General features: G+C 67.2%; 43 protein-coding genes, 1 other RNA gene and 5 pseudogenes (1 of these 49 running past the window's edge). 24 read left to right on the forward strand and 25 right to left on the reverse strand.

What is annotated here, in order from left to right; all coding sequences use genetic code 11:
* Positions 1–186 (reverse strand): annotated as a pseudogene (locus tag J7367_RS09395) (IS5/IS1182 family transposase); the annotation flags it as partial.
* 61 nt (positions 187–247) lie between these two features.
* Between J7367_RS09395 and J7367_RS09400 the strand changes: the two are divergent.
* Together J7367_RS09400 and J7367_RS09405 are read left to right on the forward strand one after the other, a co-directional pair.
* Positions 248–586 (forward strand): annotated as a pseudogene (locus tag J7367_RS09400) (PadR family transcriptional regulator); the annotation flags it as partial.
* A 312-nt stretch (positions 587–898) separates the two neighbouring features.
* The gene (locus J7367_RS09405; RefSeq protein ID WP_057660393.1) at positions 899–1693 is read left to right on the forward strand and encodes a siderophore-interacting protein; all 795 of its coding nucleotides are present in this window, start codon (positions 899–901) and stop codon (positions 1691–1693) included.
* An 82-nt stretch (positions 1694–1775) separates the two neighbouring features.
* Here J7367_RS09405 and J7367_RS09410 read toward each other — a convergent pair whose 3' ends face one another.
* The 4 genes and pseudogenes from J7367_RS09410 to J7367_RS09420 all read right to left on the reverse strand — a co-directional run bounded on the left by J7367_RS09410 (position 1776) and on the right by J7367_RS09420 (position 5144).
* Positions 1776–3047 (reverse strand): histidine-type phosphatase, encoded by a 1272-nt coding sequence (locus J7367_RS09410; RefSeq protein WP_057660389.1) that lies wholly within the window; start codon positions 3045–3047, stop codon positions 1776–1778.
* Positions 3048–3229: 182 nt separating this feature from the next.
* Positions 3230–3450 (reverse strand): annotated as a pseudogene (locus J7367_RS22515) (hypothetical protein).
* Between the two features lie 128 nt (positions 3451–3578).
* Positions 3579–4322 carry a YceI family protein gene (locus J7367_RS09415; RefSeq protein ID WP_007972283.1) on the reverse strand — a complete coding sequence of 248 codons (744 nt, stop codon included), beginning with the start codon at positions 4320–4322 and terminating at the stop codon, positions 3579–3581.
* Between the two features lie 231 nt (positions 4323–4553).
* Complete coding sequence (locus J7367_RS09420; RefSeq protein ID WP_003483243.1) at positions 4554–5144, reverse strand: malonic semialdehyde reductase; 591 nt, start codon at positions 5142–5144, stop codon at positions 4554–4556.
* Positions 5145–5277: 133 nt separating this feature from the next.
* Between J7367_RS09420 and J7367_RS09425 the strand changes: the two genes are divergently transcribed.
* The 3 genes and pseudogenes from J7367_RS09425 to J7367_RS09435 all read left to right on the forward strand — a co-directional run bounded on the left by J7367_RS09425 (position 5278) and on the right by J7367_RS09435 (position 7499).
* A complete protein-coding gene (locus J7367_RS09425) occupies positions 5278–6225 on the forward strand; it encodes an ELM1/GtrOC1 family putative glycosyltransferase (RefSeq protein ID WP_057660387.1) in 948 nt (315 codons plus the stop codon).
* Between the two features lie 43 nt (positions 6226–6268).
* A pseudogene (locus J7367_RS09430) lies at positions 6269–6993 on the forward strand (DUF2145 domain-containing protein).
* Positions 6993–7499, forward strand: a complete 507-nt coding sequence (locus J7367_RS09435; protein ID WP_176215007.1) for a hypothetical protein — start codon at positions 6993–6995, stop codon at positions 7497–7499. The pseudogene J7367_RS09430 and the gene J7367_RS09435 overlap by 1 nt, the downstream one beginning before the upstream one ends.
* Before the next feature lie 108 nt (positions 7500–7607).
* On the opposite strand, the gene J7367_RS09440 is transcribed toward J7367_RS09435, so the two are convergent.
* Entirely contained in the window at positions 7608–9482 is a 1875-nt protein-coding gene (locus tag J7367_RS09440) for a S53 family peptidase (protein WP_057660381.1), read from the reverse strand.
* Between the two features lie 863 nt (positions 9483–10345).
* On the opposite strand from J7367_RS09440, the gene J7367_RS09445 reads away from it, so the two are divergent.
* Positions 10346–10897 carry a VUT family protein gene (locus J7367_RS09445; protein WP_057660379.1) on the forward strand — a complete coding sequence of 184 codons (552 nt, stop codon included), beginning with the start codon at positions 10346–10348 and terminating at the stop codon, positions 10895–10897.
* A gap of 102 nt (positions 10898–10999) precedes the next feature.
* On the opposite strand, the gene glnE is transcribed toward J7367_RS09445, so the two are convergent.
* Entirely contained in the window at positions 11000–13825 is a 2826-nt protein-coding gene (glnE, locus tag J7367_RS09450) for a bifunctional [glutamate--ammonia ligase]-adenylyl-L-tyrosine phosphorylase/[glutamate--ammonia-ligase] adenylyltransferase (protein WP_057660377.1), read from the reverse strand.
* A 162-nt stretch (positions 13826–13987) separates the two neighbouring features.
* Here glnE and J7367_RS09455 point away from each other — a divergent pair, with 162 nt between their 5' ends.
* The gene (locus J7367_RS09455; RefSeq protein WP_007972561.1) at positions 13988–14506 is read left to right on the forward strand and encodes a hypothetical protein; all 519 of its coding nucleotides are present in this window, start codon (positions 13988–13990) and stop codon (positions 14504–14506) included.
* Positions 14506–15435: an SMP-30/gluconolactonase/LRE family protein gene (locus tag J7367_RS09460; protein ID WP_057660375.1), complete on the forward strand. Its 930-nt coding sequence runs from the start codon at positions 14506–14508 to the stop codon at positions 15433–15435. The genes J7367_RS09455 and J7367_RS09460 overlap by 1 nt, the downstream gene beginning before the upstream one ends.
* 400 nt (positions 15436–15835) lie before the next feature.
* Here the strand turns inward: J7367_RS09460 and J7367_RS09465 are convergent, their stop codons facing one another.
* From J7367_RS09465 to J7367_RS09480, 4 genes are all read right to left on the reverse strand, one after another.
* On the reverse strand, positions 15836–18277 hold the full coding sequence (locus J7367_RS09465; protein ID WP_057660373.1) for a hypothetical protein: 2442 nt from the start codon (positions 18275–18277) through the stop codon (positions 15836–15838).
* A gap of 93 nt (positions 18278–18370) precedes the next feature.
* Positions 18371–20548 (reverse strand): hypothetical protein, encoded by a 2178-nt coding sequence (locus J7367_RS09470; protein ID WP_057660370.1) that lies wholly within the window; start codon positions 20546–20548, stop codon positions 18371–18373.
* A gap of 801 nt (positions 20549–21349) precedes the next feature.
* Complete coding sequence (locus tag J7367_RS09475) at positions 21350–22423, reverse strand: 3-deoxy-7-phosphoheptulonate synthase (protein ID WP_007972568.1); 1074 nt, start codon at positions 22421–22423, stop codon at positions 21350–21352.
* 530 nt (positions 22424–22953) lie between these two features.
* On the reverse strand, positions 22954–25767 hold the full coding sequence (locus tag J7367_RS09480) for a TonB-dependent receptor (protein WP_057660368.1): 2814 nt from the start codon (positions 25765–25767) through the stop codon (positions 22954–22956).
* Positions 25768–26267: 500 nt separating this feature from the next.
* Between J7367_RS09480 and xopX the strand changes: the two genes are divergently transcribed.
* Positions 26268–28397 (forward strand): XopX family type III secretion system effector, encoded by a 2130-nt coding sequence (xopX, locus tag J7367_RS09485; protein ID WP_057660366.1) that lies wholly within the window; start codon positions 26268–26270, stop codon positions 28395–28397.
* A 117-nt stretch (positions 28398–28514) separates the two neighbouring features.
* Here xopX and groL read toward each other — a convergent pair whose 3' ends face one another.
* Complete coding sequence (gene groL, locus J7367_RS09490; RefSeq protein ID WP_017155924.1) at positions 28515–30155, reverse strand: chaperonin GroEL; 1641 nt, start codon at positions 30153–30155, stop codon at positions 28515–28517.
* A gap of 138 nt (positions 30156–30293) precedes the next feature.
* The gene (locus J7367_RS09495) at positions 30294–30581 is read right to left on the reverse strand and encodes a co-chaperone GroES (protein WP_057660365.1); all 288 of its coding nucleotides are present in this window, start codon (positions 30579–30581) and stop codon (positions 30294–30296) included.
* A 428-nt stretch (positions 30582–31009) separates the two neighbouring features.
* Between J7367_RS09495 and J7367_RS09500 the strand changes: the two genes are divergently transcribed.
* Positions 31010–32797, forward strand: coding sequence for an endonuclease (locus J7367_RS09500; protein WP_057660362.1), 1788 nt, complete (start codon positions 31010–31012; stop codon positions 32795–32797).
* 4 nt (positions 32798–32801) lie between these two features.
* Here the strand turns inward: J7367_RS09500 and J7367_RS09505 are convergent.
* Positions 32802–32878: non-coding RNA, sX9 sRNA (locus J7367_RS09505), on the reverse strand.
* Positions 32879–33265: 387 nt separating this feature from the next.
* On the opposite strand from J7367_RS09505, the gene cutA reads away from it, so the two are divergent.
* From cutA to accC, 6 genes are all read left to right on the forward strand, one after another.
* Positions 33266–33598, forward strand: a complete 333-nt coding sequence (gene cutA, locus J7367_RS09510) for a divalent-cation tolerance protein CutA (protein ID WP_007964473.1) — start codon at positions 33266–33268, stop codon at positions 33596–33598.
* Between the two features lie 5 nt (positions 33599–33603).
* A complete protein-coding gene (locus tag J7367_RS09515; protein WP_022558126.1) occupies positions 33604–35922 on the forward strand; it encodes a protein-disulfide reductase DsbD in 2319 nt (772 codons plus the stop codon).
* A gap of 446 nt (positions 35923–36368) precedes the next feature.
* Positions 36369–36815, forward strand: coding sequence for a type II 3-dehydroquinate dehydratase (aroQ, locus tag J7367_RS09520; protein ID WP_003483185.1), 447 nt, complete (start codon positions 36369–36371; stop codon positions 36813–36815).
* 97 nt (positions 36816–36912) lie between these two features.
* Positions 36913–37404, forward strand: a complete 492-nt coding sequence (gene accB, locus J7367_RS09525; protein ID WP_057660359.1) for an acetyl-CoA carboxylase biotin carboxyl carrier protein — start codon at positions 36913–36915, stop codon at positions 37402–37404.
* 77 nt (positions 37405–37481) lie between these two features.
* Complete coding sequence (locus J7367_RS09530) at positions 37482–37811, forward strand: four helix bundle protein (protein ID WP_099803537.1); 330 nt, start codon at positions 37482–37484, stop codon at positions 37809–37811.
* A gap of 42 nt (positions 37812–37853) precedes the next feature.
* A complete protein-coding gene (gene accC / locus J7367_RS09535; RefSeq protein ID WP_007961984.1) occupies positions 37854–39221 on the forward strand; it encodes an acetyl-CoA carboxylase biotin carboxylase subunit in 1368 nt (455 codons plus the stop codon).
* A 368-nt stretch (positions 39222–39589) separates the two neighbouring features.
* On the opposite strand, the gene J7367_RS09540 is transcribed toward accC, so the two are convergent.
* Together J7367_RS09540 and J7367_RS09545 are read right to left on the reverse strand one after the other, a co-directional pair.
* Entirely contained in the window at positions 39590–39955 is a 366-nt protein-coding gene (locus tag J7367_RS09540) for a hypothetical protein (protein ID WP_057660357.1), read from the reverse strand.
* The gene (locus J7367_RS09545; RefSeq protein WP_057660355.1) at positions 39952–40881 is read right to left on the reverse strand and encodes a hypothetical protein; all 930 of its coding nucleotides are present in this window, start codon (positions 40879–40881) and stop codon (positions 39952–39954) included. Before J7367_RS09545 ends, J7367_RS09540 begins: the two co-directional genes overlap by 4 nt.
* A gap of 876 nt (positions 40882–41757) precedes the next feature.
* On the opposite strand from J7367_RS09545, the gene prmA reads away from it, so the two are divergent.
* Positions 41758–42708 carry a 50S ribosomal protein L11 methyltransferase gene (gene prmA / locus J7367_RS09550; protein WP_176215006.1) on the forward strand — a complete coding sequence of 317 codons (951 nt, stop codon included), beginning with the start codon at positions 41758–41760 and terminating at the stop codon, positions 42706–42708.
* A 31-nt stretch (positions 42709–42739) separates the two neighbouring features.
* On the opposite strand, the gene J7367_RS09555 is transcribed toward prmA, so the two are convergent.
* Complete coding sequence (locus J7367_RS09555; protein WP_057660352.1) at positions 42740–43249, reverse strand: hypothetical protein; 510 nt, start codon at positions 43247–43249, stop codon at positions 42740–42742.
* Positions 43250–43392: 143 nt separating this feature from the next.
* Here J7367_RS09555 and J7367_RS09560 point away from each other — a divergent pair, with 143 nt between their 5' ends.
* The 4 genes from J7367_RS09560 (at position 43393) to fis (ending at position 45858) form a co-directional block, all read left to right on the forward strand.
* On the forward strand, positions 43393–43770 hold the full coding sequence (locus tag J7367_RS09560; RefSeq protein WP_008571865.1) for a helix-turn-helix domain-containing protein: 378 nt from the start codon (positions 43393–43395) through the stop codon (positions 43768–43770).
* 176 nt (positions 43771–43946) lie between these two features.
* Positions 43947–44093, forward strand: coding sequence for a hypothetical protein (locus tag J7367_RS09565; protein WP_176215063.1), 147 nt, complete (start codon positions 43947–43949; stop codon positions 44091–44093).
* Between the two features lie 643 nt (positions 44094–44736).
* Positions 44737–45480: a DUF3426 domain-containing protein gene (locus J7367_RS22520; protein ID WP_081027943.1), complete on the forward strand. Its 744-nt coding sequence runs from the start codon at positions 44737–44739 to the stop codon at positions 45478–45480.
* 105 nt (positions 45481–45585) lie between these two features.
* Positions 45586–45858 (forward strand): DNA-binding transcriptional regulator Fis, encoded by a 273-nt coding sequence (gene fis / locus J7367_RS09575; protein ID WP_025981816.1) that lies wholly within the window; start codon positions 45586–45588, stop codon positions 45856–45858.
* Between the two features lie 296 nt (positions 45859–46154).
* Here fis and J7367_RS09580 read toward each other — a convergent pair whose 3' ends face one another.
* The 8 genes and pseudogenes from J7367_RS09580 to J7367_RS09615 all read right to left on the reverse strand — a co-directional run bounded on the left by J7367_RS09580 (position 46155) and on the right by J7367_RS09615 (position 54124).
* Positions 46155–47129: a phosphatidate cytidylyltransferase gene (locus tag J7367_RS09580; RefSeq protein ID WP_017155935.1), complete on the reverse strand. Its 975-nt coding sequence runs from the start codon at positions 47127–47129 to the stop codon at positions 46155–46157.
* Positions 47126–47758, reverse strand: a complete 633-nt coding sequence (locus J7367_RS09585) for a lysophospholipid acyltransferase family protein (RefSeq protein WP_057658691.1) — start codon at positions 47756–47758, stop codon at positions 47126–47128. The genes J7367_RS09580 and J7367_RS09585 overlap by 4 nt, the downstream gene beginning before the upstream one ends.
* Complete coding sequence (locus J7367_RS09590; RefSeq protein WP_057658693.1) at positions 47755–48393, reverse strand: CDP-alcohol phosphatidyltransferase family protein; 639 nt, start codon at positions 48391–48393, stop codon at positions 47755–47757. The genes J7367_RS09585 and J7367_RS09590 overlap by 4 nt, the downstream gene beginning before the upstream one ends.
* Entirely contained in the window at positions 48393–49889 is a 1497-nt protein-coding gene (locus J7367_RS09595; protein WP_057658695.1) for a TIGR04222 domain-containing membrane protein, read from the reverse strand. Before J7367_RS09595 ends, J7367_RS09590 begins: the two co-directional genes overlap by 1 nt.
* Complete coding sequence (locus J7367_RS09600; RefSeq protein ID WP_057658697.1) at positions 49886–50332, reverse strand: hypothetical protein; 447 nt, start codon at positions 50330–50332, stop codon at positions 49886–49888. Before J7367_RS09600 ends, J7367_RS09595 begins: the two co-directional genes overlap by 4 nt.
* A complete protein-coding gene (locus J7367_RS09605) occupies positions 50329–51666 on the reverse strand; it encodes a phosphatase PAP2/dual specificity phosphatase family protein (RefSeq protein ID WP_209028918.1) in 1338 nt (445 codons plus the stop codon). Before J7367_RS09605 ends, J7367_RS09600 begins: the two co-directional genes overlap by 4 nt.
* A pseudogene (locus J7367_RS09610) lies at positions 51663–53421 on the reverse strand (bifunctional alpha/beta hydrolase/class I SAM-dependent methyltransferase). The gene J7367_RS09605 and the pseudogene J7367_RS09610 overlap by 4 nt, the downstream one beginning before the upstream one ends.
* 85 nt (positions 53422–53506) lie before the next feature.
* Positions 53507–54124 carry a CDP-alcohol phosphatidyltransferase family protein gene (locus J7367_RS09615; protein WP_057658700.1) on the reverse strand — a complete coding sequence of 206 codons (618 nt, stop codon included), beginning with the start codon at positions 54122–54124 and terminating at the stop codon, positions 53507–53509.
* 72 nt (positions 54125–54196) lie between these two features.
* On the opposite strand from J7367_RS09615, the gene purH reads away from it, so the two are divergent.
* From purH to purD, 3 genes are all read left to right on the forward strand, one after another.
* Positions 54197–55780 carry a bifunctional phosphoribosylaminoimidazolecarboxamide formyltransferase/IMP cyclohydrolase gene (gene purH / locus J7367_RS09620; protein ID WP_057658702.1) on the forward strand — a complete coding sequence of 528 codons (1584 nt, stop codon included), beginning with the start codon at positions 54197–54199 and terminating at the stop codon, positions 55778–55780.
* Between the two features lie 24 nt (positions 55781–55804).
* Entirely contained in the window at positions 55805–56650 is an 846-nt protein-coding gene (locus tag J7367_RS09625; RefSeq protein WP_007967896.1) for a hypothetical protein, read from the forward strand.
* Positions 56651–56683: 33 nt separating this feature from the next.
* The coding region annotated (purD, locus tag J7367_RS09630) for a phosphoribosylamine--glycine ligase (protein WP_057658704.1) crosses the window boundary (this coding region is incomplete at its 3' end): on the forward strand, positions 56684–57671 show 988 of its 1294 nt. The annotated region continues 306 nt past the right edge of the window.

A 57671-nucleotide genomic window follows, 5' to 3' on the forward strand; every position in this document is an offset into this window, starting at 1 on the left:
AATCCGCAACATCGTCGCCAGTGCGTACGGCTGCCGACCTGGCCGCCCCGACACTGGATAGTGCGGCGCGATCAGGGCAAGCAGTTGCTGCCACGGAACAACCTGCTCCATCTCGGCAAGAAAGATCTCGCGCCGGGTCTGCTTACGCTTGCCCAAGCCCTCAGCGTCACCGAACGTCAGCTGCATGGATGAATCCTCTACATAAGGCGATAGTGTCGCGCATCTGCGGTGAGTTGATCAGACCTTCCCTAGCGCCGGTGCGATTTATCCGGCACTGGCGCAGCTGGAAGCCGCCGGCTGGGTGCACACCGATCTGGATGCCGGCCGCAAGCGGTATCAGGTCACTGCCGCTGGCAGCGACTACGTTGCACGGCAACGCGATGCGCTCGATGCCGCACTGGCCCGCACCCATCGGCGCGCGCGTGAGCTGATCAAGTCGCAAACGCCGGCCCCGATTCGCGATGCGATTCATCGCATCAAACACGGCTTGTTCGCGCGCCATGGGCAATGGAGCGAGACAGAGACCGCGCGGATTGCTGCATTACTCAACGCCGCCGCCGACGGCATGGAGCGCGACGACAACTGAGCCGGTGTATCGCGATGACGCCTGGGACCGGCCCGACAGCGATCTGCGAGCCGCGCAGGTCGATAGAACGACAGCACCACCCCGAGTACAGGTAAGGCGATGCACCTGCACGCGGATTCGCACGCCCGTCACCTGCCCCTGGCGGGCACTTCTTCCGCAGAGAGACGGCAAGCCCACTGCGCTGGATGACATCGCACCACCAGGGCAGGTCGCCACTTGCCACGCCAGTGACCGATCACGCATTGATTTCATAACGCTCCATCTTCTCCCGCACCGCCGCGCATCCATGCGGCACTCCAGGAATCGCACCCCATGGCTGCACACACCAATACCCAACTCCGTCGCGACCCACGCCTGCGCTCCGTGCAGGTGCGGCGTTGCGAAGCGATCACCCCGCACATGCGCCGTATCGTGTTCGGCGGCAGCGGCCTGGCCGGCTTTCAAAGCGATGCGCCGGACGATCACATCAAACTGTTCTTTCCCAATGCCGACGGCGCCTTCGTCCTGCCGACCATGACCCCGGACGGCCCGCGCTACGAAGAAGGCGCGCTGCCTTCGCCAGCACGCGACTACACGCCACGCTATTTCGATCCGCAGAGCGGCGAGTTGAGCATCGACTTCGTGTTGCACGGTGACGGCGTGGCGTCCAGTTGGGCCGCGCACGCACAGCCGGGCGACCCACTGAAGCTCGGCGGCCCTCGCGGCTCGTTCCTGGTTGCCGATGACTACGACCACTACGTGCTGATCGGCGACGAAACCGCGCTGCCGGCGATCGGCCGCTGGCTCGAAGCGATGCCCGCCGACGTGCACGCGCAGGTGTTCATCGAGATCGCCGATGCCGCCGAGCGGCAGGAACTGCTCAGCGCAGCCGAGGTGCGGGTGAACTGGCTGGAGCGCAATGGCTTCGATGCCGCCAGCAGCACCCTGCTGGAAGACAGCCTGCGCGACTATGAGCCAGAGGATGGCGATACGTTCTACTGGATCGGCGCCGAATCGATGCGCGCGCGCGCCATGCGCAAATTCCTCGAAGACCACCTGGGTGTGGACAAGGAGTGGGTGCGGGCGAAAGGCTATTGGAAGGCGCGCGGCGAGCACGGCGAGGAGTGAGTACCCTGCGTGCACGCAGCGCGCGTCGGCTCTCAACGCATCACTGCGCCGCTTCGCCCGCACATGCCGTGCATGACATGCGCTACGGCGGCACCGGCCAGGACTGCATGGCCGGCAGCGCCACTTGCACCCGGGCCGGATCGATGCGCGTGCGCAGCCAGGCCAATGCAACCGGCAACGGACACAAGGCCTGACCATGGCAGCCGGGCAAGACCAGCGTGGACGAGGCCAGCGCCTCGTCATCCAGGCGCCCGCTGCGCAACGCCGACAGGCCTGGCATCAGGGTCCGCACGCGTAGCAAGGGCGCGCCGTCGCGTTCGAGCAGGTCCAGCACCAGCGCGCCGCCGGGCGGATAGTCGTCGGGGCGATCGCTGCGATGCCACTGCACGCCGAGCAGCCCACCAAGCGTGGCCAGATTGGTGTCGTGGCCAACCAGCACCAGCAACCGCGTGGAGGACGGCGCCAGTGCCGCCACCGACGGCGTTTGCCCGACCGCGGCCTGCACGGTGGCCAGCAGATGCGCGAGCAGGTTGGATGCCGCCGCCGTGGCAACCGGTAACGGACGCTTGCTCTGTGCGAACGAGGTGTTGTGCAGGGCAATCAATTGCGCCACCGCGGCGCGATCCACCTGGCCCCAGCCCAGCTGCGCCGCATCGAAGCCTTCGACGTCTTCCAGCATCAGGTTCTCGGCCAGTCCACCGGCCAGCTTCAGGGTGCTGGCCGCGGCCGGCGAGCCGTCGCGCGTAGCCGGCTCGTAGAGCAGCCGGGCAGGCGGCGGCGCGGCGCAGCGCCCGTGCTGGCAGCCACTCAACACCGCCTGCAAGTGCGCCAGCTGCGCGCGCGTCTCAGCCTCCAGCCGCACCGGCGGTGCGGGCGCCTTGCCGCCCTCGAACAAGGCGTTGCGCTCGCCCTCCGGCAGGGCCTGATAGTGCACTGCGCAGCCCGGCGCCATGCCCTGCAGCAGCGCCTGCGCGCTGGCGTGGTTGCGGGCGGTGCTGTCGGCGATGGTGACGATCTGTTCGGTGCCCGCGCAGCCGCTGGCCGCTAGTCCGAGCGACGGCGCGAATAACGCGCGATAACGTGCGCCCAGCGCCTGCATGCCCGCCCGTCCATGCGGCGTCAGCTGGCCCGCTCCCACCGGCCAGTGCGGCCATGGCAGCGCGCTGTCGCGATCCAGCGCGCTACCGGGCTGGGTCGGCGCACGGATGCCATGCCGCACCAGCACGATGGTCAGGCGCAGGTGCGCGGTTGCTGCGGCGGTCTGTTTTGCGGAGACCGGTTTTGCCATCGGCAGACAGAGCGCCAGACCGAGCAGTGCGTGCCGCATCGTCCTGGCAAGAGAGCGATTGCGCATGGCGTGCCTCAGAACCCCGCCGACAACGCGAGCACTACCCCGCGTCCAGGCTGACCGACATACCGCGGTGCATGGGTGGAACGCGCGCCGGCGGTGCGTGCCGCGCGTCCGGACATCGCGGTGGCGCAATGGCTGCCCCTGCAGGAACAGCAGCAACAATCTACCCAAGCGCACGACAAGCATCACCGGTCCAGAAAAATGCGCCCAGCCTGCGTGGCCCGGATGACGTGTGGATGACAGCCGCCAAATGCGTTGCCGCGCGGTGCGCCCGGCCGTTGATTCGCGGCGATGGCGATGGCGCGATCTGCGAGACGGCGACGCGGCATCAGGCCACCTGTTTGCCCATGCCACGGTCAGCGTGGTCCACGCTGCCGGCTATGCGGTGAGCGGCGGCGTTTGCCAAGACACGCGCCCGACACGCTGGCGACCCCAGCATGACCTCGCCACACCCGACGGAGTCGCATGTGGTCATCCCCCTCAACGACAAAGGCCCGCCGAAGCGGGCCCTTGCCTGGACAGCAGCCAGACCGCTTACTTGGCTGCGGCATCCTTTGCCGCAGCATCGCCGGCCTTGGCCTGCAGGGCTTCGGTGGTGATACGGATCTTCACTTCGTCGCTGACGTTCGGGGCGTACTGGCCCAGGCCGAAATCGCTGCGCTTGATGGTGGTGGTGGCGTCGAAACCGGCGGCCGGCACCTTCTTCATCGGGTGCTCGCCGGCACCGTTGAGGGTGACGTCCAGCACGACCGGCTTGGTCTGACCCTTGATGGTCAGGTCGCCCGTGACGGTCAACTTGTTGGTGCCGGCAGCTTCCACCTTGGTGCTCTTGAAGGTGGCGGTCGGGAACTTGGCCGCGTCGAAGAAGTCACCGCTCTTCAGGTGTTCGTCGAACTTGGCGGTGAAGCTGTTCAAGCCGGACAGCGGCAGGGTGACCTGCACGGTGGACTTGGTCACGTCGGCCGCGTCGTACACCAGGGTGCCGTCGACATTGCCGAAGTGCGCGCTCGGGTTGGAGAAGCCGAAGTGGCTCCACTGCGCCAGCACGTCGGTATGCGACGGGTCCAGGGTGTAGGTGCCCGATGCCACTTCCACGGCCGGGGCGGTCGAGGCGGCAGCCGCCGGTGCAGGTGCCGGCGCAGCAGCGGCGTCGGCCGGGGTGGTGGCCGCCGCCGGGGTTTCGGCAGCCGGAGCGGCAGTGTTCTCGGCCGGCTTGGAGCAGGCGGCAATGGCCAGGGTCAGGGCGAGCGGCAGCAACAGCTTGTGGGTGGTCTTCATTGGAACTCCATGGGATGAGAGACGCGTCGGATCAACGCGGGTGGGACAGATGCAGACGGACGAGGACTGCAGGAAACGCAAGACACCATGTACGTCGACCCGGCGAGCCAGATCAAGCGGTCGGCCGGCGAACGGCCAACTGCGTCGCTTGAACGTGGCAGGCACACGCAGTGTGCGGGGCCGATGCGCGCCGTCCACGGCGCTGTGCCGCAGCCGGAACGCATGCACCGCCTACTCGAAACGCGCCGCTTCGTCGAAGCTCAGGCGCGGCGAACGCGGGAACAGCCCGGCCGGATCGCCATAGCCGAGATTGACCAGGAAGTTGGACTTGATCGGCGTGCCGGCAAAGAACGCCGCATCCACCTTGGCGTTGTCGAAGCCGGACATCGGGCCGGCATCCAGTCCCAGCGCACGCGCAGCCAGGATCAGGTAAGCGCCCTGCAGCGAGCCATTGCGGAACGCCGATTCGGTGCGGCCCTCGCGCGGGCCGTCGAACCAGCTCTTGGCGTCGGCATGCGGGAACAGGTACGGCAGCTTCTCGTGGAAGTCTTCGTCGTGCGCCACGATCACCGTCACCGGTGCGGCCAGCGTCTTGGCGGCATTGCCCTCCGACAGCGCCGGCTTGAGCTTGGCCTTGCCTTCGGCGCTGGTCACGAACACAAAGCGCGCCGGACAGCTATTGGCCGCGGTGGGCCCCCACTTCACCAGCTCATACAGCTCACGCAGTACCTCGTGGCTGACCGGCGTGTCGGCAAACGCATTTTGCGTGCGGGCGGTGCGGAACAGCTGATCCAGTGCGGCGGCGTTGAGCGAGTCGGACATGAGCACTCCAGAGGAAGGGTGGTGCGACGGTAGGTTGCGGCGTCGGCGCCAGTGTGAAGACCCGCAGTGTAGAGTGGCGCGATTGCCGCCACACGCGTTCAATCTGAAACAAATCTATGTCGGATCTGAAACGATGGGGCTGACCTGGGCACTGAGCGACGGCCGTGCCGGCAATGCGCGCCAGGCCGAGGCGCTGGCGCGTGCATTGCAGCCCGATGCCTACCAGCCCCTGCACCTGCAGCCCAACGCGCCGTGGCGTTGGGCGGCGCCGCGGCGGCTACCCGGCGCACGGCGGGCGTTTGGCGCGCCATTTGCCGGGCAACTGACGCAGCCCCCGGCGCTGGCCATCGGCTGCGGCAGGCAGGCGGCGCTGGCCACCCGGTTGCTGCGTGCCCACGGCAGCCGCAGCGTGCAGATCCTGGATCCGCGGCTGGATCCGCGGCACTGGGACCTGCTGGTCGTGCCCGAGCACGATGCACTGCGCGGCAGCAACGTACTCACCCTGCTCGGCAGCCTGCACCCGGTGGACGATGCGTGGCTGGCGGCCGGGCGGGCGGCCTTTCCCGCACTAGGCGGCTTGCCCGGCCCGCGGCTGGCCCTGCTGGTCGGTGGGACCACCGACCAGGTGCCGTGGACGCCACAGGCGCTAGCGGCGCTGTGCACGCGCTTGAGCGCCCAACTGCGCGCGCTGGGCGGCAGCCTGCTGATCACCACCTCGCGCCGCACACCGGACGATGCAATCGCAACGCTGCGCGCGGCCTGCGTCGGCCTGCCGCATCTGCTGTGGTGCGACGAACGCGATGGGCCCAACCCGTATGCCGGCCTGCTCGGCTGGGCCGATGCCATCGTGGCCAGCGCCGATTCGGTCAACCTGCTCTCCGAAGCCTGCGCCACCCGTGTGGCGGTGACCGCCGCGTTCGGCGACCAGGCACGCGGGCGCGTGGGCACCTACCTGCAGGCATTGCGACAACGCCAGCGTTTGCACCCGGTAGATGAAGTTCTCGCCGGCGCTGTCGATATCGTGGCAGTGCGCGAAACCGAGCGCATCGCCATGCAGGTGCGCGCGCGCCTGCTGGCATGACCCAAGGCCCGTCAGCGGGCCACTGAGACCAAGGACGCTTCGCATGACAGGGACAATCAACGCGCGATGGATGCGGCACACTCAGCGCCGGGCGATCGCGCTGCTGCTACTTGCCGCGTTACCGCTGGCGGCCACCGCAGCAGCACCGCGTTGCGTACCGCGCTACCCATCACCGCAAGCCACCGCTGCGATGTTCGACCTGGCCACCTCCACCGCGCAGGCACTGGATGCGTTGCCCGACGCCAAGGTGGTGCTGCTGGCGCGCGGCGGCCAGGACCTGAGCCGCTATGGCCTGACCTGCGCGTGGGCGTTCCCACCCGGGCACTGCAGCAACGTCTGTACGCGCTATTGACTGGCAGCGGCGATCTCGCCCACCGCCTGCATGAGACGCGCTACAGCATCGTGGCGTATCCGTTTTCCACCGACTATCAAAACTCCAACCAATGGGGGCTGGAAGTGCTGGCCGTCGCGCTGGCGGCCGACGCGCAACCGGCAGTCGCCATTGCCAACCGCCGCGATGCACAGGCATGGCTGCGCACCGCGCGTTACCACCCAAGCATCCTGCATCTGGATTTGAGCCAGCGCATCGGCGCGCGCTTTGTCGCCGCCAATGCGGCGGTCACCGATCACCCTGTGGGCGAACGTGTGTCGGGCAACTATTCGGTAATCACGGTCGAATCGGTGTTCGACTTTCTGCATCAGCGCGACGCGGTCGACAAGGAACTGTCGATTGCACGCGCCGCCCCTACTCCTGGAGAAACGCCATGATGCACGCCCGTACTTTTCTCGCTGCCAGCGCGTGCCTGTTCGCCGCCTTGACGTTGCCTTGCGCACACGCCGGTGAAGCGACCACACCCGGCGAAAGATCCGAGTTCTATTCGGCGCTGTCCCTAGCCATGCCAGTGCTGATCGCGTCCGGTGTGTTTGCCTCCGTCGTTGCCGGACCACTCACTGCATCGAGTGAAATGGCCGCGTCACGTCGTAAGGCGCACGCAGGCAAGCTGCCGCCAATGCGCGTGCAAGCCGTCGACACCCTGCCCGCGGGTGCGCGTCAGGTGCGCCTGCAGGACCCGCAACAACCCGAGAACACCGCAGTGCTGCAATGGCAGGCACGCCAGGACGACCCCGCCGCAGGCTTCCACGTCGGCGACATGGTGACGTTCCAACCCAGCCCGGTCGGCAGCGGCTGGACCGTGCATGCGGAACAAGGCCGGGCGTTGGCGTTCGTACCGACAGAAGCGGCTGCCGCCTACAGCAGCAGCCACATTTGGTGACATGCACGCCCTGCGCCGCAGGCCGAGACCACGTCTGATCGACCACAGCGTGATCGTCGTTGCATCGGCGGCGTTGCCGCGACGCCGATGCCTCCAACCACGCTTGGTTTACGGATTGCTGGGGGAACGCGGAATGCCTGCGGGCGCCGCGTCCAGCGCGCCGATCATCAGCCGCACGACCGGGGTTCCCAAGCCGGTGGTGTAGTTGTACTTGCCGGCGATCGGCACGTCGTTGCTGACGACCCCGTTATTGCCGGGGATGCCGCGGTGGTAGGCCTCCGGTCCGTTGGCAGCCAGGCGATACAGGTAATCGTTGAGATTGCCCTGCCGGCCCTGCTTCTGCACCAGCAACGCGGCCACGCTGGCGAACTCCGGCGCCGCCACGCTGGTGCCGATCACCTTGGTGATGGCACCGGCCACGTAAATGGACACCGAGCTGGTGCCCTGCTGACAGGGATGCACGGCGATCCCAGGGCAACCACCGACCAGCATGCCAACATCGGGCAATGCGCGCATCGAGGTGCGCGTGCCGCCCAGCGCGCGCAGCTGGTATGCCGGACGCTGGAACAGCGCGCTGACGCCGCCACCGGCACCCCAGTAGCCGCCGCTGAGCAGCGCGCCGACGCCATATGGGTCCTCGGCCTGCAACGGGTCGGCAAACGCGCTTTCGCTGAGGTAGCTCGAATCCAGGCTGCCCTTCTTGTAGGAAGTGAGCAGGTTGCCACCACCGACCGCGGTCACATACGCATCGGCGGCGGGCCAGTGCACGCTGGGGACGTAGCGGCCGTTCTTGCCGTCCACCAGGTATTGCGTGTCCGGGCAATCCAGGCCGGCGTTGTCGCCGCTGGAGGCGACGAAGCTGATGCCCTGCGCGTTGCCTTGCTTGAAGACCGAATCGAACAGGCCAAGGATGGAGGTGGCGTCATTCCCGTTGTAGGCCGCGGTGAAGACCTGTTCGCAGAACCCGAACGAGGAGCTGACCACGTCGGCCTCATTGTCCTGCACGATCTGTCGGTAGCCGGCCAGGAGGGAATCGATGGAGAGATCGGGGATCACGTACAGCAGCACGTGCGCGCCCGGTGCGCCGCCAAGCGCCATGTCCACATCGAGTGTTGCCTCGCGCACCGCAGCGCGCTTGCCGTCCTGCACCCCGGGCTTGGCACCGGCCACATAGCGGCGTGCATACAGTGTCGGATTGGCATGGTTGCCGGCATACCGGCTGAAGCGCTCGTGGTCGAACATCGCGGCGATGTCCGTATCCAGCACGTCGCTGCCGATCAAGACGGCGATCGTGCTGCCGCTACCGTCGAGCCGCTGTTGCTTGCCTGGCGCGCCAATCATCGTCTGGTAGGAAGGATAGCCGTAGGCCTGCTTGAGATCGTTGTACCAATAGCTGGTGGTGCCATCGCCGGAGCGGTTGCCGGGCTCGCCGGCCAGCATGCGCGAGTCCATGCGTGCCGTCGGCATCCCGTGGCTCAGTCCGGTGACGGCGACACCGTTGGCACGCAGCGCGGCCGGCAGCTGCAGCGGAGCGGCAGCCGCCAGGCGCACCTGCTGGCCGGCCTTCAGATCAGCGACCAACGGCGCGGCAAACAGCCGCTCCACGCTGTCTGCATTCGCGCTGACATGCAGGGTTGGCCCTTGCTGCACCACGGTCATGTGTGCGGCCTGCAAGGCAGCGCGCACCTGCGCGAGCTGCGCAGGCGCCGGGCCAAACCGCCGCTGGAATTCGGACGCCGACAGCCACTTGTGGTACTGCGGCGACAGCGGGTCCTGGATGTCGGCCAGCAGCGCATCCAGCGCCACCTGGTCGCGTGATGGCAGATGCACGTCGAAGGACACGGGCGCAGCGCGCAAGCTCGCCGTCATCGCGTCAATCCGGGCATCTGGGACGGTTGTGGCAGCGTTGGCGCTGCCGAAGGCGAACAGCGAAGCGGACAACACGGCAGCCAGCAGCGGCCGACAGCGGATGCGAGTAAGCATGGATCTCTCCGGGGGCACAGCAGTGAGCGAGGCCGAATGGCATCGCAGGGGCATGCACGACCGCTCGCGACCAACGGCGCGACCATGTCGACACGGAAACAGGAAGCAGGTACCGGCTGCGAGCGATGGCCGCGCTGGCTGAAATCCACACAGCTGGCCGCTGCCACGGACCACGGCAAGGCCGAGCGCTGCCAGCGCACCAGCGCGACACTGCGCATTCGGCAGCTATCGCCATCGGCATCGGCAGGTCGCGGGGCTTGCAAGGGCTGCCATCAATCAGACGACGGGGTCGGGAGCCGGGACGATACGTGCGATGTCTACGGCTGAAATGCCGGCGGGCGAGATTGTGTCGCCACCAGCGAGGTGCGCCAGCAGGTGCCGCTGCATGCCAGCTCGCCGCGCGTGGATGTCCCAACGTGGGCGCCGTTGTCGCGAGCGCCTGCAAGCGCCCACTGCGCGCACATGCGCACGCTCACGCCAGCATTTCCGACGTCGAGGCCTGCCGCCCGCTTTGCGATCACCATGTGCTGCCGGTGCCGCCGGTGAGGCGTCCTGTGCACACCTCACCGATGACGACCCGACGTCGTGGCGCAGGCGTGCCCCCCGTTCTGCACATCGCATGCCGACGATGCCGCCGCGCGTATGCGCCGCCACGAACGCCAGCGCACACGCCGTTGGATTGCGGCCGCGATGTGCGCACGGGCCCAATCGGTCGCCGCCGGCGATACAGGCACGGTCCGGCGGCAGGCGCCTGCGCAATACGGTCATCGCGCACCGGCGCCGTGGCCGGCGAGCGCATCGCTGCGCTGGTCCATCCCTGCCGTCGAAGAGATAATTGCGCGCCCACTCAACACCGTGTCGCCATGCGTCTTGCCTCGCCACCTGTAGTCGCCCCGCTCACCGCCCGTGCATTGATCTGGGCGGTGCTGGCAATGGGCGCGGTGGTCCTGCTGTCCAACATCCTGGTGCAATACCCGATCAACGACTGGCTGACCTGGGGCGCGTTCTCCTACCCACTGGCGTTCCTGGTCAGCAACCTGATCAACCGCCGCTTCGGCCCGCGCGCCGCGCGCCACGTTGCCTGGTGCGGGTTCGCGCTGGCGGTGCTGCTGTCGATCTGGCTGGCGACGCCACGCATTGCGGTGGCCTCGTGCAGCGCCTTCATCGCGGCGCAATTGCTGGACATCAGCGTGTTCGACCGCCTGCGCGACGGCAGCTGGTGGCGCGCGCCGATCGTGGCCAACACCTGCAGCGCCACCCTGGATACCACGATCTTCTGGAGCATTGCGTTTGCCGGCGCGAGCCTGCCGTGGGTCAGCTGGGCCGCAGGCGATCTGGCGGTAAAACTGGGCATGGGCGTGTTCCTGCTCGGCCCGTTTCGCGCCCTGCTGTGGCGGAGTGCGCCGCGTCGGTAGAACGCAAGACGCTCATGGGTGCGTTGCCTCCGCCAGGACAGCAAGGCACCGTTGCTGCCGTTTGCTGCAGCTGCATCGAAAGCGGCGTACTCACCCGTGCACTTACAGCGCTGTTTCATCCTTGCCCAGCGGAAACGTCAGGCCCTGCCCACGTGCTGCGTTGAAGATGATGCCGCGCGCCTGCTGGATGGCCGGCGTGGGCGCGATCAGGCGTGGGCGGCGGTCCAGCGTGCAGCTCAGGCCGGCATCGACCAGCGTTGCATGCGCCTGATGCAGCGATGCGGCGCTCTCGTCCGGGAGCCAGTGCGTGCGCGCCAGTGCGTCGATCAACGCGGGCGTGTCGCAGGCATCCAGCAGCTGCGGCTGCAGCGCTGCCAGGCCGAGCACGCCGGCCTGCAGCACGAATTCCAGATCCACCAGGCCGCCAGCGCCTTGCTTGAGATCCAGCCGGCCGGCATCGCTGCGATCCAGTTCGGCGCGCATGCGTGCACGCATCTTGCGCACGTCCTCGTGCAATTGCGCGGTGTCGCGCACCCGCATCAGCGTATCGCGACGCACGTGGGCAAACGCGTCGCAAAGCGCCGCGTCGCCGGCCACCGCGCGTGCACGCACCAGGGCCTGATGCTCCCAGGTCCAGGCGCGGTCGCGCTGGTATTCGCGGTAACTGGCCAGCGAGGACACCAGTGCGCCCTTGCCGCCATCCGGGCGCAGTCGCACATCGATGTCGTACAGCCGGCCGGCGCCGGTCTCGGCAGCCAGCAATGCCATCACCTTCTGCGCAAGCCGCGCAAACCAGCGCCCGGCGTCCAGTGGGCGCTTGCCATCGGAGGCGTCCACCTCGGGCGGATGATCGTACAGAAACACCAGATCCAGATCCGATCCGAACCCCAGCTCCAGCCCGCCCAGACTGCCGTAACCGACGATGGCAAAGCTGCCGCCGGGCACGTGTCCGTGCGCGGCCAGCATGTCGCTGCGCGCCAGGTGCAGCACGGTCTGCACGACCGCTTCGGCAAGCCAGGCCAGTTGCCGGGTGCTCTCCACCGCCTGCTGGCGGCCATCCAGCGTGGCCAGCGCAATGCGGAAGCTCAGTGCAAGCCGACGCTCGTTGAGCTCGCGCAGCGCCGCTTCGGTGTCATCGATGTGCAAGGTACCGGCGCAGGCCGCGTGCAGCGCTGCGCGAACCGGCAGCGGGCCGCTGATGCGGGTGTCGAGCAATTCGTCCAGCAGCAAGGGATACGCCGCCAGCCGCTCGGCCAGCAACGCACTGCGCGAGAGCACATCGACCAGGCGGGCAAGCGCGCTGGGTTGCTCATCGAGCAAGGCCAGATAGCTGGTGCGGCGCAAGGTGGCCTGCAGCAGGCCGAGCATGCGACGCACTGCCGCGTCGGGCTGGCTGGCGCGGGTGGCTGCGTGCAGCAGTGCCGGCATCACCCGATCCAGCCGCGCACGCGCACTATCGGACAGCACGCGCACGCCGGAAGACTGCGCGAAATCGGCCAGCGCCTGATGCGCGCCACCGGGATCGTTCAAGCCAATCCCCGCCAACGGCGCAGCATCGCCGTCCGGCAGCGCGCGCCAGTAATCGGCAAGCGCGTCCGGTGCAGTGGCGCGCACGCGCGGGGCCAGCAGCTCGGCAAATTCCGCCGCAACCCGCGCGCGCTGCGGCGCCAGCGCGTCCAGCAGGGCCGACCAGTGCGCGTAACCCAGGCCCAGCGCAATGCGCTCGCGATCCAGCGGCGCCTGCGGCAATGCGTGGGTCTGCGCATCGCGCAACATCTGCAGGCGATTTTCCAGCCGGCGTAGAAAACGATACGCCGTCGACAGCGCCTGGCCGTTTTCCTGGTCGATCTGGCCTGCCGCCACCAGCGCCTGCAGCGCGGGCAGCAGCCGGCGTTCGCGCAGGCTCGGCTCGCGTCCGCCGCGAATCAGCTGCAGCGATTGCGCCAGAAACTCGATTTCGCGAATTCCGCCTGGCCCACGCTTGATGTCGTCCAGACGATCGTGCCGCGCCACTTCGGCGGTGATGGCTGCTTTCATTTCGCGCAAGCCATCCAGTGCGGTGAAGTCCAGATACCGCCGGTAGACGAAGGGGCGCAGCGTTTCCAGCCAGGCTTCGCCGGCGTCGATATCGCCAGCCACCGCGCGCGCCTTGAGCCAGGCGTAGCGCTCCCAATCGCGACCTTCGCGCTGGAAATACTGGTCCATGCCGGCGAACGACAACGCCACGCGTCCGGCGGTGCCGAACGGACGCAGGCGCAGATCCACGCGATGGCTGAAGCCGTCGGCCGTGGTTTCGTCCAGCAACCTGGCCAGCTGCTGGCCCAACCGTGCGAAATACTCTTCTGCCGCCAATGGAAGCGCGCCATCGGATTGGCCGCCCTGCGGATAGGCGTAGACCAGATCCACGTCCGAGGAAAAATTCAGCTCGCCACCGCCCAGCTTGCCCAGCCCGAACACCACCAGGCGTTGCTCGCTGCCGTCTGCAGCAACGACCTGGCCGTGGCGGGTGTGGAACTGCTGCTCCAGCGCGTGCAGGCCGCATTGCAGGCAGTGCTCGGCCAGCTGGGTTGCGCCGGCCAGGGTGGCCTCGACGCTGTCCAGACCGAGCACATCGCGCCACACCAGGCGCGTGGACTCGGCGCTGCGATAGCGTCGCAATTGTGCAGGCCACAGCTGCGGCTGCGCCGGATCGAGCTGTGGCAGTGGCAGCGGCGGCGGATCCGGTTGTGCCAGGTGCTGCAGCAACGCCGGTTGCCGCGCCAACGTATCGAGCGCGAACTCGCTGGCCAGTGCCACCTGCGCAAGCTGCCGATCGAACGCGCCGCCCGGCCACGCCTGCTCGACAGGCAACGATTGACGGACACGCGCCACGGCCCGCTCGATCAGGGCGGTGAGCGCAGGAGACATGGAAGCGGTCGGCATTGGCATGACCGGATTTTGGCATCCCTACCGCGCAGGGAGTGCACGCATGCGCGACAGCCCGCACTGCGACTGCAACAGGGCGTGCAGCATTTCGCCGCTTTGAACATCTCGCTTACGCAGCCCTGACGAAACCCATGCTGCACTGCGGCTTTCGCACGAGGTCCCGCCATGTCGCCCACCACCTTGCCTGCCCACCTGCTGCCCTCGCAGATCCCGCTGGAAACCGATGGCAACGATCCTGCACTACCGCCCAGCCTGCCCTTTCTGCATCTGTGGACCGGGCCGGATGGCAACAGCCGCCTCAACCTCTCGCAGTTGCCCGGCTTCGGCAGCAAGAGCGTGGGTGGCGGTGCGGCACCGCAGTGGTTACGGCCGTTTCCGGGCGAGGTGCTGGGCATCCAGTTCGCGGTGCTGCCGGTGGGCTGGGTCGGCGATTGGCATGAGAGCCCGCACCCGCAATGGGTGATTCCGTTGCGTGGCCGCTGGTTTATCGAAACCGGCGACGGCACCCGCGTGGAGATGGGTCCGGGCGATATCCACTTCGGCCAGGATCAGGGCACCTCCGATCGGCGTGGCCACCGCTCCGGCCAGTTGGGCGATACGCCCTGCCTGCAGATGATGGTGCAGTTTGCGCAATCGCCAGGAGCGGCCACCGCGCATCCGTTCGGCCATCCGGCGCCGCGTTGATGGACCGCCACTGCCGCCTTCGCGCGCCCGGCGCCGCCCAGCCGGCAGAGTGCCCGCCACCCACCACGCACCACGCCGCGCTGGCAGCGCGGCTGGGCAACGCGCGCCTGCAGACCCTCTACGACCAGGCCACCTGGAGCGAGGGCCCGACCTGGTGGGAGGCACAGCGCACGCTGGTGTGGAGCGATGTGGTCGGCCGCCGCGTGCTCGGTTGGCGCGAAGACGGCGCGGTGGACGTGCTGCTGGATGCCACCGCCTTCACCAATGGCAATGCGGTGGATGCGCAGCAGCGACTGGTGCACTGCGAACACGGGCGCCGCGCGATCACCCGTAGCGATGTGGATGGCCGGGCGCATCTGCTGGTCGGGCGGTTCGAGGGCAAACGGCTCAATTCGCCGAACGATCTGATCGTGGCGCACGACGGCGCGATCTGGTTCACCGACCCGCCGTTCGGGCTGCTCAAGCCCAGCCAGGGCTGCCCGGGTCCGCAGGAACTGGACCATCATGGCGTCTACCGGCTGCCGCCCGATGGCAGCGCCCTGCAGTGCATGGCCAGCCTGGATCACCCCAACGGGCTGGCGTTCTCCCCCGACGAACGTGTGCTGTACGTGTCGCAGACGCCCGAAGGTGGCCCGACCACGCCGGAGATCACCGCCTTCGACTGGCGCGATGGCGCATTGCACAACCGGCGCCGCTTCGCGGTGGTGCCGGACGGCCTGCCGGATGGCTTTTGCGTGGATCGCCAGGGCTGGCTATGGAGCAGTTCCGGCGCGGGCGTGTGCATCTTCGACAACGACGGCCACCGGCTCGGTCTGGTGCCGACCCCGCAGACGGCGTCCAACTGCACCTTCGACCTGGAGCAACGGCGGTTGTTCATCACCGGCGGCAGCACGCTGTGGCTGCTGGAGTTGCAGATAGGAACGGCATGACAGGCCAGGCGGACGCGGCCGGTGATCGGTACGGCATGGGTCGCTCGTACGAATAGTTCCGAGCACGCGTACACCTCCAGCAGCATGATCGCTTGCCGGGGTTGGGGCGGCTCCAAGCCATGCGAGTGCGCTCGCCGCGATGCGCGCGGCGGCTACCGCCTATGGCACGCGCTTCGTCTGCGGCGGATCTTGCGCGGGGTTGGCGCTTGACCCGGCAAATCGCCAGGCATAAAAAAGCCCGCTTGCAGCGAACTGCCAGCGGGCTTTGCTCCCTCCCCCACGTCGGGATGCAGGATCATAGCGCGCGCCCCGAATCGGACTTGCACGCTGCACTGCAAAACAACACCAGGCAGTACAGAACTGGTGCTTTTTCTTCACCCCAGCGCGTGCGATGCAGGCGTCAGCGCAATAGGTCCGGCTGCGCGCGATACCACTCCGGCGCGCGTAGCAGATGCCATTCGGGCGTGTCGCCACGCAAGCCCACTGCCGCGCTCAGCATTCCCCAGCGGGCCAGCAGACTGCCGCTGCGTCGATTGCCCTGCAGGCGCAGGCGCGCATCGACCTGAAAGCGTTCGTTGCGTGCCTGCAACCGATCGACGATGACCGTCTCGCCTTGCCAGTGTGCGCGTGCGGTCAGTTGCGCCTGGCCTGCATCCACCAGCCGGAGCATCCAGTTCGGAAGCGAGCGGTCGCGCGCATACAACGCCACCAGAAATGCCAGATCGCGCACCTGGATGCGTACACGCCCATCCACACCCACCGGTTGTCGCCATTGCATGCGCGCACCGTCCAGCACGATGCGCGCCCACCAGCCATCGCGATGCTGTCCATCCGGGCCGGTGAATCCGACATTGCGCAGCTGGATGCTGCTGGCATCGAGACTGAACTGTTCGGCGCGCAGATCGCCGCGCTGCAGGCGCAGATCCGCATCCACATCGCCGCGCAACGCCAGGCCGGCAAACTGCAGCCGCGCTGCACGCGCCCCGATGCGCAAACCGCCCTTGCCGATGCGCCCACCCGGCTCGATCTGCAGATCGCCGCTGAGCACGCCGTTGCCGCCATCGAAGCGCAGTTGCTGCTGCGGCAGATAGCGGTTGTAGGCACGCAGATCCGGCACGCGCGCATTGGCGAACACCAGGTGCGCGCGCGTGGCATCGCGCAGGCTGGTCAGGTTGCGCGCATCGGCGCGCGTTTGCAGATCCAGGCGCAAATCGCGGCCTTGCACGAACGGGCGCGTGGGTGCGTCGCTATGCGCGATCGAAAACTGCTGCATCTGCAGTGCAAGCGCCGGCAGCAACTGTCCGTTGGCATCGGCGTCCACGCGCAGATCGGCGCTGGCCTGGCCGGCGATCGCGTGCCCCATCACGCCCACCTGCGCTTGCACGTGCGGGACCTGCAGGCGGCTGCCGGCGCCGAGCTGGCCGCGATCGATCCGCAGATCGGCATCGACCAGGCCCTCGCCATCCAGGGTCAGCCAATCCACATCCGGAAACAGCGCAGCAATCCAGCTCAGCGAAGACAATTGCCAATGCAGCCGCGCATGCCCGGAGGTGCGCGGCAACAGGCTGCGCATGGATTGCACTGGCAATTGCCTGCCTTGCACGCGCACGTCGGCGTCCAGCGTCAGTCCGGCATCGGCCGGCTCGGGCATGCTTACCGTCAGCCGCATGTTCTGATCGACCTGTAACTGCGCCGTCAACTCGCCCAGCAATGCGGCCGACGCGCGCGTGCTGTCGTGCAGCGGCGCGCGCCAGTGCAGTTGACTCCCGGGCTGCAGGGCACCGCGTATCCAGCGCAGCTCGCCATCTGCACGCCCCTTGCCGGGACGCGTCGCCAGCGTGTGCCGGCCCTGCGCATGACGGGCGACATCCAACGCTGCGGTGTCGCCATGCACGGCGATCAGCGCATCGGTGAGCTGCAGCACCGCGTGTCCACTTGCCTGATCCGGTGTATGCCGCGCGATGCTCGCTTCGATGCGCAGCTGCCCATTGCGCATCATTTCATCCTGCCCCCACCGCACGCGCGCCGATTCGAACACCGCACGTGAGGGGAAGATTTCCATCGGCCCGCCACGTAGTTGTTTGAACAGACCCAGTTGCAGTTGGCCCTGCCCTTCGATGTGCAGCTGACGCAGCGACACGGCCTGCACCTGCTCGGCAACGATGCGGTCGAACTGCAGGGTCCAGGCGGCTGGTGGGATGGGTGCGCTGGCGTGCGCGTCGGCGCGCTCGGCTGATGGCGGCGTCCTGGTTGTGGGCGTTGTGGGCTTCGCGTTGGTTGCAGTGGTTGCGCGCAGATCCTGCGCGGGAGGCTGCGTCGTCGCCGTTTTTTCGACATCGGGCGTTACTGTAGGCGCCTCCTCGTTCGCTGGAGCGGCCGGCGTATCAGCAACGCCCTTCATCGGAACAACGGCAACCCGCGCCGCTTGCGTCGCCGCAGGCGATGGCGTCGCCACCGTCCCGGGCGTCACGACTGCAGCCTGAAGACCGCCACGCACGCCGCGCGCGTGCAACTCCGGCACCAGCAGTTGGCGGTGCAGCAATGGCAGCAGCCGAATCTGCCCGCTCATCCGCTGCGCACTGACATTCCAGTTCGTGCGCGTCCAATGGCCTTGCAGATCGACATCCCACAGCACCACATGCCCCGGCCACCAGGTCAGCGCCGGGCCCCATTGCATCGTGAACTTATCGGGCGAGCGATTCAGCGCAGCCGGGCCAAGCGGCGTGTTGAGCAACAGATTGCCCAGCAGCACATAGCTTGCGTACAGCGCGACCAGTGCCACTAGCGGCCATCGCAATACACGCGGCAAGGCGCGCCAGCGGGCGCGAACAGGCATCGTCATGACGGCAGGCTCCTGAAAACCGCGCACGCGGCTGGGCACAGTGTGCCAAGCCAGCCGTGAGCAGAACGCAGCACGATCACGCCGGCGGCTGCATCACTTGGTTTTGGAGACCGGCGGCAACAGCCCGGGCCGCGCGTCATACCACTCGCGTGCGCCGGCCAGATGCCACTGCCGCTGCTTGCCATCGAGTTCGATGCCGGCACCCAGCACACCCCAGCGCAGATACAGATCGCCGCGCCGCTGCGCATCGTTCAAGGCCAGCCGCGCACGCAGCGACAAGCGCGCATTTTCCGCATGCAGGTCGTCGATCAGCACCTGCTGCTTGCGCCAACGCACTCGACCAGTGGCATCCAGTTCGCCCGAATCCAGCAAACCCAGCACCCAGCGCGGATAGTCGGCGCGCTGGGCGAACACCGCGAGCAGTGGCGCGATATCGCGCAGTCGAAGGGCTGCGTCGGCATCCACCTGGAACGGTGCTTCGGCCTGGATCGTACCGGCACCCACCTGCAAGTCGCCCCACCAATTTGCATCGGCGCCTTCATCCCCCACGCGCATATTGCGCAGGCGTATGCGCGTGCCGCTGAGGTCGAAGAACTTGTTCTTGAAATCGGCGCGCTGCAGCGTTGCCCGCAACTCGGCATCGCCGCGCATCTGGACGCCCGCCAACGCCAGATGCGCGCCCTGCCCGCGCAGGTTCGCATGCCCATTACCGACCTCGCCAGACGCATTGAGCGCCACATCGCCGGTCAGGCTGCCGCGACCGCCGAGCAGGCGCACGTTGTTGCCCGGCAGGTAGCGGTTGTAGGCGGTGAGATCGGGCACACGCGCATCGCTGAAACGCAGCTGTGCCTTGAGCGTGTCGCTCAGGCGGGCCAGCTCGGCATCGCCATGCATGGCCAGTTGCAGATCGCGGCCATCCAGCAAGAGCTGTTTGGGCGCATCGCGCGGCGCCGCCTTGAAGGTGGGAATGCTCACATCCAGATGCGCCTGCGCCGTGGCGGCATCGTCGATGCGCCCGTGCGCCTTGGCAACGCCGGCCAGGCGCGTGTCGAACACCTGCGCCACGGCCTCCACGCGTGGAATATCCAGCGTGCTGCCGGCACTCAGACGGCCCTGTGCAAGGCGCAGGTCCGCTTCGACCAGACCGCCGCCCTCCAGCTGGAACCACGGCTTGCGCACGAACAGCTCGGCGATCCAGTTCAAGGATTCGAACTTCCAGCGCCCACGCACCTGCCCCGACAGACGCGGCAACAGCTGCGCCGGCTGTTCGAACGGAACACTGCGCCCGGCGATGCGCAGATCGGCGTGCAGCTCGCTGCCGGTCTTCTCGTCGCGCGGTAGCCGCGCCTGCACGCGGATGTCCTGCGCTACGTCCAGTTGCAGCGCGAGCATGCCGCGGTCGGTGGCGCCCACGCCGGCCAGCAACGGCAACCGCCACACCGCACGGCTGCCTGGCTGCAGCGCGCCGCTGGCCAGGCGGATATCGGCCTCCACGCGCGCTGCCGATGGCCCGCTGCCGATGTCCACATGCGGCGCGCCGGTATCGATCTTCAGCGCCACGGAATTGGCCTTCAGCTGTAGCCGGGCGGCGGTGATGCCGAGCTTACGCAGCCCCGGCGCCTGGTCGCGGTAATGGCGTGGAAACTGAAACTGCGCATCCAGCTGCGCACTATTGAACACCTGCACCCCGTCGTAGCTGACCACTGCATCGGTAAAGCCCGCTTCGGAAGGAAACAGTTCCGACGGCCCGCCCTTGAGTTGCTTCAGAAAACCGACCTTGCCGTGCCCTTGCCCGGCGATCAGCAATTTGCCCAGGCGGGCACTGCGAATGCTGTTGCTGGTGATTGCGTCGAAGCGCAACGTCCAGCCTTGGTTGCCCCGCGGTGGCGGCGGAATGGGCGTATCGGAGGTTTCCACTTCTGCGCTCACGCCGGTGGCATGCAGCCACGGCAGGCGCACTTCGCGCCGAAACAAGGCCAGCAGGGCGATACGCGCATGTGCGCGGTCGGCGTGAAAGACATACACCGTGCGGTTGGCCTGCCCGCGCATGCGCACGTTCCAGGCGATGACCTCGCCCGGGAACAGCGTCAGTGCCGGGCCGGTCTGCATGGTGAACTTGTGCGGCTGCCGATTGGTGCTGGCGTCGAACAGCGGGGTATTGAGATAGAGGTTGCCGGCCAGCAGATACAGCGCGTACAGCGCCAACACGATGCCCACTGCACGACGCCACGGCCGTGGCCAGCGCTGGAAGCGGTCGCGAAGTGAGGGCATGGGCGCAGGCAGGAAAGAGTCTGCCGCCACTATCCCGGTTGCGCTGACCGCGAAGCGTGAACAAGGCTGGTGCCGTTGCGGGAATTGGGAATCGGCTGCGAGCTTGGAGATGGGCGGCCGGCCAATGCCCAGTGCTGCGAACATCGCAATCCCGGCAGTGCTGCACTGGCGATACGCTGAACCGCTGCGATTACGCAGTCCCGGCGTTTAACGCTTCTCGAACTTCATTGCTGCGCACGACATGCAGCGACATCGCAGGGTCACGTGCCGGGCGGATAACGGTCCTGCCCGCTCGCTCCATGTGACAGGAAGGCTCTCTCCCCCTGCTGTCGCTGAGCGAAACGGGCCATCACTGGGTGGTGTCCAATCCGTCGGGCCGGCTCCCTGCGCCGGCCCGACGTTCTTGGTCTGCCGCGGCCGGCGAGACGCCTGCACGCACGGCCAAACCGATCGTTGTATCTGTTGGTCGTCGCTGATGGCACCGCTGCGCGCCATGTTGGACGTGCTGCACCTGCGCGACAGCGGCGCACCAGCCAGCCGTCTCGCCTGGGGTGAGTACTGGCTCGAGCGTCTAGCGCACCCACGTCATTGCCTGCGCAGTGACCGATGCCTGCTGCACCGACACACGTGCCAGCTGCAAGATCCTTCCCATTGGCAAAGGTGGCGCATAGCGCCGAATCAGGGATGCGCGACGCCTCACGCTCACTGCAGACCAGACACGCGCTGCCTGGCAGTGATTTGGAGTGGGCGACGCCCCATGCAGCATCAGCACGTGTTCTGCCGATGCTGCTGCGCCGCAACTCACGCAGCCTCGGCAATCTTGCGCATGCGCCGTGCACGCACTGCGGTCGCCAGGCGTTCCAGCACCTGCACCGAACTATCCCAGCCGATGCAGCCGTCGGTAATGCTCTGGCCGTAGGTTAGCTCGCACCCCGGCAAGAGGTCCTGACGCCCACCGACCAGGTGGCTTTCCACCATCACCCCGACGATGCGCGTTTGGCCGTTTTCCAGCTGATTGGCGATGTCCTCGACGACCTTGGGCTGGTTCTCGGGATTCTTGCTGCTGTTGGCGTGGCTGGCATCGATCATCAGGCGCGCGGGCAGGCCGGATGCATTGAGCACCTGGCTGGCCGCTTCCACGTTGGCCGCATCGAAGTTGGGCTGTTTGCCGCCGCGCAGGATCACATGGCAATCCGGATTGCCCGCCGTCGCTGCCACGGCGGTGTGTCCGTCCTTGGTCACGGCCAGGAAATGATGCGGATGCGAGGCCGCGCCCACCGCGTCCACCGCAATCTTGACGTCGCCACCGGTGCCGTTCTTGAAGCCCACCGGGCATGACAGCCCCGATGCCATCTCGCGATGCACCTGGCTCTCGGTGGTGCGTGCGCCGATTGCGCCCCAGGCCACCAGGTCGGCGATGTATTGCGGCGAAATGATGTCGAGAAATTCCACGCCGGCCGGCAGGCCGAGATTGTTGATATCGCGCAGCAGGCCACGCGCCACGCGCAGGCCCTTGTTGATCTGGAAGCTGCCGTCCAGGTCCGGATCGTTGATCAAGCCCTTCCAGCCGATGGTGGTGCGCGGCTTTTCGAAGTACACCCGCATCACGATCTCCAGCGCATCGCCGAACTGATCGCGCAACGGGCGCAGGCGCTGCGCGTACTCCATCGCCGCAACCGGGTCGTGGATCGAGCATGGCCCGATCACCACGGCCAGGCGATCGTCGCGCCCGTGCAGGATTTCGTGCAGCGCGGCGCGCGCGTTGGTCACGGTTTCGGAGGCGCGCTCATCGCAGGGCAGCAGCGACAGCAGCTGCGCAGGCGGTGCGAGGGCTTCGATCTTGCGGATACGCAGGTCATCGGTGACGGGCGGCATAACAGTGTCTCGGTGGGCGGGGTTGCATCAGGGAACCAGGCGCGGCGGCAACAAAAAAGCCGCCAGGTGTGCGCTGGCGGCTTTTCGGGAATGCTGCTGAAGTGTCCTTCAGGGTGAGCGCAATCCTTCCTCCGCCAGCGGCATCGGAAAACCGTAGTACCAAAAGTAAAACTGGCTGCGGGGTGCGTTCATGGGATGCATTGATACCACGCACTTTTGCGCGTTGCCACTGTTTCATCGGCAACGGACCGGGCACAGGTGGAAGCGAACGCCCCTCCACTGGCTCCGGCACACCCCCGCGTTGAAATGCATGCGGCCGCAGCGGTGAAGTCGGCACAGGTTCCCGCGGCGGCCGCCAATCCAACGGGTGACGATGGCGCTGCCGCCAATCGGCGCGATGCAAACAATCGATGACGCGCTGATCGAGCTGGTCGTCTCGCCAGGTCCTGCGGCCCTGCCGGAAGCAGTGCAGACACCAGACGCCCGCACGCCACGGCCGCCACCGTGGCGTGCGCAAGCGCCGCGCTCGCTCAAAACGTAAACACATATTCCGCCGCCACTTCGCGGCCGATCGGGTTGAACAGCGTGGTGTTGTAGAAGCCGTACCCGTAGAAGCGTTCCTTGTGGTCGTAGCCCACTTCGTTGAAGACGTTGTTGACGTAGACATTGACCTTGGCGTGGTCGGTGATCTTGTAGCCGGTGCTCAGGTTCCAGTAGATCGCCGGGCCCACGCGGCCGAAGTAGCGCTTGCTGGTTTCGCCCAGATGCACATTGCCGGTGTCGGTCACCAGGCACGCATCGGAGGCGCTGGGTTGATAGCCGTCGTCGAAGCGTTCGCAGGTGCCCCAGTTGACCGCGCGCATGGAGCCGATCCGGCGGAAGTACACGGTCCAGTCCCAGGGGCCGCCGTTGTCCCAATGCACGCTGCCACGCACGCGGCTGCGCACGCGTTCGTCGCGGCGGTTTTCGTCGCTGTCGGTGCGGTAGATCTGCTCGCGATAGGCGATCAGAGTGTTGTAGTCCAGCGACAGCTGGAAGTTGCCCCAGCCTGCGGTGGCAAGGCGATACTTCAGCGACGCATCGATGCCGGAGGTTTCCATCTGCGCCAGGTTGATCGGGCCGCGCTCGATGCTGGCGATGGTGCCGTCTGCATTGCGCATCACGCGCGAGGTGATGGTGTCGCAATAGCCCGCGCCGCCGGGGTTGTTCCAGGTGCCGCCGCTGATGGTGGTGCCGGTACGGCAGCCGGCTTCGGCCGACAGGATCTCGTCGCGGTCCAGGTCCTTGATCATTTCCTCCAGCTGGATGCGGTAGTAATCCACGCTCAACGACAGCCCTTGCGCGATGTCCCACACCACGCCACCGGTGAACGAGCGGCCGGTTTCCGAGCGTAAGTCAGGGGTGCCGCGACGATTGACGTCCACCGTGTAGAAGATGTTGTTGTTCTCGTCGTTGCAGCCGCCGGTCAGGTACGCGCCGGAGGAAATGCAGCGGTACTGATCGATCACCGTCTGGTTGGTGGAGCTGGGTTCGCCCAGCACGTAATGCATGTCCGGCGCGCGGAAGCTGGTGGCCACGGTGCTGCGCACCAGCAGGCTCTCCGCCGGCCGCCATTCCAGGCCCGCGCTCCAGGTGGTGTCGCTCTGCGTGCCCACATCGGTGGGGATGGCAGCCGAAGAACGGTAATTGCCGTAGCGGTCGTAGCGGCCGGCCACATTCGCGCTCAACGTGGAGAGCAACGGAATCTGGAATTCCAGACCGGCCGAACTGCGCATGCGTTCGCCACCGCCGCTGTCCACCACATCCACCGGGTAGCACTCGTTGGCACAGGGATCGGGAGAGAGTTGATAGCCCTGCTTTGCCACTTCGGCCACGGTGGCGAAGCGGATCGGCCCGGCCCAGCCCTGCACCACATCGCCGCTGACGCTGAAACTGGCTTGATTCACCCACGAATAAGCCGAATTGTGCGATTTGGCGACCAGCGCGTCGTACTGGTCCGACGATAACGGCGTGTACAGGCGCGCTTCGTTGATCGCATAGATCGGCGTGCCATCGGCGGCAGTGCCGAGGGAGCTGCCGAGGAAGTAGTCGGTCGCGCGCGCGGTGTCCACGGTGCGGATGTATTCGTCGACGGTGTAGCGCGAGCGGCCTACGCTGAACTCCCAATCGAAACGGTCGGCCCACACGCCGCGCAAGCCGGCGCTCAGATCCCAGGACTGCTCCTTGTTGTAATTGGCAAGCCGGTCCCAGCCGCCGGCTTCGCGCCGGGTGAGCTGGCGGATCAGGTTCAACGAACGCCCGGTGGCCGCGTCCTGGAACGGGCCCAGATACGCGTACGGCGGGTCGTAGGTCCAGCGGCCGACGCTGCGGTTGGCGGAGAACGTGGCCCAGGCCTCGGTGTGTTCGCCGAACTTCCAGGTGCCGTAGAGATATGTCGAATAATCCTCGCTGCCGGTGACCAGGCCCCAGTCGCCGTAATCGCGCGCGACGCCGCAGTAATCGCCGGCATTGGTGAGCGCGCCGGTGTTCTGGTTGTAGCTCAGCCGCTGCCCGTCGATGAACTCGCCGCCGAAGCGCGCGCAGGTGCCGGCAGGCGGCGCCAGGCGCTCGTTGGTGTTGGCATCGATCAGGCTCAAGCCAGTGAACGGATTGAAGCCGTACAGGCGGTTCTGGCCGGTCCAGTTGGAGTAGGACATGTCGTCCGAATCATCCATCTGTGGGCGATCGCGTCCGCTCAACGGGTCGCGCCGGGTGGCCTGCAGCGCGTAGGTCAGGCTCCAGTTCTCGCCGGTGCGCCCGCCGGCCCAGGACACATCGAAACTGTCGCGCCCACCTTCGGTGGCGGTGCCGCCACGCAGGCGCACCTGGTCGCCCTGATAGTCGCGCTTGAGGATCACGTTGATCACGCCGGCCACGGCGTCCGAGCCGTAAATCGCCGACGCACCGCCAGTGAGGATGTCGATGCGCTCCACTGCGGCGGAAGGAATATTGCTGTAGTTGGAGAAGTTGCTCTCGCCGCCGTAGGGCAGCGGGTAATCGGCCACGCGATGCCCGTTGACCAGCAGCAGCGTCCGCCCCGGCCCGAGGTCGCGCAGATTGATCGGCGAGGCGTTGGGCGTATGCGAGCCCCACTGCGTATCGGCTTCCACCGAGCCCTGCTGATTCATGCTGTTGAGCACGTCGTAGACGGTGGCAAAGCCTTCCTGCTGGATCTGCTGCGCACTGATGGTGACCACCGGTTGCGCACCTTCGACCTGCGCGCGCTTGATGCGCGAACCGGTGACGCTGACCGCATCCAACGTGGAGGTGGCGCGCGTGGCATCGGGTTCGGTTTGCTGGGCCATGAGCGGCGGCGCGCACGCAGCAGTCACGGCAAGGGAGACGGAAATCGACAAGGCAAGGCGATGACTGCGGCAGTTCATAAGATCCCCGGGAGAGGCCGGACGCGGCCGGCGTGGCAGTGCACTGCAACGACGCCTGCCAGCGATGCGTGCACCGCTGCCCCTTGTCCGATGGCCCCCCGACCGCTCGGCGCAAACGCCTGCCCAGCGACGCTAAGGCTGTGATGACATCGGTGTCAACAGGTGGTGACAGAGTGTGACGGCGAACGACGATGCGGCGGGCTGGGGGTGCCTCCACCACGATTTCTGCGCATCCAGCGCACTCGACCCTGCGCAGATTCAACAGGTCATGCGATCACAAGTTGCCACCGTCCTGCCTGGTTGGTTCTTCCTGCAACGCAGGAGTTCGCATCGCGTTATGCCGGCCGGGCAGGCTTGTTCGAATGATGCATGTGCGCCAGCCAGTACCCGCTGGCCGCTCCCTCCCATCAAGGAAACCCACCATGGAGATCAAGAAACAGCAAAGCGCAGGCCCCTCTTCCCTGGCGCCATTGCACGACACCCTTACCGACAACGCTCCGGTCGCCGACGCCACGTCGCCGACGCAAACGCCGCTCCACCCCAGCTTGTCGGCGCTCACTCCGCGCAGCCGTTCGCGCGCGTCCGCCGCCGACTCCGAGCACGGCGCTTCGCCGATGCCCTCGCACGACGCTGAACCGCCAGCCCATTCACCCGAACGCGCCGCCGGCCCGTCCACCGCCCCCTCGCTTGCCGCCCGCGCAAACGCTGCATTGGCAAGCGGCGTGCAGCAGGCTTACGCTGCGGTATCGAAGGGGGCGTCCGATCTCTGGTCGCTGGCGGATCTGCGCACCATGCTGCAGATCCATGCGGACGATCCTGCATTCCTGCAGATGGTGCGTCACACCGACCCGGAACAGCACGCGCCGCACAGTCTGGCCGCGTGCCGCCAGCAGATCACCCAGCTGCGCGATGTCATCGAAGCGGCAACCGGTCTGGAAGCACGCTTCCGTCAGCAATTGCTCGGCGACATCAAGGCCGTGGAAGACGCGCTGCAGCCGCTGGAGCACGACACACCTGCGGCCGGGCGGGCGCTGAAGTCGCTGGTCAACCTGGTCAATCTGTGGCCTCTGGTCGTTCCCAGTCCGTTTCTGGGCAACCAGGTCAAGACCTTCGCCTATTCCATCGCTGCGGCAACCAAGGGCGTGATGACGCTTTCGGCCTCTGCGCTGCGCCCCACCGCCGACGGGCTTCCGTTCCCGCTGATGGGCGGGCAGCTGGGGCGCGACGCCAATGAGATGCACTTCTACGCCATTTTGCTCAACGGATTGTTCCTCACCACCGAACTGCCCAAGAAATTCGGCAACCCGTCCATGCGGCACCAGGCCGAAGCAGTGGAAAACAACCTGGGATTTGCCGCGGCCGCATCGACCGCGTGCGCGGCAATGGTGCTCACGCCCTTCCTCTGGAACAGCCTCAACGTGCTCGGCAATCGACTGCAACACAAGGTGTCGCATCTGGGTGCCGGCATTGCAGAAAGCTACGGTTTTCAGAGCCAGGCGCAGCGGTTGCGTGCACGCCTGACGCCCGGCCAGATCAGCGCGCAACTGCGCACGCAACTCAACGAGATCTGCGCTGCTCTGGAGAACGGCCGAGAAGCGTTTCAACAGGCACGTCGCGCGTTCACCGACCCGAGCCAAGGGCACGAGCTCACCCGTACGCTCAATGCCCAGTGCACGCACCTGCTGGAGACGCTGGACCAATGCAGCAAGCGACTGAGCACTGCGCTACAAGTGGACCAGAACCAGAATCAGGCCCAGCCAGCCACCATCCCGCGCCAGGTCACCAACCACGACATTGCCCCCAAGCTGGCATTGGCGTTGCTGGGAGCCGGAGTGACCGGGCTAACGGTCTACCTGATCCAACCGGATCGGATCGGCACGGTCGACCTGGTTGCCGACTCCATCCTTGTCACGACCGTGATGATGCAGTCGGCGCTCAACGCACATGCGACCCGCCAGGACGCAATGGAGCGCTTCAAGGCCATGTGCTCCGGCAGCTTGGTGATGGCGCTGGCCCTGGGCGTGGAGAAACTGTCCAAGACCTTGGCAGACAAGAGCCTGATCGAATCCTCGTCGGCATCGCCCTACTACGCCGGCGCGATCATGTCGCTGATGTCGATGACCATGCCGGGCCCGATGGCGCGTGGCGCAGAGCTGGCGATGAACTGGGGCGGCGCGCAGGTCATGCGGGTGTTCAGAGGGCCCGACGGCACCACGCTCGCAACCCGTATGCCGTCCTCGCCCGAGGAGCTCATCCAGCACGTGCAGGACACCGCCAGATATGTGCAAAGCCTGTCGCCGGACCAGGCGCAGGAGTACGCGCAGACCGTTGCCGATAGCGCCCTGCAGGGGATCGAGGACGCCGGCGCGCAGGCGCAGACCAGGCCCAGCAGCAGCGTCACGATCACCGAGATCGACGACATCGCCGATATCGAAGAGACGAACGACGACGCTGCGTTGGCCGCAGCCAGCGCCTCGCCTGAGCAACGCTCGCCTGCGCACGCGCATCGGTCGCCGGATCAGGCCGCAACCAGCACAGCGCCTTCGTCCTGACGGGACGAGCGCCGGTCATCGGCAACTGCCGCGTGCATGCGCAAGCGTGAGTGACGCGCATAAAAAACCCCGCCGTTTGGCGGGGTTTTTTTAACGCAACAGCCGAAGTGGCGTGGATTAGAAATCCATGCCGCCCATGCCGCCCATGCCACCGCCGGCCGGCATCGCCGGCTCGTCCTTCTTCGGTGCATCGGCCACCATGGCTTCGGTGGTGATCATCAGGCCGGCGATCGAGGCGGCGTTCTGCAGTGCCGAACGGGTCACCTTGGTCGGGTCCAGGATGCCGAACTGCACCATGTCGCCGAACTCGCCGTTGGCGGCGTTGTAGCCGTAGTTGCCGCTGCCTTCCTTGACCTTGTTGAGGATCACGGACGGCTCTTCGCCGGCATTGGCCACGATCTCACGCAGCGGGGCTTCCATCGCGCGCAGGGCGATCTGGATACCGTGGGTCTGGTCTTCGTTGGCACCCTTCAGCTCGCCCACGGCCACCAGCGCACGCACCAGGGCCACGCCGCCGCCCGGGACCACGCCTTCTTCGACGGCTGCACGGGTGGCGTGCAGGGCGTCTTCGACGCGTGCCTTCTTTTCCTTCATTTCGATTTCGGTCGAGGCGCCGACCTTGATCACTGCAACGCCGCCGGCCAGCTTGGCCACGCGTTCCTGCAGCTTCTCACGGTCGTAATCGGAGGAGGTGTCTTCGATCTGGGTCTTGATCTGGCCCACGCGCGATTCGATCGCGGCAGTGTCGCCGGCGCCATCGATAATCGTGGTGTTTTCCTTGGAGACCTGCACCTTCTTGGCGCGGCCCAGGTCCTTGATGGTCGCCTTCTCAAGCGCCAGACCCACTTCTTCGGAGATCACGGTACCGCCGGTCAGCACGGCCATGTCTTCCAGCATCGCCTTGCGACGGTCGCCGAAGCCCGGTGCCTTGACGGCCACGACCTTGACGATGCCGCGGATGGTGTTGACCACCAGGGTCGCCAGCGCTTCGCCTTCGACTTCTTCGGCCACGATCAGCAGCGGCTTGCCGGCCTTGGCCACGCCTTCCAGCACGGGCAGCAGGTCACGCACGTTGGAGATCTTCTTGTCGTGCAGCAGGATGAACGGGTCGTCCAGGTCGGCCGACTGGCTCTGCTGGTTGTTGATGAAGTACGGGGAGAGGTAGCCGCGGTCGAACTGCATGCCCTCGACCACGTCCAGCTCGTTTTCCAGGCCCGAGCCTTCTTCAACGGTGATCACGCCTTCCTTGCCGACCTTCTGCATCGCTTCGGCAATGATGTTGCCGATCGACTCGTCCGAGTTGGCCGAGATGGTGCCGACCTGGGCGATCGCCTTGTCGTCGGTGGTGGGCTTGGAGATGTTCTTCAGCTCGACAACCGCAGCCTTGACGGCCTGGTCGATACCGCGCTTGAGGTCCATCGGGTTCATGCCGGCGGCCACGGCCTTGGCGCCTTCGCGGATCAGGGCCTGGGCCAGCACCGTGGCGGTGGTGGTGCCGTCGCCGGCGTTGTCGTTGGTCTTGGAAGCGACTTCCTTGACCATCTGCGCGCCCATGTTCTCGAACTTGTCAGCCAGTTCGATTTCCTTGGCGACGGAGACGCCGTCCTTGGTGATGGTCGGGGCGCCGAAGCTCTTCTCGAGCACGACGTTGCGGCCCTTCGGGCCCAGGGTGGCCTTCACGGCATTGGCAAGCACGTTGACGCCACGGACCATGCGGGTACGTGCGTCTTCACCGAAACGAATGTCTTTAGCAGCCATTGGTTGTTACTCCGGAAATTGGGAATGGGGAATCGGTCAATCAAGGGCGGATATCGGGGCTGGGCGGGATGGCGAGGGCGCTGGCCGCTCTACCGATTCCCAATTCCCTACTCCCGATTCCCGGCGCATAGCGCCTGATCAGCTGATGACGGCAAGGATGTCGTCTTCGCGCAGCACCTTGTACTCGACGCCTTCGGACTTGTAGCTGCTGCCGGCGTACTGGCCGTAGATGACCTTGTCGCCAACCTTGACCACCGGCGCGCGCAGGCTGCCGTTGTCCAGCGGCTTGCCGGCGCCGATCGCGACGACTTCACCCTTGGTGGACTTTTCCTTGGCGGAGTCCGGAATCACGATGCCGCCGGCGGAAACTTCGTCGGCTTCGATCGGCTTGACTACAACGCGGTCGTGAAGCGGCTTGATGCTCATAGAGAAGACCTCTTAAGTGTTTGATTGGCCTGGAAATTATCGGCGATGTTAGCACTCGCAAATGACGACTGCCAGCACAGCGCGCGGGAAAAACCCGACAGAGCGGGTGCGGGCCAGAGATTGTGCTGCGTGGGCGGCTTTCAAGGCCTGGCGGCAAAAATTTTTCGACAGCGGCGGTCTCGGCCAGAGGCCACTGCGAGTGCGGCGCGGGCCCAGGGACAATGCACGGCCATGCCTGTTGACCGCGATTGACGCGCTGCCGATGGCCCAGAACCGGAAGGCATGCCGGGGCGGCGGCGCTGAATGCCTTGCTGCCCCCGCAGGCCCGCGCGTTTCCGCCACGCTCTAGAAATGGAACCAGGTTCCATCGCTTGTCATGCGCGCGCCTTACAGTCGGGAACGCATTCCCCGATCACAAGGAGCTGTCGATGAGGTTGCCGTCCCGTTTCGTGTCCCTGCGTTGCACCCTTCCGCTGGCCTGCGCGTTTGCGCTCGGCGCCACCTCCGCCAATGCCGCGGTCTTCATCAACGAACTGCACTACGACGACGCGGGCGCCTCCGGCGACAGCGGCGAAGGCGTGGAAGTGGTGGCCACCGCCGGCGAATCGCTGAGCGGCTATCGCATTTACCTGTACAACGGCGCCGCCCCCGGTGCGGCAGTGGTGTATGCCAACACGGCGGTGCCGGCAGGCACGGTGGTGAGCTGCGGCAGCCAGGTGCGTATCGCCACGGTGAGCTACGCCAGCAACGGCGTGCAGAACGGCCCCAACGATGGCGTGGCGCTGGTCGACCCCAACGGGCAGTTGGTGCAATTCCTCAGTTACGAAGGCGCCATCACCGGCAGCGGCGGTCCGGCGGCCGGCGTGACCAGCCAGAACCTGCCGGTGAGCGAGAGCAACAGCACCGCGGTCGGCAGTTCGCTGCAACTGACCGGCACCGGCAGCAGCGCGGCCAACTTCAGCTGGGCCGGCTCGGCGGCGCAGACCTTCGGCGCCTGCAACCGCGGCCAGACCTTCGCCGGCAGCGACGGCGGTGGCAGCACCGGTGCGCCCACCATCAGCAGCACCACACCGACGCAAGGCGCCACCGGCTTCCCGGCCGCCGGCGATCTGGCCGTGGGCTTCAGCGAAGCGGTGACGCTGGGCAGCGGCGCGTTTGCGCTGAGCTGCGCCAGCTCCGGCAACGTGGCACTGACATACCCGACCAGCGGCACCCGCTTCACGCTGTCCACCAACACTGCCCTGGTCGGCGGCGAGCGCTGCGCGTTGGCCATCACCGCCAGCGCCATCCGCGATGCCAGCGGCCTGAGCCCGGCCGCCAACCAGTCCATCGCCTTCACCGTGGCCACCGCCAGCGGCGGCGCCGGTTACTACGCGCGGGTCAATACCGCCAACGCCAGCCAGCTGCGCTGCTCGCTGCACGCCACGATCAAGGGGCACACGGTCTACCCGTACAGCGGCAGCGGCACCAGCACCTGGACCATCTTGGAAATGGCCGACGAGGATCCCAACAACAGCGGCCGCATCCTGGACGCCTACCGCAACCGCAGCTACGCCAAGGTCAGCGACCGCGCCGGCACCGGCAGCGGGCTCACCTACAACCGCGAGCACACCTGGCCCAACTCGCTGGGCTTCGGCAGCGCCACCGGCGACCGCGGCCTGCCGTACGCGCCCTACACCGACACCCACATGCTGTACCTGACCGACACCAGCTTCAACGCCGACCGCGGCAACAAGCCCTATGCCACCTGCACCAGCAGTTGCGGCGAGCGGGTGACCGAGGTCAACGACGGCAGTGGCGGCGGCAGCGGGCGTTACCCGGGCAATTCCAACTGGGTCCGCACCCCCGACGGCAACAGCGGCACCTTCGAGGTGTGGGGCCGGCGCAAGGGCGACATGGCGCGCGCGGTGATGTACATGGCCATCCGCTACGAAGGCGGCCTGGATGCGACCACCGGGCAATCCGAGCCGGACCTGGAGCTCACCGACGACCGCAGCAAGATCGTGCAGACCGCGGCCTCGCCGGCGTACATGGGCCTGCTCTCCACCCTGCTGGCCTGGCACCAGGCCGACCCGCCGGACGATGCCGAACGCGCCCGCAACCAGGTGATCTTCAGCTTCCAGGGCAACCGCAACCCGTTCGTGGATCACCCCGAATGGGCCACCGCCAGCCTGTTCAACTCGGCCAGGCCGGCCAGTTGCCAGTTGGCCAACTAAGACCGGCTCACACAACGTCGCGGGCAGTCGCCAGGCGGGAGCGAACCGCGCGCTCGGAACCGCAATGTACGCGCGGTACATGTCGATTCCGGGCCCGACCGCACCCGCCTGGCGGTGAGCGCAGCCGTGTTGTCAGCGGTTCTGGGCTGCACCGCCCGGGCGGATGAGGCGCCGGGCCGGGAGCGGATCGCGCGGGGCGGCGCGTCCATGACCGGCCGCGCCGGGTGTCCGCACAGACGGCGCGCGTTGCCGGCAGGCACCACGGCGTTGATCCAGGCCCACTGGCCGAACCGAGTAGCCGCCCCGCCATGCACGGCGGCCGCAGGCGAATCCGAAAAAACTCGAGGCGCAGCACGCTGACCGCAGGGTCGCTTGAGCACGCCGCCTCACCCGAGCCACGAAGTTAACGGCTCGTTCCGGAATAGGCGGTCGATCCCCCGCAAACAGGGGATTACACTGCCGAGTCCAATGAGCGCACCTTCCCTCCATTTGTTATTGAGCACCTGCCCGGATGCCGACAGCGCCGAGCGCATTGCGCAGGCCTTGCTCGACGAACGGCTGGCCGCCTGCGTCACCCTTTCGCCCGGCGTGCAATCGCTGTACCGCTGGAACGGTGCGATCGAGCGCAGCACCGAGGTGCAGTTGCTGATCAAGACCTGGGACGACCGCCTGCCCGACGCCATCGCGCGGCTGCAGGCCTTGCATCCGTATGAACTGCCGGAGGCGGTCGCTGTCCAAGCCAGCGCCGGGCTGCCGGCGTATCTCGATTGGGTCCGGGCCGAAACCCGCAAGGAATTCTGACGTCCATGAAGTCTCTGTCTCGCTGGATCGCCCGCTGCGCGCTCTTGGCCGCCCCCTTGCTCGCCGCGCCGCTGGCGGTACTGGCGCCCGCCCCCGCGCAGGCCGCCGTGACCGAAGCCGACCTGCTGCCGGTGGACCAGGCCTTCGCGCTGAGCGCCACCGCCGACAGCCGCGACCGCATCGCGCTGAACTGGAAGATCGCACCGGGCTACTACCTGTATCGCCACCGCATCAGCGTCAAGGCCGGAAAGGGGTTTGCCGCAGGCGAACTGGCGCTGCCGGAGGGCGAGAGCAAGCACGACGAGTTCTTCGGCCAGGTGCAGACCTACCGCAGGCAACTGCAGGCCACCCTGGCCGGCAAGGCCGACCCGGCGGTGCAGACCGCCGTCCTGCAGGTGCAGTACCAGGGCTGCGCCGATGCCGGCGTGTGCTATCCGCCGCAGCGGCGCGAAATCCGCGTGGACCTGCCAGCGGCCGATGCCACCGGGGCGCAGGCCGCTGCTGCGCCACGCGAAAATCTGGGCGCGCTGGTGCCACGCAGCGCCGCCGGCCCGCGCCTGTTCGGCGCCCCCGGCCAGGCCGCCGGCGTGGACGCGTTGCCGCTGCCGGCCGAGCAGGCGTTCAACTTCGAAGCCATCGTCGGCGACGGCAACAGCCTGCTGCTGCGCTTCACCCCGGCGCCGGGCTATTACATCTACCGCGACCGCACCTCGCTGGCACTGGAAGGCGCCGGCGGCGTGCGCACCGGGCTGCCGCGCTGGCCGCAGGGCAAGGCCCACCGCGACGAACATTTCGGCGATGTGGTGGTGTATTTCGACCAGGCCGAAGTGACCTTGCCGCTGCTGCGCGATAAACCTGATCCGGCCCACGTGACCCTGGTGGCCACCTTCCAGGGCTGCCAGACCGACGGTATCTGCTATCCGCCGATGACCCGCCGCGTCGCCCTCGATGTGCCGGCCGGAACCGTGTCGCCGCAGAACCAGGCGCAGACTGCGCCGTTGATGATTTCGCCGCTGGCCGCGGGCCAGGCGCCGATCGAGCCCGCGCCTGCCGCCAGCACTGCCGGCCCGGTCGCCGATGCCTCGGCCGGCAATCCGGAACGCACGCCGCCGCCGCATACCGACAAGGGCCTGCTGGGCATGCTGGTGCTGGCGCTGCTTGGCGGGCTGGTGCTGAACCTGATGCCCTGCGTGCTGCCGATCCTGTCGCTGAAGGTGCTGGGCCTGGCGCACAGCGGCGAGAGCCGCGGCCACGCACGCAGCCATGCGATCTGGTACTCGCTGGGCGTGCTGGTGTCCTTCGCCGCCATTGGCGGGCTGGTGATCGGCTTGCGCGCCGCCGGGCAGGCCGCCGGCTGGGGCTTCCAGTTGCAGCAGCCGTGGTTCGTCGCGGCGCTGGCCTATCTGATGTTCGCGGTGGGACTGAGCCTGTCGGGCGTGTTCACCTTGGGCACCAACCTGGGCGGCATCGGGCAGTCGCTGGCCGCTCGCAACGGGCCGCTGGGCGACTTCTTCACCGGTGTGCTGGCCTGCGTGGTCGCCAGCCCCTGCATCGCGCCGTTCATGGGCACGGCGCTGGCCTACGCCTTCACCGCGCCGGCGTTGCTGGCGATGCTGGTATTCCTGGCGCTGGGCCTGGGCCTGGCGCTGCCGTTCCTGCTGATCGGCTTCGTGCCTTCGCTGGCGCGGCGCCTGCCCACCCCCGGCGCGTGGATGGAAACGCTCAAGCAGGTGCTGGCGTTCCCGATGTATCTCACCGCGATCTGGCTGCTGTGGGTATTGGGCAAGCAGCGCGGCGTGGATGCGCTGGCCCTGATGCTGGTCGGCGCCACCCTGCTGGCCCTGGGCCTGTGGTGCTTCGAGCGCAGCCGCTGGAAGAGCCACCGACTGGGCATGGGCCTGGCCGCGGCGATGCTGGTGCTGGCGCTGGTGCCGGTGGTCGCGGTCACGCGCCTGAGCCTGCCGGCGGCCACCGCGACCGAGGGCGTGGTGGCGTTCTCGCCGCAGTTGCTGGACCGCCTGCGTGCCGACAACCGCGTGGTCTTCGTCAACATGACCGCCGATTGGTGCGTGACCTGCAAGGCCAACGAAAAGAACGTACTGAGCAGCGCCGAATTCCGCGACGCGTTGCGCCGCGTCGATGCGGTCTACATGAAGGGCGACTGGACCAATGTCGACCCCGCCATCAGCACCTTCCTGGATCAGCACCAGGCCGTCGGCGTGCCGCTGTACGTGGTCTACGGCCCCGGCGCCCCACCGGCGATCCTGCCGACCGTGCTGACCGGCGCCATTACCGAAGATGCCTTGCTGCGCGCAGCGCGGTGAGGCGCGCCTTCGCTGCGGCTGGTGACCTCGGCGGCAGTCTGTTGGCGGGCTAGGTCGAAGATGTTGCGAACCCTGTAGACCGGCACCCGCGCCAAGCCGGACACTCACCGAATTGCTGCCGCCGGCACAACATTCTGACGCCCGACAGGAGAGGATGCCGACAGCAGCGATTACCGCGCGACCGGCCGGGATGGCGCCTCCATCGCGCCGGAGCGCAAACGCTGCGCGACGGGTGCGCACGGCCGGCTACCGGTTCGGCTCGCATCGGGCTGGGGCTATTCAGAGCCGGCACTATGACCTGTGGCGCCCTGATGCCTGCCACCATTCGCCACCGCCCAAACCACTCGAAATTTAAAACGATCGTTTCAAACAGACCTAAGTTCGTCGAACTGGACAGCATCGGCGACATCGCGCAGACTTCCGGCCTTTCCGCTCTTCCGGATCCCATGGCCCATCTGCTGCTGTTGCATGGCCCCAACCTCAACCTGCTCGGCACCCGCGAGCCGGAGGTTTACGGGCGTACCACGCTGGCGCAGATCGATGCGGCCCTGGTGGACCGCGCGCAAGCGGCCGGGCACGTGCTGCACTGCCTGCAGTCCAATGCCGAGCACGTGCTGGTGGAGCGCATCCACGCCGCGCGCGAGGACGGCACCGCCTACATCCTGATCAACCCGGCTGCCTTCACCCATACCTCGGTGGCGCTGCGCGATGCGCTGCTGGGCGTGGGGCTGCCGTTCGTGGAAATTCATCTGTCCAACCCGCACGCGCGCGAGCCGTTCCGGCACCACAGCTATCTCAGCGACAAGGCCGACGGGGTGATCTGCGGCTTTGGCGCAGACAGCTACCGGCTGGCGCTGGAAGCGGTGATCGCGCGCCTGGAGCGCGACGCATGACCCCTGCCGCATCGACCTCGGCCAGCGCGCCGGCGTCCTAATCCCATTCCGCCGGCATCCGCCGGCACTCCCCACCGTTTCACTTCCAGAGGCCCTTATGGATCTCCGCAAAATCAAGAAACTGATCGACCTGCTCGAAGAATCCAATCTCGCCGAAATCGAGATCAAGGAAGGCGAAGAAAGCGTGCGCCTGGCGCGCGTGCCCAAGGGCGCGGCCATGCTGGGCGCGCCGGTGCAGCAGCAGTACGCGCCAGCCCCCGCCGCCCAGGCGCCGGCCACTGCGGCCACCATGCCGATGCAATCGCCCACCGAAGCCTCCACCGGCGGTGCCAAGCAGGCCGCCGCACTGCCGGAAGGCCACGTGCTGCGCGCCCCGATGGTCGGCACGTTCTACACCTCGCCCTCCCCGGACAAGCCGGCGTTCGTGACCGTCGGCCAGCAGGTCAAGGTCGGCGATACCCTGGCGATCATCGAGGCAATGAAGATGTTCAACCCCATCGAAGCCGACGCCTCCGGCACCATCGTCGCCATCCTCGGCGAAACCGGCCAGCCGGTGGAATTCGATCAGCCGCTGTTTGTGATTGGCTGAAGCGCCGGGAATCGGGAGTGGAGAATGGGGAATCGGCAAAGCGGCCTCATGAACGTCTTGAGGCGTGGCGCGATTCCATGGAGTTGGTTGAAATGATCTATCGGTTTACCGATGTCTTTCCCGAGCAGGAACGCTACGGCTTGACGGCGCAGCTGCGCCGTGCGGCCGTCAGCGTTCCATCGAATATCGCCGAAGGTGCGGCGAGACGCTCCACTCCCGACTACGCGCGATTTCTCTCGATTGCGCGCGGCTCGCTCTCCGAACTGGATACACAGATCCAAATCGCCGTCCGACTGGGCTACAGCAATACCGAAGACGAAGACATCGTCAGCCGACAGGTCGACCAAGTCTTCGCCAAGCTCACTGCATTGATGAATGCCTTACGCAGACGCGGAGCCGCGCCATGAAGCCCGCATCTCCCCATTCCCCATTCTCGACTCCCTATTCCCATGCTCGATAAAGTCGTCATCGCCAACCGAGGTGAAATCGCGCTGCGCATCCTGCGCGCGTGCCACACGCTCGGCATCCGCACGGTCGCGGTGCATTCCACGGTCGACCGCAACCTCAAGCACGTGGCCATGGCCGATGAGTCGGTCTGTATCGGCCCGGCCGCCTCCAGCGACAGTTACCTCAACATCCCGGCGTTGATCGCCGCGGCCGAGGTGACCGATGCGCAGGCCATCCATCCCGGCTACGGCTTCCTCTCGGAAAACGCCGATTTCGCCGAGCGCGTGGAGCAATCGGGCTTCATCTTCATCGGCCCCAAGGCCGACACCATTCGCCTGATGGGCGACAAGGTGGAAGCGATCCGCGCCATGAAGGCTGCCGGCGTGCCGTGCGTGCCCGGCTCGGGCGGCCCGCTGGGCGATGACATCGTCGCCAACACCAAGGTGGCGCGCGAAATCGGCTACCCGGTGATCATCAAGGCCGCCGGCGGCGGCGGCGGACGCGGCATGCGCGTGGTGCATTCGGAGGCGGCGCTGAAGGCTGCCATCGAAACCACCAAGTCCGAAGCCAAGGCCGCTTTCAGCAACGATCAGGTCTACATGGAGAAGTTCCTGGAAAATCCGCGCCACGTGGAAATCCAGGTCCTCGCCGATGGCCAGGGCGGTGCGATCCATCTGGGCGAACGCGATTGTTCGATGCAGCGTCGCCACCAGAAGGTGGTGGAAGAAGCGCCGGCACCGGGCATCACCGAAGAACTGCGCAACGAGATCGGCAAGGTCTGCGTGGACGCCTGCATCCGCATCGGCTACCGCGGCGCCGGCACCTTCGAATTCCTGTTCGAGAACGGGCGGTTCTACTTCATCGAAATGAACACGCGTATCCAGGTGGAGCATCCGGTCACCGAGCGCATCACCGGCATCGACCTGGTATGCGAACAGCTGCGCATCGCCGCCGGCCACAAGCTGAGCATCAAGCAGAGCGACATCGTGTTGCGCGGGCATGCGATCGAGTGCCGTATCAATGCCGAAGACCCGGAAACCTTCATGCCGAATCCGGGCCTGATCACCGCGTTCCATCCGCCCGGCGGCCCGGGCGTGCGCGTGGATACGCACATCTACGCAGGCTACAAGGTCCCGCCGAATTACGATTCGATGATCGGCAAGCTGATCGTGCACGGCCCGGACCGCGAGACCGCGATTGCGCGCATGCGCGTGGCGCTGAGCGAGATGGTGGTGGACGGCATCAAGACCAACATCCCGCTGCAGCAGCGCATCATGCGCGACAAGGGCTTCCAGGCCGGCGGGCAGAATATCCACTACCTGGAAAAGCGCCTGGCCGAGCGCAAGAACAAGTCGATCGCGTTGACCTGATCGCGCCTGCCGCTGCAGCGATGAAGCAAAAAAGCCCGGGAAACCGGGCTTTTTTGTTGTTTCCCGGTGCATCGCGCCGACACTGCGTCGCGCCACCAGCCCTGTCGCCAGCCGGTCCATGCGTAGGAGCGCACCCGGGCGCGACCTGGCTTTATCGGTAAGCCCGGTCGCGCCCGGGTGCGCTCCTACAGAGCCCCAGGGTTCGACGCCCGGATGGGGCAGCCAGCGCTGGATCCGATCTGCAGACCCTCGGTCGTGTGCACACGTGAGAATGACGAAAGCTGCGGCCGCAGCTAGCCGCCGTCGCCGCCTGCGCTACCGCAGACGCAGCGGCTGCGGCAATGTCGATCTGCAACGCGCCGCACCGTTCACCGCCGCGGCGAAGGCGCCTGCTGGCTGCCGGGCACCGGCACGATGCCGCTGGCCGATGACGGGTCGACCACGGTCATGGTTTCGGTGGAACCGTCCGGCCACACCACCTGGAACGTGGAGCCAGCCGGCAAGGTGGAAAACGGCATGGCACTGCTGGCGCGGTACACCGCAGCGACCTGGCTTGCGCCATGCCGTCGCTGCTGTTCGTCGGCGGTGACGCTGGTGGATTTGACCGACAGCGGCTGGTACCGGTGATCGGCGGTATCGATCATCACGATGCTCACTGCCGCCGCCGAATACGCCACGAACAACGCCACCCATAACCAGAACTTGGCGCCATGCGCCAACCGACGGTAATTCATGACTGCGCTCCCGGATCGGAGACCAATGTATCGACCATCTCATCCACCCTGTCTGCTCCCTGCCGCGGCACCGCGGCATCGAATACGAACGACACGAAATCCTGTGCGCTGTCGCGCGAGCAGATGCCCGCGTTGGCGCAATAACTGGTGACCAAGGTGCTGCCGGCGCTGCAATCGAGCCCCAGCCGGCATGCAGCCACTTGCCAGGCCAGCTCGGCGAACTGATCGCCGGCCACATAGCCTTGCAGGCTGTCATCGCCGCTGGCCCGCGCGCCCATCGCCGGGGCCAGGGCCAGATAGGCCTCGGGATCGCGCGAGGCCAGCACGCGTTGCACCAGCGCGCGCTTGTAGCCGGGCGATGCCTGCAACGGTTCGCCCAACGCCAGCAGGGCGGCCTCGGCAGCCAGGCTGCCGGCGCGCGCCGCAGCCAGGCGTTGCTGCGCAACCATGCGCGGACCCAGCCCGTCGGCGGGGGCAAAGCCGGCGCAACGCTGCGCCAGGCGCTCGCGTGCGGCATGCATCGCTGCCACTCCCGGCGTGTGTTGCGCGGCGATCCATGCGCTGTCGGCGGCATAGCCGGACGGGCTGGCCGCATAGGGCGCGCAGTAATCGTAGACACGGCTCAAGCGCCACCCGGCCTGTGCATCGCCGGCACGCACCTGCTGCTGCAATTGCTGCGCGTGGCGATACAGATCCGGTTGCGCTTCCACCGCATCGCGATGCGGCAACTGCAACGCGGCGCTGTGCTCGGTCGCTGCGTGCGGCTGCGGTGTGGCAGCGCCAACCGGCGCCACCTGTGCAGCAACCGGCACCATGCGGTCGACATCACGCTCGGCAGGTTGCGCGCGCACATGCCACCACGCGGCCGCCGCAAGCGCAGCGGGAGCAAGCAGCAGCCAGAGATGGCGGGCACGAGCGAGCGGCATGGATGACGGCGACCCTGCTGCGGAACCACCCGCAGCGACGGCGCGGAGTCTAGCACCCACCCACGCGCACAGCCGCCGCCAAGCAGACGCTGCCAGTGGAGGTGTCGAGAATGGGGCGACATGCGTAACGGCCTGCGCGGACTGCACGTGAGTGGCGCGCTGCATGCGTTCGGTTGCGCTGTGCTGTGTGCTGTGTGCTGTGTGCTGCGCTGTGCTGTTTGCTTGTGCTGTGGTGTGTGTTGGTGCTGATGTTGCTCGGCTGCTTGCCGGCTTGCTGCTGCGTTGATCGGTTGCAAATTCCGAATGCGAGATCGATCTCGCAGGTTGCGCATCCGACAGCAGCGCATCTTGAAGAGAGCCGCCTCTGACCGAGCCTGCCAGTTGGCAACGTCGCCTCGCCGATGCGGCGGTGCCCAGTTGCAGCGCTGTCGTGTCATGGTGGACGCATCGCCCCACACGCATCGCGCTGCACGGCAGGACGGAACACGGCAGCACACAAGGCAGCTGCCTGCGCACGCGACTGCACATTTGCGCAAGGAAGCAACGTCTCGTCCCGGTTGCTCGACGCGGCCGTCGACAAGCCCGTGCTCGATCGCTCGACAGCATCATCGGTTCAGCGTCAAGTGCGGCGGCATCGGCCTACCGCCCTCCGCACGCAGGGCACCACATCCAACCGCAGATACGCGTCCATGCAGCGCCACACCAAGCGATTGTCCATTCGCCAGCAGCACGCCGTCCGCTTGGCAGCGGACGCATCTTGATCGGCAAGGCCATATTTCACCGCCTGCATGGGGAAGACACACCGCCCAGGTCGACGGCGCCTGCGTCATGCCGTCGCCTGCGGTGCGGCAGGCACGCCGGCACGAATGGTCTAGGATGCGTGCTTTCGAATTGCCCAACGCCACGATGCCGTTTCTTGAACTGACGCTTTCCTGTTCCGAGGTCACCCTTCCCCGTTTCCAGAACGCATTGGACGATGTGGGCGCACTGGCCGTGACCATGCTCGACGCCGATGCCGATACCAGCAACGAGCGCGCCATTCTCGAACCCGGTGTGGGCGAAATGCCGCTGTGGGACCGGCTGACAATGACCGCGCTGTTCGATGGCGACAGCGACGCGCTGGTGGTGCTGGCAGCGCTGGAAGCCTTCGATCCTGGCCTGGACTGGAGCCAGGTGGCGTTTCGCATGGTCGAAGACAGCGACTGGGAACGCGCCTGGATGGACCTGTTCAAGCCGATGCAGTTTGGCGAACGCATCTTTATCGTGCCGTGGAATCACGCGCTGCCCGAAGCCGCGGACAGCCCGCATGCCGCCGTGGTGCGGCTGGACCCGGGCCTAGCGTTCGGCTCGGGCACCCATCAAACCACCGCGCTGTGCCTGCGCTGGCTGGACAGCCTGGCCGGCAGCGGCGAGCTGCAGGGCCGCAGCGTGCTCGATTTCGGGTGCGGCTCGGGCATCCTGGCGGTCGCCGCGCTGAAGCTGGGCGCCAGCGGCGCGGTCGGCGTGGACAACGACCCGCAGGCGCTGCTGGCGACCGCCGACAATGCACAACGCAACGGCGTGGACGCGCAGCTGACGGTCTACATGCCGCAAGACGAACCGGTGCAGACCTACCAGGTGGTGGTGGCCAACATCCTGGCCTCGGCCCTGGACGCCCTGGCCGACACCCTGGCCGCGCGCGTGGCGCCGGGCGGACGGATCGCGCTGTCGGGCATCCTGCACGGCCAGGAAGACGACTTGCTGAAACGCTACGCCCCCTGGTTCGAACAGTTGCGCTGCGAACGCGACGAAGACTGGATGCGGATCGACGGCGTGCGCCGCGGCTGATCCGGCTGATCCGGCTGATCGTCCACGCCGGCTAGCGCTGTGGCCGGCCGGCGCGAATCTGCGCGGTGGTCACTGCATCGGCCACGCTGATCGCTCGCAACCGGGTCACCGGTTGCCAGCCGTTGCGGTGCAGCGCCGCCGTGCGCCACGGCCCGGCCTGCCGGGCCACCCAGACCCGCAGCAGCACCTCGGCCGCCAGCAACGCCGTCCAGGCCACGGGCGACCACGCCTGCACACCTGCAAGCGCCACAGCGCCGGCCCCCACAAACATCAGCGCGCTCACCGCCAGCAGCGGCCAGTGCCGCTGGCGTAGCGCCCAGACGCGCGGTGCCAGCGCTGCTGACCAGTGCGGACCATCGGCCACGGCAGTCCACTCGGCGCCACGCCGCCAGATCGCATACCGGGCCGCACCACGAAAACGCCTGACTGCAGGGTCCACCGGCGAATGGGCCGGCCACGGCGCGTCTGCGGGCGCGGCGGACGGGGGCGAACGGTGCCACTGGGGATCGGATTTCCGAACGGCGGGCTCGACCATGAACATCCTCCTTGAGTTCGCTGTGATGGGACCATCATGGATCGACAGACAGTATCGCAAACATATGGCTATATGAAAGTCATACGAACTATCTCCGGGCGCTGCTAGGGCTATATCTCCGGCCCCTGCCTGCCCTCCAACGGTGCCGTGTGAGCAAGCTGTACGAACGAGTACGCGAAGCCCGCAGCCTCACCAAGCTGACCCAGGAAGCCCTGGCCGGCGAGCTGGGTGTCACCCGCAGCGCGGTGGCGCAATGGGAGATGGCCGAAGGCACCGCACCGTCGGTGGAAAACCTGATCGGCCTGGCCAGGCGCAGCGGCATGGCGTTCGAATACCTGGCCACCGGCCGCGGCGACCGCGTGTTTGGCCCGCCGGTGTCGGCCATCGCTGAAGAACCGGCGCAGTACCGCCGCCTGGATGACCAGCAACGCGTGCTGCTGACGCGTTTCGACACCCTGACGCCGCGCCAGCGCGCCGGCCTGTTGGATCTGTTGCTGGCCGAAGGCAAGACGCGGCGCAGGCGGTGAATTGGGAATTGGGAATCGGGAATCGGGAATCGGGAATCGGGAATCGGCGAGCTGACGTGATCGGCGCCGAAATTCCAAGGCCGTGTTTCCGCTAGCTGTCGTCTCCTGATCCTGGATGCGCCTGGCCGTATTGGTCGGCTTGCGTAGATGTGGAGGCGGCCGTTATCGGAGAAGGCATGCGCTGCGCGCCTTGCGTCGACATCGGCGCAGACGGGGCCATGACCGTGTGGGCCGGAGACGAACACCTGCAGGCATGCGCGCTGCGGCTCGATCGCATCGCCATCGGCACAGGTTCGCCGGTGGACGTGCGCGTGGTTGAATAGGGGTCTTCCCGCTGCACGCCTGCCGATGTCCGAGACTCCGCCACCGCGCCGCCCCCTGGCCACGTTCCTGCGTGCGACGCCGGCTGCTCCGCCGCTGGTTCCGACCCCGGTGGTTCCGCCTGGGGAGCCGTGGGAGCAGGCCGCACCGGCCGCGGGCCCCGCGTTGCCGCCGGCAACACCGCCGCAGGTGGACGCGCTACCGGCGCCGCACGTGCCATCGCCTGCTGCAGCGGTGGCGCCATCGCCGCAGCGCGCAGCGGCTGCGCCCGGGCACGCTGGTCTCCAGGCGCCGGTGTCCGGCCAGCCGCAACTGCCCGCGCCCGGCAGCGCGATGCCGTCCGCTTCGGCGACCGCGCCCGCAACCGGACACGTCCCTGATGGGATGCTCGATCCATCTCGCCCGGTGTCGGCCGCCAGCGATGGCCAAGCGGGCGACGACGGGCTGGCCGCGGCCGGTGCTGACGCGCTCCAGGACCACACCGCGCGGACTGCACCTGCCCCGTTGCATTCCGCGCAGCAACGCGCGCTCCGTGCGTCAGCGCCTGCAGACCTGTCGTCTCGGGATGCAGCGGGTACGCCGAGCCCGCTGGCAGGCGAGGCTCCAGTCGCAACGCCAGCAGCGCCGGCGGGATCGACAGCGGCTGTGGCGACAGCGGCGGCCGCGACACAAGCCGACACCAGCGCCAGCGAGCAGACGGCGAACACACCCGAAGGCAGGCTGCAGCCGGGCCAGCCCTCCAGCCATCCCGACCCGGCAACCACCGAACTCGGCACGGGCAGCGCATCGGCAGGCGAGGACGCGCCGTCCGATGCCGGCGTCGCGCCGCCCCGCACCACCGCTGCGCAATTGCAGCCCTTGCCCACTCCCGCCTTGGCCGCGCCCGCCTTTGCGCGGCGTGGCATCGCCCGGCCGCGGCTGCGCGCCAGCGGGCGCCAGTGGGCGCTGCTGGTCGGGCTGGTCGGCGTGCTCGGAGTGCAGATCGTCATCGCCGACCGCGCGCACCTGGCCGCCAACGCCCGCTGGCGGCCGCTGGTCGGCACGGCCTGCACGCTGCCGCGCTGCAGCCTGCCGGCCTGGCGCGAGCCGGAGGCGCTGACCCTGCTCAACCGCGACGTGCGCCCGCTGCCTGGTATGGCCGGGGTGTTGCAGATCCAGGCCAGCTTCCGCAACGACGCGCGCTGGGCACAGGCCTGGCCGTGGCTGCAGCTGTCGCTGTCCGATGCCGACGGCCGGGTGATCGGCACCCGCATCCTGTCGCCGCAGGAGTATCTGGGACCATCGCCGCCTGTGCAGGACACGCTGGCGCCAGGTCAGGCAGTGCAGGTCGCGTTTCGGGTGCGCGAGCCGGCCGCGAGCACTGCCGCCTTCAGTTTCGACTTCCGGTGAACGGGCGCGACCGCCACATGGGCGTGGCGAGCGATCAGGTCACGCGCTAGACTCACTCCCCCTCGCCGGCCACGCGTCCCGGCTTCGTGACACTGGGAACCTCCTTTGAACGCAGCCCCCTCTCGTCCTGACACCAGTCGTGGCGCCCCGAAGTCGCCCCTGCGCGAACACGTGGCCCAGTCCGTTCGCCGTTATCTGCGCGACCTGGACGGCAGCGACGCGGACGATGTTTACGAAATCGTGCTGCGCGAGATGGAGATCCCGTTGTTCGTGGAAGTGCTCAACCATTGCGAAGGCAACCAGAGCCGCGCTGCGGCGCTGCTGGGCATTCACCGGGCGACCTTGCGCAAGAAGCTCAAGGAGTACGGGCTGACGTAGGCCCGGGATTCGGGATTCGGGATTCGGGATTCGGGATTCGGGATTCGGGATTCGGGATTCGGGATTCGGGATTCGGGATTCGGGATTCGGGATTCGGGATTCGGGAATCGTAAAAGCGTGCTTCTGCCAGACGGTGCGGGCACGGGTTCCCGGTCACGGCGTGGTTTCGTGCGGGTCAGCCTTCCGGTTGGCCAGACGCGGCGGCCGACCGACGCGCTGCGCAGATCCGATGCTGCAGGTGCCAACGGCACGCGATGCACATGTTGCGATCTTCTGACGAGCAATGTTGCAGGCGATCACGCCCAGCCATAGCGAATCAGGTGGAAAAACACCGGCGCGGCGAAGCAGACCGAATCCAGGCGATCCAGCACGCCGCCGTGACCTTCGATCATGTGGCCCCAATCCTTGATGCCGCGATCGCGCTTGATCGCCGACATCACCAACCCGCCGAAAAATCCCATCAGGTTGGCCACCAACGCCAGGCCGAAGGCATGCCACGGCGCGAACGGGGTGATCCACCACAGCGCCATGCCGAGCAGGCTGGCCGACAACACGCCGCCGATGAATCCTTCCACCGTTTTGGACGGCGACAATTTCGGCGCGATCAAGTGGCGCCCGGCCAGTTTGCCCCACACGTACTGCAGCACGTCCGAGGACTGCACCACGATCACCAGGAAGGCGATCAGCAGCAGATTGCGCCCGGCATAACCGGGAATGTCCAGGTTCAACAGCGCCGGCACATGCGAAATGCAGAACACGCAGATCATCAGGCCCCACTGCACTTTGGCGGTGCGTTCCAGATAACGCGTGGTGTCGCCGCCGATGGTGGCCAGGATGGGTAACACCAAAAACGCGTAGACCGGAATCAGCAAGGTGTACATGCCGTACCAGCCGGTCCACACCAGGCCGTATTGCCACGGCAGCACGATGTAGAACGCGGCCAGTAATGCGTAGTAGTCGCCACGCCGGGTCGGGGTCAAGGTGATGAACTCGCGCAGCGCAAACAACGACACCAGCGCGAACAAGCCGATCACGCCGGCGCGACCAAACACGAACGCAAGGCCGACCACCGCGGCCATCACCCACCACGCACGGATGCGGGCGACCAGGTTATCCAGCACGGCGCTGGGGCGTTCGCGTGCGCGCCAGCGCAGGGTTTCGGAAATCAGCGTGGCGATTGCCAGCACCAGCGCGATACCGCTGAACAGCCACACCGTCTGCTGATGCATCGAAGACTGCTGCAACTGCCCGCTATACACATACAGGCTCATGCGCGGGTCTCCAATTGATCCGGCGACAACGCCAGCAACGCCGCACGTGCACGCGCCAGAAACGCATCCTTGGTTTCGTCCGCATCCAGGCGCAACGGCGCACCAAAGGTGGTGGTACACAGCAGCGGCAACGGCAACCACTTGCCCTTGGGCATCACGCGCTTGAGGTTATCGATCCACACCGGCACGAACTCCAGTTCCGGGCGTTGCCGTGCCAGGTGATACAGCCCGCTCTTGAACGGCAGCACGCCATCGTCCGGGTTGCGCGTGCCTTCGGGAAACAGGATCAACGAATCGCCGGCGTCCACCGCATCGCACAGGCATTGGATCGGGTCGCGCGTGCGCTGCGCCGGGTCGCGTTCGATCAATACGCCGTTGAAGACCGCATGGATCAGATAGCGCCGCAGGGCGGTGCGCTGCCAGTAGTCGGCCGCCGCCACCGGGCGCACTTCATGGCGCAGGCTGGCCGGCAGCGACGACCAGATCAGCACGAAATCGCCGTGGCTTGCGTGGTTGCCGTAATACACGCGGCGTTCGTTGGAGGGCGCGCAACCGCGCCACAACGCGCGCGCGCCGGTCAAGGTACGAATGGCGCCGCTGCAAGCGCGCGCGATCAAACGGGCAATCATCTGTGCTCCAGGGTGCGCACGATCGTGCGCAGTCGTACCGCCACCGTCAGCAAGGCACCGGCGATCAACACCGTCAGCGCGCCGATCAGCACCCACGCCGCAAGACGCGGCTGGCCCATCCATTGCAGCGGCAAGGCCAGCGCGCCTGCCAGCGACAACCACTGCATGCGTTGCACGCGGCTCATCGGCCCCTGGCGCGGCTCTGGCGTGCCGCAGGCCAGGCCCAGCATGCGTACATCTGCGGTGGCCACGCAGCACAGCGCTGCGGCCCACCGCAGTTGCGCAGCCCACGGCAGGCCGGCCTGCAGTCCATAGCCCAGGCCCACGCAGACCGCCACATCGGACAACCGATCGGGCGCATCGTTGTAGACCTCACCGGCGCGCGAGACCATGCGCGCCTGGCGCGCCAGCATGCCATCCATGCGGTTGCACCACAGCTGCCCCTGCAGCCCGAGCACCGCCAGCAGCAGTGGCATGGCTCCTTCGCGCGCAGGCGCGCTCAAGCCGATGTAGAACATCAGCCCGGCCAGCGCCGCACATGCGATGCCCACCCACGACACGCCATTGGGCGTGGCGCCACGCCCGCGCAGCACGCGCGCCCAGTGCAGCCGCCGCTGTTGCTGTCCGTGTTGCATCAGTCGCCTCCGCCGCCGCAGCCACCACAGCCACCACCACCATCGCTGCTACCACCATCGCCGCCGCTGTCGCCGCCGCCCCCGCCGCAGCTGCTGCCACTGTCACCGAGGTGGCCGTGCGGCGTACGCAGGCTGTGGTAGTCCGCCCAGGGGGTTCCGATCAGTGCCGCAGTGCCATACAGCGCCAGCACCTCACCCGGATCGCCGCCGGTGCGCGCGGCATCGCGTCGCCGCGTCTGACGCAGCGTCGCAAGGCGCGCCTCGCCGCCGAGCGTGCGCCGCACCGGCACCAGCGCAAAGCCCAGCACCAACAATGTGGTCAGCACCATCAGACACAGCAGAGAGCCCACCGGGTGGTTGCCCTGCACGCCGATAACCAGCTTGCACAGGCCAAGCACCCATACCAGCGCCACCGGCGCGGTGCATGCCAGACGCACCTTCCACGCCTGCGCCCGGCTCAGCCACAGGCCCTTGTCGATCAGGCGCTGCTCCAGCCGTGCGGCCAGCGCGCGCAATGCGCGCAAGGCCAACACCGGGTCTTCGGTGGTGCGCACCGCCTCCAGTGCCGGCTCCAGCGCGGGCGGGACTGCAATCTGCCGGTGACCGCGCACCCAGTGGCGTGCCGGTTCGGTTGCGTCGCGCTCCAGATACACCGCATTGCGCACCAGTAACTCGGTGAACCACAGGTCGGCCACGCGATCGGCACCGCCGCCCAGATACGCAAGCTCGCTGGCATCCAGTGCTGCTGCGCTGCGGCCGCGTCGCAGCGCCCGTCGCAAGCATGCCGCCATCGACCAGGCCAGACCGATCAGCGCGATGAACAGCGGCAGGAAATACACGCCGCGCCAGTGCAGCGGCGACAGCGCCCCGCCATTGGCCGAGCGACAGGCCATGCCCACTGCCACCGCGATGATTGCCCACGCGACGACGGCATACGGCACACCGCGCTGCGGCCCAGACAACTGCGGCGCACCGCGCAAGGCTTGCAAGGTCTGTTCGGCAGTGTGCCCGTGCAGCGGATCCCGCGTCGATCGCTGCGGCCTCGCCGCAGGCCACCATTGCGCCGGCGGCTCGCCAAACTGCGTGCGGTAACGTTCCAGCGTCTGGCGGTACTGCGCCTGGAAACGCGCCTGTTCGCCGGCATCGCCGCGTCCGGGTTGATGATGCAGCGTGGTCTGCAGCACGTGCGGGCAGAACTGCTGCCAGTACTCGCGGGTGTCGGTCAGATGCGTATGCCAGACCTGGTCGACCAACGGGCTGGGGGTGACGTCGTGGGCGTCGGTGCAGGCAAGAAAACAGAACCGTCGGTACTCCTCCACCAACGCCTGCGCTTGCATGGTGCTGCACTGTGCCTGCTTGGCCACGCGCCGAACGAAGGCCGCAAACGCCGCGTCGTCCTGGCCAAAGCGGTAGCCCTGCAGCCGCTGCCACAGCGCCCGCTGCGCTGGCGTGGCGTGTTGCGGTTCGCGCTGAGCGGAATCGGGTGCGTTGCTCATCTGAAGATCCTGAGAGCGAGCGCCGCAGCCACCGACAGCAGTTGCACCACCACGCTTGCCAGCTGCCAATGCAGCAGGCGGCGCATGCCGGCCCAGCGCGATGCCCAGTCGCGTGCGGGTGGCAGCTTCGCCAGCAGGCCGATGGCATGCATTGCCGCATCGAGTCGGTGCGCGGCCTCTTGCTCGCTGCCACCGCAGCATTCGAGATGCGCGATGGAGGCCGCCAGCAGGTCGGCATCCAGGCCCACGCGAAACGCCCAATAACGCTGCACCACGCCCGCCAGCACGCTGATGGCATAGCTCAACTGCATCAATGGCGGCGCCTGCGTAACACCAAGCAAGCCGATGGCCGCTGCCAGCAGCAGGAGTGAGAAGCGGTCCAGCGCTGCCCCTTGGAGCAGTACGGCGCGCATGGTCGCCAAGGTCAGCGGGGAGGTGTTCATTGCGCTCTCCGTTCGGGGATGGCGTTGCCGCCGTCCTGCACGCCGCATGCCGCTACGATCGCCACGCGATGCGCATGCCCAAGCACGATCGACGGCCGCACGGCGCGTAGCTGTGCGATGGCCGCATCCACATCCCGGGCGCGGCCGCTGCGCACCAGCCAGGCGGCCACGCTGGCAGCACTGCGCGAATAGCCCAGTGCGCAACACACCAGCACCTGGCCGTGCGCACGCGCCTGCGCGATCGCCAGCGCCGCCTCGCACAACTGCGCTGGCGACGGTGCGAGCAGATCGAGCATCGGCACCACACGGTCCTGCGCCTGCGCGGCGTACAACGAGAGCTCTGCAGACACGTCCACCACCGCAGCACGCTCGTCGCGCTGGCCGGGCAACGGAATCCGCCCCAGCCACACGCCATCGCAGACCGCGCGCGGCGACGGGGCGCGCCACGTCCAGAGGCGCGAGTTGCACCATGCCGCCAGCAGATACGGCGCATACAACCAGCGCGCGGCAAGACTCAGGCGCCCATTGCTGCGCTTCTGGAATCCGCTTGGCCCGAGCAGCGCGTAATTCAACGCAACCAGCAGCAAGGCCAGGGCGATCCACAGCAACCACAGTCCTGCACCGCCGCTCCATCGCGCCAGCGCAGCGCTGACCAGCGCGCCGGCCAGATACATCGCCGCCAAGCGCCAACGGCGCAGGTCGCGTGCAAACCATGCCTGCGCGAACGGTGCAGCGATACGCTCAGGCCACACCCACACGCATAGCCAGCCCACCGCGAGCCCGGTGGGAATATCGAGAAAGTGATGCTGATACGTGGTCAGTAACGACACACCGATCACTGCGAACCAGGCATGCAGCAGCCAGCGCCACACCCCGCAAAGATGCTGCGCATAGCGCACCCACAGCACCACCAGCAGCACGATGTGCAGCGATGGCGCCTGATTGAAGGGTTTGTCGAAACCCAGCAGCACCGCGAACAGCCAGCCGAACACGCCCCCGGTCTCGGGCCGCACGAAGCTGTAGCGCAGCGGCCACAGCAAAAAACACGCCACGCAGATCAGCTGTGCGCTGAGCAAGCGCAGTGCGTGGGTGTCCAGCTCGCGGCGATTGCGGCAGACAAAAAACGAGGCCGCATAGAACACATCGATGGACCAGTACGGCACGATGGTCCACGGCCAGAACGGCATGCCGCGTTCCCAGCCGAACACCACCGATGGCACCTGCGCCGCCCGCCCGGCCAGCATGTTGGCCAGGCCGTAACTGAGGAAGAAAAACGGCCCCAGCAACGCCAGCCACAGCGCGGCACGACCGACTGGGCGCCCAGCGTGGCTCATGCGTCGATCCGCTGCGCCATCGACACGGTGAAGATGCCAAACGCATCGATGCGTTGCGCCACCTTGCGAAAGCCCGCTGCTTCCACCAGGCCATCCATCTCCTGCTGGCTCCGCCGGCGCATCACCCAGGCCACGCCATCGCGGTGACTGGTCAGCGCGCGCGCGATGAATTCCAGCTGCGGATGCCAGGGCTGACCGGTGTAAAGCAGATAACCGCCCGGCTGCACCGCCGCGGCCAGGCCGGCCAGCGAGCGCGCGACCTGGTCGTTATCGGCAAACAATTCGTACAGGCCCGAGACCACCGCCAGCGTCGGTGCCGGTTGCACGGACGCCAATGCTGCAGGGTCGAACGCATCGCCTTGTTCGAAACGGGCGATGTCGCCAGCGCCCAGCGCCTGGATCAGCGCAGTGCCCTGGGTCACGTTGGGCGGGCTGAAATCACGCAGCACGATCGCATCGGCACGCCGTGCGCCGCTGCCCAGCGCCTGGAGCACATAGCGGCCGTGCCCGGCTGCGATGTCCAGGACGCGTACCGGCTTGCCGGCGCCACGCAAGCGCGCCGCTGCCTCGCGCAGCAATTCGCCCAGATGGCTGCTGCGGATGCGGATGCCGCGCCAACCGATTGCGTTGAGATACGTGCGGTCGATCATGCGGCCCAGCGGCCCGCGACCACGCGCCTGATTGCGGTAGATGTAATCCAATGTGCTGCCGGAATCGAAGCCGGTCTGCAGACCAAGCGCGATGCCCTCGGAGAGCTTGCCACCCAGGCGCAGGCCGGCACGCACGCCGCGCCAGCGCAGGTCCTGCAGGCTGTTGCGCTGCGGTGGCCAGGCCAGCCGCTCGGCCTCTTCGAAACTGGGGCCGGCACGGTGCGCATTGCGCAGCGCGGCACGGACCGGCGGCTGCGCAAACCGCGCTTGGACGAACTGGCGGATATGCGCGATGGCAATCGCGATCGCGTTCGCCCAGGGTGTCGTGGAAAAACCCCGGCAGCCAGTGGCGCTGCTTGATCGGCGAGCGCAGGTTTTCGTAGAAGCGATCCTGCGGGCCGCGATGCACCACAACATCCGCGCCGGAGACCAGCAACTGGGTCGGCACGGTGATCGCCTGTGCATCGTCCACGACGCGATCGGCGGCCGCGTACAGGCCGAGCAATACGCGCACCGAAATCGGGCGGGTGATCAACGGATCGGTGCGATAGCTCTCCACGCGCGCCGGATCATGCGTCAGCCATTGCGGCTTGACGTAGCTGTTGACAAAGAAGTTACCGCGCAGCGCCTGCAGCAACGCCAATCCGGCGCGTGCGAACGGCACATACAACTTCACCTTGAACGCCGGCGATGCCAGCACCAGCGCGCGCAGCGGCGGGGCGTAATCGTGTACCCAGGTGGCGGCCACCACCGCGCCTACACTCTGCGCAATCACCACGATGTCCTGCACCGCGATGCCGTGGGTGGCGCGAAGATGCGCGATGAAGCTGTCCAGATCGCGCACCAGCGCCTCGAAGCCCGGCGCATCGCCGCGCACGCCGGGCGAGCGGCCGTTGCCGCGTGCGTCCCAGGCGAAGAACTGCGCATCGGGCATGTCCAGTTCTTGCGCCAGATGCATCACACGGCCAGAGTGCTCATGGCCACGATGCAGCAGCACCACCGCCCTGGGCGTGCCGGTCGCAGCGGCATCGTGCAGCGGCCAATGCCGGTAGAACAGTGGCGCACCATCGAAACTGACGAACTCGCGCTCTAGCACTGTGCGCATCGAAGCATCCTGAAAGTCGAAGAGGTTGAATCGCAAAGATCACCCGCGCGCTGCGCGCCCAGCGGCGCTGCTGCGGGGTGTGCCGCTAGGCGCCTGCCGGCGCCTCGGCCAGGCCGGCGCGCACCCGCCGCCACACCGTGGCCATGCAGGCCAGACTCAGGGCGATGGCCACCCAGGTCACGCCGCGTGCGCCGAGCAGCCCGCTGGACAGACCCACGCCCAGCACGCCGATGACGAACGCGCGGTCGCTCTTGCCCATCGGCCCGTCGTAACGGCGGCTGGCGCCGACCATCAGGCCGAGCACGCCGGCGTATTCGGTCAGCGCGGCCAGCAGCGCGAAGATCCATAGCCACGGTGCGCTCACACCGGGCACGCCAAGCAGGCTCAAGTACAACGCCGCATCGGCCACCACATCGCACAGTTCGTTGAGGTAGGCGCCCAACCGCGATTGCTGGCCGAACTCGCGCGCCAGCATGCCGTCCACCGCATTGAGCGCCATGCGCACCAGCATCCATACCGGCAGCAGCAGATACAGCAGCGGCCGGCTGGGGCCGCCGTGCAACACCACCGTCGCCACCATCAGCGACACCGCCGCTGCGATCAGCGTGACCTGATTGGCGGTGATGCCACCGCGATACAGCGCGCCCACCATCGGTCGCAGCAGCGCCTGGAAGCGTCCCTTCAATGCATAGATCGAGGCCATACGGAGTGTTGAGTCCATTCGAGCGCTGGCGCAGCCTACAATATCGGCTGCTCCGCAACGACATCCCCACCGATGGCCTCTGATTTCCTGCCCGTGCGCCGGGCCCTGCTCTCCGTTTCCGACAAGACCGGCCTGATCGACCTGGCCCGCGCGCTGGTGGCGCGCAACGTCGAGCTGCTGTCCACCGGCGGCACCGCCAAAGCGATCCGCGAGGCCGGCCTGCCGGTGAAGGACGTCGCCGAGCTGACCGGTTTCCCGGAAATGATGGATGGCCGCGTCAAGACCCTGCACCCGGTGGTGCACGGCGGACTGCTCGGACGCGCCGGTGTCGACGAAGCGGTGATGGCCGAGCACGGCATCGTGCCGATCGACCTGCTGGTGCTGAACCTGTATCCGTTCGAGTCGGTGACCGTGAAAGCCGATTGCACGCTGGCCGAAGCGGTGGAAAACATCGACATCGGCGGCCCGGCGATGCTGCGCAGCGCGGCCAAGAATTTCGCGCGCGTGGCCGTGGCCACCGACCCGGCGCAGTACGCCGACCTGCTGTCCGAACTGGAGGCCAACGACGGCCAGCTGTCGGCGGCCAAGCGCTTTGCGCTGTCGGTGGCTGCGTTCAATCGCGTGGCGCAGTACGACGCGGCGATCAGCAACTATCTCTCGGCAGTGGCCGACAGCGCCGAGGCAGTGCCCACGCGCAGCCCGTTCCCGGCGCAGATCAATTCCAACTTCGTCAAGGTGATGGACCTGCGTTACGGCGAGAACCCGCACCAGTCCGGCGCGTTCTACCGCGACCTGTATCCGGTGCCGGGCACGCTGGCCACCTTCCAGCAGTTGCAGGGCAAGGAACTGAGCTACAACAACCTGGCCGATGCCGATGCGGCGTGGGAATGCGTGCGTCAGTTCGATGCCCCGGCCTGCGTGATCGTCAAGCACGCTAACCCCTGCGGCGTGGCGGTGGGCGCGGGCTGCGGCGATGCCTATGAACTGGCCTACGCCACCGACCCCACCAGCGCGTTCGGCGGCATCCTGGCGTTCAACAACACCCTGGACGCAGCGACGGCAAAGGCCATCCTCGATCGCCAGTTCGTGGAAGTGCTGATCGCGCCCGATTACGAGGCCGGCGCGCTCGAATACGCCACCAAGAAGGCCAATGTGCGCGTGCTCAAGATTCCGCACGGCAATGGCCTCAACAACTACGACACCAAGCGGATCGGCTCGGGCCTGTTGATGCAGTCGGCCGACAACCGCGGCATGTCGCTGGGCGAGTTGAGCGTGGTGACCCAGCGTGCGCCCAACGAGGCGGAACTGGGCGATCTGCTGTTTGCCTGGCGCGTGGCCAAGTACGTCAAATCCAACGCGATCGTGTATGCCAAGGACAGCCGCACCATTGGCGTGGGCGCCGGGCAGATGAGCCGCGTGGTCAGCGCCAAGATCGCCGCGCTCAAGGCCGAGGAAGCCAAGCTCACCGTGGCCGGCTCGGTGATGGCGTCCGATGCATTCTTCCCGTTCCGCGACGGCATCGATGCTGCGGCTGCGGCCGGCATCAAGGCAGTGATCCAGCCCGGCGGTTCGATGCGCGACGGCGAGGTGATCGCGGCCGCCGACGAACACGGCATCGCGATGGTGTTCACCGGCGTGCGCCACTTCCGGCATTGATGTCACCGGCACAGGGATAGGTCGATGCAGCGTTTGCGTAGTTTCGCCGCGTGCCTTGCTACCGCCGTGCTGTTGAGCGCGTGCAAGCAAGCGCCTGCGCCCGCTGCGGCGCCGGGTGCCGCGGCACCTGCCGCGCCCAGCAATGGCCCTCATCTGAGCCGCACCGAGCGGCTGGATGGGTTCTTGCGCACGCGCTACGGCGCCAAGGCCGGCCTGGCCGCGCAGTGGAGTGGCGAAGCCGACGGCTTCAAGGCCGACAGCGACGTCTGCGCCGAACAGCCGGTGGTGGTGGGCGATCAGGTGCAGCAACTGCTGGCGGTCTGCCACAGCCTCAGCGATGCCGGCCACGGCAACCCGGGGCTGATCGATTTCTTCGTGCTGCGTGGCGATGGCGACGGTTTCAAGGTCGTGGTCGAACGGCTCGCCGATGGCTACGGCAGCGACGGCCAACCCGGCAGCGTGGACGTCCTGCGTCTGGGCAGCGATTTCTACGGCTTTGCCGTGCACAGTTTCTGGATGGGCCAGGGCCTGATGCTGGAATCGCAGGATCTGGTCGTGCCCGGCCCCAAGGGCTTGGTCAATGCCGGCTCGCTGCGTGCGCATATCGACAACAGCGGCGCACTGGCCTGCGACGACGACGCGCGCGAGCCGGACCAGACCCAGGCGCAATGCCTTGCCGAGGCCTTCGACGTGGATTTCGCGCTGGAGGTGGACAACAGCGCGCCGCAGGCGCGCACCTGGCCGCTGCGCATCCACGAGCACGGCAGCGATTGCGGGGTCGCCCTGGACAAGACGCACGTGTTCGCGCTCGACACCAAGACCTGGACCTACCCGTTTCCCAACGCACTGCAGCGCGAAGGCTGCAGATAGCGCCCCCTTCCCCCGTACTAGCGAGCAACTGCCTTGAAAATCCTCGTCATCGGCTCCGGCGGCCGTGAACATGCCCTGGCCTGGAAGATCGCGCAGTCCGCGCACGTGAGCGAGGTGCTGGTGGCACCGGGCAATGCCGGCACCGCCACCGAAGCCAACTGCCGCAATGTGGCGATCAAGGTCGACGACCTGGATGGCCTGCTCGCCCTGGCGCAGCGCGAAGCCGTCGCGCTCACCGTGGTCGGCCCGGAAGTGCCGCTGGTGCTGGGCGTGGTCGATCGCTTCCATGCCGCCGGCCTGCGCATCTTCGGCCCCACCGCCAAGGCCGCGCAGCTGGAAGGCAGCAAGGCCTTCGCCAAGGATTTCCTCGCCCGCCACGGCATTCCCACCGCGTATTACGCGGTGCATACGGACGTGGACGCCGCGCTTGCGTATGTGCGCGAGAAAGGCGCGCCGATCGTGGTCAAGGCCGATGGCCTGGCTGCCGGCAAGGGCGTGATCGTGGCGATGACACTGGCCGAGGCCGAAGACGCGGTGCGCGACATGCTCTCGGGCAATGCGTTCGGCGATGCCGGCGCACGTGTGGTCATCGAGGAATTCCTCGACGGCGAAGAGGCCAGCTTCATCTCGATGGTCGATGGCACCCATGCCTTGCCGATGGCGACCAGCCAGGACCACAAGCGTGTCGGCGACGGCGACACCGGCCCCAATACCGGCGGCATGGGCGCGTATTCGCCGGCCCCGGTCGTCACCCCCGACGTGCATGCGCGGGTGATGCGCGAAGTGGTCGAACCGACCGTGCAGGGCATGATCGCCGACGGCGTGCCGTTCACCGGTTTTCTCTACGCCGGGCTGATGATCGACGCGCATGGCGCGCCCAAGGTGATCGAATTCAACGTGCGCTTCGGCGACCCGGAAACCCAGCCGGTGATGTTGCGCCTGCAGTCGGATCTGGTCGATCTGCTCGAGGCGGCCATCGACGGCAGGCTCGATGGCGCGCATGCGCAGTGGGATCCGCGCC

It is taken from the genome of Xanthomonas sp. D-36-1, from assembly GCF_017746155.1.
GTDB classification, from domain to species: Bacteria; Pseudomonadota; Gammaproteobacteria; order Xanthomonadales; family Xanthomonadaceae; genus Xanthomonas; species Xanthomonas cissicola.

Bases quoted from the DNA above. Each gene is read 5' to 3' on its own strand.
- J7367_RS09405 (WP_057660393.1), top strand. From the start codon at position 899: ATGGCTGCACACACCAATACCCAACTCCGTCGCGACCCACGCCTGCGC.
- J7367_RS09410 (WP_057660389.1), bottom strand. From the start codon at position 3,047: ATGCGCAATCGCTCTCTTGCCAGGACGATGCGGCACGCACTGCTCGGT.
- J7367_RS09415 (WP_007972283.1), bottom strand. From the start codon at position 4,322: ATGAAGACCACCCACAAGCTGTTGCTGCCGCTCGCCCTGACCCTGGCC.
- J7367_RS09420 (WP_003483243.1), bottom strand. From the start codon at position 5,144: ATGTCCGACTCGCTCAACGCCGCCGCACTGGATCAGCTGTTCCGCACC.
- J7367_RS09425 (WP_057660387.1), top strand. From the start codon at position 5,278: ATGGGGCTGACCTGGGCACTGAGCGACGGCCGTGCCGGCAATGCGCGC.
- J7367_RS09435 (WP_176215007.1), top strand. From the start codon at position 6,993: ATGCACGCCCGTACTTTTCTCGCTGCCAGCGCGTGCCTGTTCGCCGCC.
- J7367_RS09440 (WP_057660381.1), bottom strand. From the start codon at position 9,482: ATGCTTACTCGCATCCGCTGTCGGCCGCTGCTGGCTGCCGTGTTGTCC.
- J7367_RS09445 (WP_057660379.1), top strand. From the start codon at position 10,346: ATGCGTCTTGCCTCGCCACCTGTAGTCGCCCCGCTCACCGCCCGTGCA.
- glnE (WP_057660377.1), bottom strand. From the start codon at position 13,825: ATGCCAATGCCGACCGCTTCCATGTCTCCTGCGCTCACCGCCCTGATC.
- J7367_RS09455 (WP_007972561.1), top strand. From the start codon at position 13,988: ATGTCGCCCACCACCTTGCCTGCCCACCTGCTGCCCTCGCAGATCCCG.
- J7367_RS09460 (WP_057660375.1), top strand. From the start codon at position 14,506: ATGGACCGCCACTGCCGCCTTCGCGCGCCCGGCGCCGCCCAGCCGGCA.
- J7367_RS09465 (WP_057660373.1), bottom strand. From the start codon at position 18,277: ATGACGATGCCTGTTCGCGCCCGCTGGCGCGCCTTGCCGCGTGTATTG.
- J7367_RS09470 (WP_057660370.1), bottom strand. From the start codon at position 20,548: ATGCCCTCACTTCGCGACCGCTTCCAGCGCTGGCCACGGCCGTGGCGT.
- J7367_RS09475 (WP_007972568.1), bottom strand. From the start codon at position 22,423: ATGCCGCCCGTCACCGATGACCTGCGTATCCGCAAGATCGAAGCCCTC.
- J7367_RS09480 (WP_057660368.1), bottom strand. From the start codon at position 25,767: ATGGCCCAGCAAACCGAACCCGATGCCACGCGCGCCACCTCCACGTTG.
- xopX (WP_057660366.1), top strand. From the start codon at position 26,268: ATGGAGATCAAGAAACAGCAAAGCGCAGGCCCCTCTTCCCTGGCGCCA.
- groL (WP_017155924.1), bottom strand. From the start codon at position 30,155: ATGGCTGCTAAAGACATTCGTTTCGGTGAAGACGCACGTACCCGCATG.
- J7367_RS09495 (WP_057660365.1), bottom strand. From the start codon at position 30,581: ATGAGCATCAAGCCGCTTCACGACCGCGTTGTAGTCAAGCCGATCGAA.
- J7367_RS09500 (WP_057660362.1), top strand. From the start codon at position 31,010: ATGAGGTTGCCGTCCCGTTTCGTGTCCCTGCGTTGCACCCTTCCGCTG.
- cutA (WP_007964473.1), top strand. From the start codon at position 33,266: ATGAGCGCACCTTCCCTCCATTTGTTATTGAGCACCTGCCCGGATGCC.
- J7367_RS09515 (WP_022558126.1), top strand. From the start codon at position 33,604: ATGAAGTCTCTGTCTCGCTGGATCGCCCGCTGCGCGCTCTTGGCCGCC.
- aroQ (WP_003483185.1), top strand. From the start codon at position 36,369: ATGGCCCATCTGCTGCTGTTGCATGGCCCCAACCTCAACCTGCTCGGC.
- accB (WP_057660359.1), top strand. From the start codon at position 36,913: ATGGATCTCCGCAAAATCAAGAAACTGATCGACCTGCTCGAAGAATCC.
- J7367_RS09530 (WP_099803537.1), top strand. From the start codon at position 37,482: ATGGAGTTGGTTGAAATGATCTATCGGTTTACCGATGTCTTTCCCGAG.
- accC (WP_007961984.1), top strand. From the start codon at position 37,854: ATGCTCGATAAAGTCGTCATCGCCAACCGAGGTGAAATCGCGCTGCGC.
- J7367_RS09540 (WP_057660357.1), bottom strand. From the start codon at position 39,955: ATGAATTACCGTCGGTTGGCGCATGGCGCCAAGTTCTGGTTATGGGTG.
- J7367_RS09545 (WP_057660355.1), bottom strand. From the start codon at position 40,881: ATGCCGCTCGCTCGTGCCCGCCATCTCTGGCTGCTGCTTGCTCCCGCT.
- prmA (WP_176215006.1), top strand. From the start codon at position 41,758: ATGCGTGCTTTCGAATTGCCCAACGCCACGATGCCGTTTCTTGAACTG.
- J7367_RS09555 (WP_057660352.1), bottom strand. From the start codon at position 43,249: ATGTTCATGGTCGAGCCCGCCGTTCGGAAATCCGATCCCCAGTGGCAC.
- J7367_RS09565 (WP_176215063.1), top strand. From the start codon at position 43,947: ATGCGCTGCGCGCCTTGCGTCGACATCGGCGCAGACGGGGCCATGACC.
- J7367_RS09580 (WP_017155935.1), bottom strand. From the start codon at position 47,129: ATGAGCCTGTATGTGTATAGCGGGCAGTTGCAGCAGTCTTCGATGCAT.
- J7367_RS09585 (WP_057658691.1), bottom strand. From the start codon at position 47,758: ATGATTGCCCGTTTGATCGCGCGCGCTTGCAGCGGCGCCATTCGTACC.
- J7367_RS09590 (WP_057658693.1), bottom strand. From the start codon at position 48,393: ATGCAACACGGACAGCAACAGCGGCGGCTGCACTGGGCGCGCGTGCTG.
- J7367_RS09595 (WP_057658695.1), bottom strand. From the start codon at position 49,889: ATGAGCAACGCACCCGATTCCGCTCAGCGCGAACCGCAACACGCCACG.
- J7367_RS09600 (WP_057658697.1), bottom strand. From the start codon at position 50,332: ATGAACACCTCCCCGCTGACCTTGGCGACCATGCGCGCCGTACTGCTC.
- J7367_RS09605 (WP_209028918.1), bottom strand. From the start codon at position 51,666: ATGAGCCACGCTGGGCGCCCAGTCGGTCGTGCCGCGCTGTGGCTGGCG.
- J7367_RS09615 (WP_057658700.1), bottom strand. From the start codon at position 54,124: ATGGCCTCGATCTATGCATTGAAGGGACGCTTCCAGGCGCTGCTGCGA.
- purH (WP_057658702.1), top strand. From the start codon at position 54,197: ATGGCCTCTGATTTCCTGCCCGTGCGCCGGGCCCTGCTCTCCGTTTCC.
- J7367_RS09625 (WP_007967896.1), top strand. From the start codon at position 55,805: ATGCAGCGTTTGCGTAGTTTCGCCGCGTGCCTTGCTACCGCCGTGCTG.